The sequence below is a fragment of the Rhodococcus sp. AB351 genome, assembly GCF_049538275.1.
GTDB lineage: Bacteria > Actinomycetota > Actinomycetes > Mycobacteriales > Mycobacteriaceae > Rhodococcus.
The window spans coordinates 56,160-97,291 of the sequence record NZ_JBMVFW010000011.1 but is presented as its reverse complement, the minus strand read 5'-3'; the positions used below and the strand labels follow the sequence as shown (position 1 = coordinate 97,291).

Sequence of the window (41,132 nt, the reverse complement as noted above, 5' to 3'; positions counted from 1 at the left end):
TTTCTCGATCATTCGCTCGGCGCGTGATCGCAGCGTCGCCGTCGACGGTGCGGTGCGGAGCAGGTGGTGATTCGAGTATCGAAGCGGGGACGGAACGGCTCCATATCCATTTCGTACAACCTGCTCCGAGGAAATACGCCGATTCGTCCACCGCCATAGGATGACGGTCATGAGCGTGGGCATCGCCTGGTTACTACGACAACCAGGACTCGGGCTGGCACTGCGGGCCGGACGGGCCGGGCAGGAGCGACTGATCGATTTCGTCCAGCCCACCGAACTCGTCGACCCGCGACCATGGTTGTCCGGAGGCGAACTGGTCCTGACCACCGGCCTCGGCCTGCGCGACGAGGAGGGTGGCGACTACGTCCGGCGACTCGCAGAGGCCGGGATTGCCGCACTCGGCTTCGGCACCGGCCTGTCGCACGAACAAATCCCTCCGTCGGTACTCGAGGCCGCCGACGCGGCGGGATTGGCGCTGCTCGAAGTGCCCTACACGACCCCGTTCGCGGCGGTCAGCCGTGCGGTGACGACGCGGCTCGCCGAGCAGGAGTACGAGTTGGTGCGCCGAGCAGCCGACACCCAGGTCCGCATCACACGGGCCGCACTGCGCGGGGGCGTGACCGCCATCGTGCGCGAACTGGCCGTCTCGACCTCCGCCTCGGTCGTGTACGTGGCCGAGCGCGACGATGCCGTGATCGCTCATCCGATGCCGGACCCGGACCTCACCGAGCCGATCGCCGAGGCGCGGCGGGACGGCACCGGGTCGGTCACCTTGATTCGCCCGGGGAGGACGGTGACGGTTCAGCCGGTCGTCCACGGCGGCATCGTGAACGGATACCTGGCGGTCCAAGCGGACCGACCCCTCCAGAACGTCGAACTCGTACTGATCGGTCACGCTGTCTCCCTGGTGACCCTCGAACTCGACAAGCCCCGGCGTCTGCGGAACGAACGAAACGACCTCGGGTCCAAGGTCTTCGACCTACTCGCCGCGGGTCTCCTGGACGCGGGCGATGCACTGGAGTACCTGGCCGACGCTGTCGGTCGACGCAACCGCGTCCGCGTCCTGCGGCTGAGCACACCGCATTCGTCCGAGGTGCGTCGGCATCTCGACATCGTTCTCGACGCCCGCCGGCGACCGTTCTACAGCCGCGAGGAGGGGGACGAACTCACCGTGCTGTTGCGCGGCGACGACAGCATCTCCGACGTCACGGCGATGCTCGCCGACCTACCGGCGAAGCACGCCCGCCCCCTGCGCGCCGGCCTCAGCCCCGCCCATCGGATCGCCGAGGTCCGACAAGGACTCGAGCAGGCCGAGCATGCACTGCGCACCACCGACGCCACCTGTCGTATCGCGGAGTTCGATGCCACCCACGGCACCGCCCTCCTCGCCTCTCCCCAGGTACGGTCCGTGCTCGAATCCGTCGCCGCGTCGACCGTAACGGTCCTCGCCGAATACGACCGCGAGCGCGGCGGGCGCCTGGTTCCTTCACTACGCGCGTTTCTCGAAGCCAACGGACATTGGGAATCGGCAGCGGCCGCGCTGGACGTCCACCGGCACACGCTGCGCGGGCGCATCGCGAAGATCGAGCAGTTGCTCGATGTCGACCTCGGGGACGCGCGGGTACGGGCGGAATTGCTGCTCGCGGTGCTCATCGCCGACGCACCGACCAGCTAAGGGCCCGAAGAAGCACGATTGCGGATGAGGATGCGCAGGCGGTGTGCGTTGCGTTCGGCGTCGCCGCTTTGTACGCTCCGTGCATACAGGATTGTCGACAATCCTACAAACTGGGAGGCGGCCGATAGTGTTCCTTGATCCGACGCGCCCACATTCTCTGCGGTCCCCGTTCCTGACGCGGCGCACGCGATGAACGACGACCAGCTCACCATAGGACAGGACGGCGGAGCTTCCTCGACCGACGAGAACGTCCGAGTTCGACTCCTCACCGACAGACTCTACGCACTGGGCGTCCCGATCGACACCTCGACGCGTCGACTGGCCGAGTACTCCTACGACGCCTCCAACTACCGGGTGCGGCCGTCGGCCGTGGTCTTTCCTCGGTCGGTGGACGACGTCGTGGCGGTGGTGACCGCCTGCGGCGACACCGGGATTCCGTTGGTCAGCCGAGGGGGCGGGACGTCGATGGCGGGCAATGCCGTCGGCTCCGGTGTGATCCTCGACTTCTCCCGGCACATGAACCGCATCCTCGACATCGACGAGACGTCCGGTGTCGCCGACGTCGAACCGGGCGTCGTGCTCGCGACCCTTTCGCGGGCAGTCGAGGACGCGTCCTCGGGTCGGATGACCTTCGCCCCCGATCCCTCGTCGAAGAACCGGGCCACGGTCGGTGGCGCGCTGGGCAACGACGCCTGCGGCAATCACTCGGTGCGCTACGGCCGCATGTCCGATCACGTCCACGAGATCGACCTCGTCACCGCCGACGGGTTCCGGCTCACCGCGGCGCAGCGAGGCCTGCGTGCCACCGATCCCGACGACGCGGCCGCTGCGGCTCGCGCGCAGCAGCTCGACGCCGAGCTCACCGCGTTGGCGGGCGAGCACCTGTTCGAGTTCCGCACCGAGCTCGGGAGGATCCAACGGCAGGTCTCGGGGTATCACCTGGACAATCTGTTGCCGGAGAAGCGGTTCGATGTCGCCCGTGCGCTCGTCGGATCCGAGGGAACGTGCGCGGTGATCGTCGGGGCCCGCGTCGAGTTGGTTCCCCGCCCGTCCAGCGCGTTGCTGGTCTGCCTCGGCTACGACGACGTCGTCGACGCGGCCCGCGACATCGGAACCATCCTGGAATTTTCTCCTGCGGCGGTCGAGGGTGTCGACGCGGCGATCGTCGAGACCATGCGGTTCCGTCGGGGCGAGAATTCCGTCCTCGGTCTCCCCGCCGGAAACGCGTGGCTCTACGTCGACCTGGACGGTGACGACCCGGACTCCGTGGCCGCGGCCGCCGACGCACTGCTCGACAAACTTCGCCGCAACGGCCGTCTCGTCGACGGCCGCATCGCGGCCGACACCACCGAGCGCGCTTCCCTGTGGCGGGTGCGTGAGGACGGCGCCGGACTCTCGTCCCGCCTGGCATCCGGCGGCGAATCCTGGCCGGGCTGGGAGGATTCCGCCGTCGCGCCGGAGAACCTCGCCGATTACCTGCAGGACTTCCGCGCACTGCTCGACCGGCACGGTCTGCAGGGGGTGATGTACGGGCACTTCGGCGCCGGCTGCATGCACATCCGCATCACCTACGACCTGCGCACCGAGGAGGGCCGGAAGGTCTTCCGCGAGTTCACGCACGAGGCCGCGCGGCTGGTGGTCCGTCACGGCGGATCGCTCTCCGGAGAACACGGCGACGGCCGTGCCCGCTCGGAACTGCTGCCGGTGATGTACTCCGCGCGGATGATGAGCGCATTCCGCGCCTTCCGCACGATCTGGGACCCGCAAGGCATCCTGAACCCGGGATCGCTGACCGACCCGGCACGGATCGATGACGATCTGGCGTTGGCGGGCGTTCCCGAACGCACCTGGCGTACCCACTACGACCTGCACCCGATCGAGGCGGTCCGTCCCGACGGCGCGCGGCCGCAACACACCCCCGACCCGTGGGTGCACGCCGTCCAGGGCTGCATCGGCGTCGGACGGTGCCGGGCCGACGCCGGTGGCGTGATGTGCCCGAGCTACCGCGCGACCCGCGACGAGAAGGACTCCACTCGCGGCCGGGCCCGGGTCCTGCAGGAGATGGTGCGCGGCGCCCGCACGATCGAACAAGGGTGGAAGTCCGAACAGGTGCGTGAGGCACTCGATCTGTGCCTGTCGTGCAAGGCCTGCTCGACCGACTGCCCGGCCGGCGTCGACATGGCCACCTACAAGTCCGAGTTCTTCTCGCACTACTACGACGGCACACGACGACCGGTATCGCACTATTCGCTGGGGTGGCTGCCACGCTGGCTCCGCATCACGGGGTTGGCAGCACCGCTGGTCAACGCGGTCCTGCGCACTTCTCTCGCGAAGCGCGCCGCCGCTCTCGGCGGCATCTCCCCCGACCGGGTACTTCCGCCCTTCGTCTCCCGGCGGGCCTGGAAGAAGGCCGTGAGCGACGCGCTGAGCGGCCGGTCCGGTTCGACGCCGGTGGTGCTGTTCGTCGACACCTTCACTCGCGGGTTGCGGCCTGAGGTCGCCGGTGCCGCCGCCCGCGTGCTCGCCTCGGCGGATCAGCAGGTGAGCTGCTCCGCGGACGCGTGCTGCGGACTGACGTGGATCTCCACCGGCCAGCTCGACACCGCGAAGAAGAAACTCTCCCACGCCGCCCGCACACTGGACGACGGCACCGACCGGCCGATCGTCGTCGTCGAGCCGAGTTGCGCCGCCGCCCTGCGCAAGGACCTGCCCGAGCTGGTGCCCACCGAGGCTGCGCGTCGCGTCGCCGCACGGGTCCACAGCTTCGCGTCCTACCTGGACACCATGGTGCGCAACGGCTGGACACCCGCTCCTGCACAGCCGCTACCGAACGAGATGGTGCTGCAGACCCATTGCCACGAGTACTCCGTGTTCGGCGCCGGAAGCCATCGCCGGATCCTGACCGCAGCGGGAGTCGACGACGTCCGCGACGCGGTCGGATGCTGCGGCGTAGCAGGAAACTTCGGATTCGAGAAACAACACCACGACATCAGCATGAAGGTCGCGGAGACCTCCCTCGCCCCGGCACTGCGCGCGGCCGACGACGACTCCGCGGTGGTCACCGACGGATTCTCGTGCGCGATGCAGGTCGCACAGATCGACGTGTCCTGCCCGGGGCAACATCTCGCAGAACTGCTCGATCCCGGGCCACGAATGTCGATGAACAACACCATCTCCGAGGAGGAAAGCGCATGACCGATGCAACGATTGTCGGGACACGGGTGGGCGTCTCCGACGCAGTGTCCCGCGTCAGCACAGGATTGTTCATCGACGGTGAGTGGGTCGAATCGAGCTCCGGTGAACGATTCGAGGTCGTCGCCCCGGCGACCGAGGAGGTCGTCGCGACCGTCGCGAACGGCAACGCCGACGACGCCCGGCGTGCCATCGAAACCTGCGCCCGCGTGCAGAAACACTGGGCGAAGACCGCTCCGCGCGAACGCAGCGTGATCCTTCGCCGGGCCTACGAGCTCATCCTGGAGCGGCAGGACGAGTTCGCGACCATCATGACCACCGAGATGGGCAAACCCTTCGCCGAGGCGAAGGGCGAGGTGGCCTACGCGGCGGAGTTCTTCCGGTGGTTCTCCGAGGAAGCCGTCCGCATCCGCGGTGATGTGACCAGCACCGGCGACGGCGCGACCCGCATCCTGGTGTCCAAGGAGCCGGTGGGACCCTGCGTCCTCGTCACGCCGTGGAACTTCCCGCTCGCCATGGGCACCCGCAAGATCGGACCCGCCATCGCAGCCGGGTGCACCATCGTCTTCAAACCCTCGGAGCTCACTTCGCTGACCTCGCTGGCCCTGGTCGACGTGCTCGTCGAGGCCGGTGTGCCGAAGGGTGTGCTGAACGTCGTGCCCACCACCGCGCCCGGGGAGGTCGTCTCGGCCTGGATGTCCAGCGGTATCGCACGCAAGGTCAGTTTCACCGGGTCGACCGCGGTGGGCATCCGATTGCTCGAACAGGCATCCCAGCACGTGATGCGGAGTTCGATGGAACTGGGAGGAAATGCCCCGTTCATCGTGTTCGAGGACGCGGATCTCGACCGGGCAGTCGACGGCGCGCTCGCCGCGAAGATGCGCAACATGGGTGAGGCGTGCACCGCCGCGAACCGCATCTTCGCGCAGCGCGCGGTCGCCGATCGGTTCGCCGAGAAGCTCGCTGCGCGTATGGATGCCCTCGCCGTCGGGGACGGCCTGGTCGAGGGCACCCAGGTCGGTCCGCTGGTCGAGGAGAAGGCCCTGGCGAAGGTGGAGCGTCTCGTCGCCGATGCCGTCGAACGTGGAGCGCGCGTCGTGTGTGGCGGCAAACGGCCGGAGGGACCCGGCTACTTCTACCCACCCACCGTCCTCGCCGACGTGTCGAAGGACGCCGCGTTGATGAGCGAGGAGATCTTCGGGCCGGTCGCGCCCATCGTCGTCTTCGACACCGAGGACGAGGTCGTCGAGATCGCCAACAACACGCCCTGGGGACTGGCCGGATACATCTTCACCCAGGACGTCGACCGCAGTTTCCGTGTCAGCGAAGCGCTCGAGGTCGGCATGGTCGGGCTGAACACCGGTATCGTGTCCAACCCTGCGGCACCGTTCGGCGGCATCAAGGCGTCGGGTCTCGGACGCGAGGGAAGCACCATCGGCATCGACGAGTTCCTCGAGGTCAAGTACGTCGCGGTCCCCCGTAGGTGACGCATCGAACGCGCTGTGCCGCCGATTCTTGCGCGCCGAACCGTGTCTTGCCGCCGCTGCAAACGCGCGAAGCCCGGTTCGGCGCGTAAGGTCGGTACGGTCCAACCGTGTAGACCAGGAATCACTCGCTCACACAACGGTTCCTGTTCGGCCGGCCGCAGTGCCGCACCACTTCGCGAGCGCGTCGTCGAGACCGTCCGTCGAGCCCTCCCCCACCCAGGCCACGCGCCCGTCCGGGCGCACGAGCACGGCCGACGGCGCGTCCACCTCACCGAGCAACGGCAACTCCCAGACGCCGTCGTAGCGCACCCGCACGAGGTCGACGCAGTCGGGAATATTCCTGGAATCGAGTGGCGGGCCGTCGAATTGCAACAGAAGCGGACGAGCCCGGTGCATGAGTCCGAACACGCGCACCGACTTCTCCTCGGCAATGACGTCGAGATCCGGCATACGTCGTCCCAGCAGCGGGTGCCCCTCACCGAGGTCATAGGCGACGTCGAGACCGGAGATCAACGCCGCGATCGGCGCTCCGGCGTCGTCGACGCGGAGGACCTCGTCGATCAGATCGCGCAGGGCCTCCTGGCGCGGATCGGCCTTCTGGAAAAGAGATTGGGCCATCGTGAATTTCAGCGCCCGCGCGCCGGCCGGGTGCCGTTCGGCGTGGTAGGTGTCGAGCAGGCCCTCCCCCGAGTCCCCTCGCACGACCTGCCCGAGTTTCCAGCCGAGATTGACGGCATCCTGGATGCCCAGGCCGATACCCAGTCCGCCGGTGGGTGAATGCACGTGTGCGGCGTCGCCCGCGAGCAGGATCCGGCCCGCACGATAGGTCGTCGCCTGTCTGGTCGCGTCGGTGAACCGTGAGAGCCAGGTGGGATCGTGCACACCGAAATCGGTGCCGAACACGTGGACCAGTTCTCGTCGCAGGTCGTCGAGCGTCGGCGGCGTGGAAGGTCCCAGTTCGGCTTCGGTCACCACGACCCGCACTCGGCCCTCCCCCATCGGGTACAGACCGTGGACGCCGCGTTCGTCGATCTTGGCGTCGGTGGGGAGTTCCTCGGTGACCCGCACTTCGGCGATCAGGCTGCTGCGTGTCGCATCCGGCCCTTCGAATCCGATCCCGGCCTCGCGGCGCACGACACTGCGACCGCCGTCGGCGCCCACCACGTATCGAGCCTGCACCGACTCCCCCGATGCGAGCCGAAGTCGGACGCTGTCCTCGTCCGCATGGGCACCGACGACCTCGATGTTCCGCCGGATCGGCACGCCGAGTTCCTCGATCCACTGCAGCAGCAGCCGTTCGATGTGGTTCTGGAACAACGCGAGCGTGTACGGATGGCGGGTGGGAAGACGGCCCACGTCGAGCCTGGTGCCCCCGAAGGTCGCGGTGTTCACCGTCCGCCCCTCGGCGAGGAATCGCTCGGCGATTCCTCGTTGATCGAGCAGCTCGATGGTGCGGGCGTGGATACCACCACCCCGCGACCCTGCGAGTTCCTGCGATTCGCGACGTTCGAGTACGACGACGTCCGCGCCGGCCAGGCGCAACTCCCCCGCCAGCATCATTCCCGTCGGCCCGCAGCCGACCACTACGACCTCGTGCATGTCCGCCCCTCTCCACGACACCGGACGGGCAGTATGAACCCCGGGTAGGGGCTTGCGACAAGCCCCCACCTGCGCGATAACGTGGAAACGGGACGGGACGACGAGCGCCCCGGGTCAGCCCTCGATGATGCGCTTGATCGCGTCCAGGGTCGCCGGAATTCCACTGCGGGCAGCCTGCTCCCGCGCGGCGATCTGAGCAGGTGCCTCCGCCCCGAACTTCTCGTGGAAGAACTTCTGCCCTGCTTCGGTGAACTCCCAGGTCTCCGTCAGTTCCGTGCCGGCGTCCGCGGGCTTGATGACGTAGCTCCAGCGCACGAGGCCGGGACCGACCGACCACGCGAATTCACGGCCCGGAGAGGCGACGACGACCTCCGAGCGGGTCTCCCAGGTGCGTTCGGGGGTGACGTTCCGGCCGGTGAAGAAGGAACCGACCTCGGGGCCCTGCCCTTCGTCCCACCAGCATTCCGCGCAGACGGGTGACCATTCACCGGTGCGGGTGACATCGGAGACGAGGGCGTACACCTCGTCGGGGGTGGCGGAAACGACGACGGAGGACTCGAAGGTCAGAGGTGTGGTCTGCATGGCCACCATCCTGCCCGACGAGACCTCCGGAACCGGCAGCGACACCCTGACGAGTACGGATCAGGACACGAGATTGCTTGCCGCCCACGCCATGTGCGAACGCACCGTGGACGCAGCCTGGTCGGAGTCACCGGTTTCGATGGCGTCGACGATGGCACTGTGACGCCCGACGTCCATGTTTCCGACCGCCTTCTCCAGACCGGCGAACATGATGGACATGCGGATCGATCCCTCGAGCGACTGCCACGAGTGCATGAGCGTTTCGTTGCCGGTCAGACGGCAGAGCAGTCGGTGGAAGTTCAGGTCGGACTCGATGCGTGCCTCGAGGTCGTTCTCGGCATGCGCCATGGCCTCGAGAGCTTCGCGCAGGGCCGGGATCACCGAGGCCCGGTCGTCCCGCTCCGCGAGGTCGCGGACGGCCAACGCTTCCAGGGCCGCGCGCACGGCGAAGATGTCGCGGATCTCCTTGGCGTCGAGGTGCCGAACGTAGAGGCGACCGCGGGCACCGGCAGAGATCAGACCTTCCTGCTGCAATTGGCGCATCGCCTCGCGCAAGGTCCCCCGGCTGATCTGGAGCATCTCGGACAGCTCGGTCTCGACGAGGGGGCTGCTCGGGGCGAGCGCGCCGCTCGTGATCGCGGTGCGCAGGGCGGTGACGGCCTGCTGACGCAGGCTGGTCCTCTCGAGCCCCAGCAGCGCAGCGGGTTGAGCAGCCATGAGTTGCCTCCAGGTGTCAGCGGCCGACTGTCGACAACAGTCTGTCGACAATGATACGGGTCCCGCACCGAGCTGGGTGCGGGACCCGTACAGCGTGTCGGTCAGCCGAGCTCGTCGAGCACCCGCGCGACCACCCGGTCGGTGCTCAAGCCGTACCGGTCGTGCAGGGTGGGTAGCGCGCCGGCATCGAGGAACCGGTCGGGCAGGCCGATGGGGACGACCCTCTTCCCCAGTCCCGCCCCGACGACTGCGGCAGCGACGGTCTCGAAGAGCCCACCTACGACGGTGTGGTTCTCGAGGGTGACCGCCAGTCGGTCGGTGTCGATCTCCGCCAGGACCGTGGCTGCGTCGAACGGTTTGATCGTGGGCGTGTGCACCACCCCGACGTCCACGTGGTGGGTTGCCAGCACGTCCGCCGCCTGCAACGCGCGCATGGTCATCAGTCCGCTGGTGACGAAGACGACGTCGTTCCCGCCGCGCAGCACCTTCGCCTTGCCGAGTTCGAAGCAGTAGTCGTACTCGTCGAGGACCGTGGCGACCTTACCGCGCAGCAAGCGGAGATAGGTGGGGCCGTCACTCGCGGCGAGCTGCGGCACGGCCTGTTCGATGTCGATCGAGTCGCACGGATCGACGATCGTCAGGTTGGGCATGCCGCGGAAGATGGCGATGTCCTCGGTGGCCTGGTGACTGGGGCCGTATCCGGTGGTCAGGCCGGGAAGCCCGCCGACGATGTTGACGTTGAGGTTCGGCTCGGCGATGTCCAGGCACAGGAAGTCGTACGCGCGGCGCGCGGCGAACACCGAGTAGGTCGACGCGAACGGGATCAGGCCGGTCTCGGCCATGCCCGCCGCGGCACCGAGGAGCAGCTGTTCGGCCATGCCCATCTGGAAGAACCGGTCCGGGAACGCCTCGGCGAAGACGTGCATGTCGGTGTACTTCGCGAGATCCGCGGACAGGCCGACGATCCGGTCGTCCTCCTGGGCAGCCGCGACCAGCGCGTGGCCGAACGGTGCGGCGGTGGTCCGCTGACTCGGATCGACGAAGGAGGCGATCATCGCCGAGGTCTTGAGCTTGGGAGCGGTGGTGGTCATCGGACGTCCTCGCGGTTGTGGCCGGCGGTCAGCTGGTCGCGGCAGATCTGCCATTCGTCTTCGTCGATGCGCATGAAGTGCGCCTTCTCGCGGGTTTCGAGCAACGGAACGCCCTTGCCGACACGGGTGTCGCACAGGACGATCGCCGGGGATCCGGCCGGGGCGGCCTCGGCGATCGCCGCATCGAAGGCGTCGAGCAGCGCACCGGTGTCGTTGCCGTCGACCCGGTAGGTGCGCCACCCGCAGGCCGTCCACTTGTCGTGGACCGGTTCCGTGCTCAGCACTCCGCTGGTGGCACCGTCGGCCTGCAGTGCGTTGATGTCGACCATCGCGATGAGGTTGCCGAGTCGGTGGTGGTGCGCGCTCATGGCCGCTTCCCAGGTCGACCCTTCGTCGAGTTCGCCGTCGGACAGGAAGTTGAAGATCCGTGCAGGCGAACCCTGATGACGCAGACCCAGCGCCATGCCGACGGCGATCGGAAGGCCGTGGCCGAGCGAGCCGCCGGAGATCTCCATACCGGGCGTATAGGTCGACATGCCCGACATCGGCAGGCGCGAGTCGTCCGAGCCGTAGGTGAGCAACTCGTCGCGGGAGATGATCCCTGCCTCCGCGAGCGCCGCGTACAGGCCGATGGCGTAGTGGCCGGTCGACAGTAGGAACCGGTCGCGGCCGTCCCAGTGCGGGTCGTCGGCGCGGAAGCGCAGATGGTCTCCGTAGACGGTGGCGAGGATGTCCGCGGCGCCGAGCGCCTGGCCGACGTAGCCCTGACCTTGTTCCTGGCCCATGTCGATCACGTTGTGCCGGAGGCGGTAGGCGAATTCGTCGATGGCGGCGAGTCGCTCGTTCCGAGGCAGGGCGACGTCGGGACGGGGATGCGCTGTGGTGGTCACAGAAGTTCCTTTTCCTTGGTGCTCGATGCCGCGGCGGTCCCACCGGACAGGGGGCCGTCGGGGCTATCGGAAGGGTGTGAGTTCGACCGGCCGGCCTGATCGGCGAGGCGACGCTCGGCCGGTCCCCAGGTCTCACGGGTGACGAGGGCGCAGACGAGACCGACGAGGCCGTAGAAGCTGAAGAGCAGGGCCGGGCCGATCCAGCCGAAGGCGAAGTAGAGCAGCGCGGTGATGAACGGGGTGAACCCGGAGACCATCGCCGAGATCTGGTAGGCCAGCGATGCGCCCGAGGCGCGGCGCGCTGCTTGGAACAGTTCGGGGAACCAGGCACCCTGCGCTCCGGCAAGGGCGTTCTGGCAGACGGCGTAGGCGATCACGACGGTGGCGAGGATCAGCACGAACGTGCCGGTGTTGACCAGGAGGAACATCGGGACCCCGAAGAGGGCGGCGAACGCGCAGACTCCGAGATACACCGGGCGACGGCCGATACGGTCGGTCAGACTCGCCCAGCCGATCGTGGCGAAGATGCCGATCGCCGAGGCCACACACAGGGCCAGCAGGGTTTCCGATTTCCCGGCGAGGTCGTTCTCGTGCAGGTAGGAGATCATGTAGGTGATCGAGACGGCGTAGCCGGCGGTTTCGGCCACGCGCAGGCCGATGCCGCGGAGGATGTCGCGCCAGTCCTTCTTGACGGAGTCCAGGATCGGGGAGGCAGCGATCTCGCCGCTGTCCTTGACGTCCTCGAAGACCGGGGACTCGGGCACCTTGGACCGGATGATCAGCCCGACGACGACGAGGACGATGCTCGCGAGGAACGGCACCCGCCACGCCCAGTCGCCACCGAGGTGGACGCTGAACAGGAATACGAGGTTGGCCAACAGCAGCCCGACGGGGAATCCCGCTTGGACGATGCCGGTGTAGCGGCCCTTCGATTTCCACGGCGCGTGTTCGTAACTCATCAGGATCGCTCCGCCCCATTCGGCGCCGAAGGCGAGTCCCTGGATGATGCGGACGGTCACCAGCAGCGCCGGTGCGACGAGACCGACCTGGCCGTAGGTCGGAAGCAGGCCGATGGCGAAGGTGGCCAGGCCCATGACGATCAGTGAGGCGACGAGGACCGGCTTGCGCCCCACCTTGTCTCCGAGGTGACCACCGAGGATCCCCCCGAGAGGTCGTGCAGCGAATCCGACGCCGAGGGTGGCGAAGGCGGCGAGGGTGCCGATGACGGGATCACCGCTGGGGAAGAAGGCTGTCCCGAAATACAACGCTGCAGCGGTGCCGAAGCCGATGAAGTCGTAGGTCTCGATGACGGCGCCGACAGAGGAACCGATCGCGACGCGTTTGGCGTCCTTGGTGCCCTCGACGGGACCTCGCATCTCGAGCGCTTCTGTGCTCATGAATTTCTCCTTGCGGACCGAGGATACGGCCGCTGGTGCGACGGGGAAAGAAGATGTCGACTGTCAACAGTGAACTCAGTGTGAGCGCGGACACCCCACCCTGTCAACTGTCAGTAGGCAACGGTTGACTGTTGACAGTCGGCACGGTTAGCGTGGTCCCCATCACCTTCCAGGAGGTTCTCGTGTTCCACGATCGGCTCGGCTGCTCGACGATCAGCTTCCGCCACCTAGACCTGCCCACAGCGCTACGAACCATCGCCGGCCTGGGCTTCACCGAGATCGATCTCGGCGCCCTACCCGGAGTCTGCGATCACGTTCCGTTCGTGCTCGACGCGGACGCCGTCGACCGTGTCGTCGATGAGGTGGCAATCTCGGGCCTGCGCGTCCGTAGCGTCAACGGCGACATCGGCGACCTCGACGCGCCGTTGACCTCCGAAGAACAGAAACGGCGGGATCACCATCTCGACCGGTTGCTGACCCTCACCTCCCGCATCGGGGCGCGCGCCCTGGTGCTGCCGTGCGGGCACCTCGACGACCGGCCGATACGGTCCCTCGACGAAGACCTCGACACCGTCGCGGCACAACTCGAGCGGGCACACGTCCGGGCCCGGGACTTCGGGGTGGGCCTGTGGACCGAATCCCTCCACGTCCACCGACTGTGCTGCGACATCGCTCACGCCGCCCGGCTGACAGCACGACTGTCCCCCGGAATCGGCGTGGTGATGGACTTCAGCCACATCGTCGCGTCGGGCGGAGATCCGGTCGATTTCGTCGACCTGTTCGCCTCGCGCATCACGCACGTCCATCTCCGGGACGCAGTGCCCGGAAACATCAACCTCAGCATCGGCAACGGGCACGCCGACTTCGCCGGCGGCCTCGCCGCCCTCGACGCCCGCGGGTACACCGGGCACTTCGCCCTCGAACTCGAAACCCGCGACATCACCGACCCCGAGCGACCCGAAAGCGCCTCTCGGGCAGCTCGATTCGTCACCACTCTCATCCCCTGAACCAACCTCAAGGAGAAACCCATGTCCTCGATCCGACGCACCGCAGTCGTCACCGGAGCCACCTCCGAGCGCGGCATCGGCCTCGCCACCGCCCGCCGCTACGCGGAGGACGGCTGGGCCGTCGTCGTCCTCGATCTGGACGGTGAGAAATCCGCCAAGGTCGCCGCCGAGATCGGCAGCGAGTACTCCGTCCCGTCCTTCGGACACGAGATCGACGTGGCCGACGAGGCGTCGGTGCAGGCAGCGCACGATGCCGTCGCCGCGGAAGTCGCCGCGGGCAATCTCCCGCCCGTCGGAGCTGTCGCGAACATCGCCGGCATCACCTCGCCGGTGCCGTTCCTCGAGACGAGCCTCGAACTGTGGAACAAGGTGATGGCCGTCAACGCCACCGGCACCTACCTCGTCACCCGGGCATTCCTGCCGGGCATGATCGAGAACGGATGGGGACGCATCGTGAACATGTCGTCGGTCTCCGCCCAGCGTGGCGGCGGTGTCTTCGGCAAGGTCCCCTACTCGTCGGCGAAAGCCGCCGTCCTCGGGTTCACCAAGTCGCTCGCCCGGGAGCTCGGCGACAGCGGCGTCACCGTCAACGCCGTCACCCCCGGCGCGGTCGACACCAGCATCCGCGTCGGCAGCACTCCTGAGCAGGAGGCCGCCATCTGCCGCGACGTTCCGCTCGGACGCACCGCCACCACCCGTGAGGTGGCCTCGGTCATCACGTTCCTGTCGTCGGAGGACGCGGCCTACCTGACCGGCACGACCGTCGACATCAACGGCGGCAGCCACATGCACTGACCACCCCGTCCGGTGTCCGCTCATGCACCGTCGTGGTCGGACACCGGACGGCACCGTTTTCACTTCGGTCGCCGGACGAGAACCATGACAACAACGCCTTTCTTCGCCCCGTTCGGCAGCAGCCCGGACGCGGAACTGCAGCCATGGCAGTCGCGCGCCGACTGCCGTCTCATCGATCCCTCGATCTTCTTCCCGCCGGACGACGAATCGCGCGGGATGCGGCAGCGCCGTGAACGCACGGCGAAACAGATCTGCACGTCGTGTCCCGTCCGCATCCCCTGCCGCGACTACGCTCTGGAAACCCGCGAACGTCACGGGATCTGGGGCGGCACCTCCGAATCGGATCGCCGCAGGGGAAGACCGACCGGAGACCATGATCGGACGATTCACGCCCTCGGGATGAATCTGTAGGGTGAATTCCCGCCGAGTGCCGTTCCCCTGGCGAAATGCAGTGTCGGCCGCTGCATTCATATCGCGGAAAGACTGTCGCCGTGTCGATCTCGGCTTATACTCGCTCAATGTTGATCATCGGAATCATTCTGTTCGGGCTGCTCGTCGGCGCGGCGGCACAGCTCGTCGTGGGCAGGTCCGGGACCGGGATCGACTGGACTCTCGCGTTCGTCGCGGGCGTCGGGGGTTCGTTCATCGGAGGTCTGCTCATCAGCCTTCTTGCAGGTGACGGACTCGAATTACGCCCCAGCGGGATCATCGGTTCCCTCGCCGGCGCGATCATCGTGACCGCCGCGTGGTCGGCCTGGAAGTCTCGGTCGCGTCAGGCGTAGACGACCTCTTCTACTTCGACGACGCCGACCTGAGCTACGCGGCATCGACCATTTCGCATCCACCACGTGCTGTTTCGGCATCACCCGCGATCCCGCATCAGGACTACGGGTCTACGCTCCGCACGGTTTCGACGACCTGTTCGGGATGGTGCTCCGCCCGAATCCGGTGCTGGCGCCTCGCGAGGTGTATGAAGCGAAAGCCCGACGATGGCAGGCGGAATGGCCTCGATTGGTCGTCGAACCGTGGCCCGAGCGCTGACACGCTCATTCGTCGGGCTCCTCGTCGAATCTGCGTCGTGCTTCCTCGATGCGAGGAAGATTCGTCGACGCCCACAGCAGCAGGGCGTCGATCGGTTCGCGCACCGTCTTCCCCAGTGGCGTGATGCGGTATTCGACCGCGACGGGACGGGTGTTCACCACCCGGCGTTCGACGATTCCGTTGCGTTCGAGTCTGCGCAGCGTGGTCGTCAGGGATTTCTGCGTGACCTCGGGAACGGCGCGCCGCAGCTCGTTGAAGCGGCGCGGAGCCTCGCACAATTCGGTGAGCACGCTCAGGGACCACTTGTCGAGGATCTGTCCCAACAGTTCCCGGTGGGCGGCGACGGCAAGCAGATCGTGGTCAGCGGTATCCGACATGAAACCTGGTTTCGTTGAAGTGACTTCCGGCTACCAAGTATAAATCGGCTACCACTCGGTTCCGACCTCAGGAGAAGCCCGTGTCCGTCACCTTGTTCAGCCCCGAAGGCATGCTGCCGAACGCGCCCTACCACCACGTCGCCGTCTCCACCGGTACGCGACAGGTACATCTCGCCGGACAGGTCGCACATATGCCGGACGGCTCACCGATCCCTACCGATCTGGCCGGTCAGGTGGTCCAGGCGCTGCGCAACGTGGCACGAGGCCTGGACGGAGTGGGCGCAACCTTCCGCGATGTCGTGCGCCTGACGTTCTACGTCACCGACTGGCATCCCGAGAAGATCGGACAGTTCATGGCCGGTGTGCAGGCCGTCGCGCAGGAGATCGATCTGCCCGATCCGATGCCGCCGGCATCGCTGATCGGTGTCGCGGCACTCTATGAACCTGCCGTGCTCGTGGAGATCGAAGCCACCGCGGTTCTCGAGGGGTGTGCGTCGTAGATCAGGCCGCGCAGACCCCGAAGACGGGGAATCCGTCGTCGCACGCAGTGGACCGGAACGCGACCCGCACCCGCGCCTCGGCGCATTCGGGGAACGATCCTTCGATCCTCGAGTAGAGCCACGGCCCGTCGTCGAGTTCGACGATCGCGAGGGTGACCGCGTTGTCGTCCTGTGCGCCGACGTCGAGCGGTTCGACGACCTTCCAGGACACGATCGAGCCGGTGCCGGAGCAGTGGGCGGACTCGAGGTTCGCGCCGCCGCAGGAGGAGCAGCGCGCTGTCTCGGGAGCGTGAAGCGTCGTGCAGCTTCCGCAGCGCAGGATCGTCATGCAGTTCTGCGTCGCGTGGGGCGCCATCGCGGTCCTTCCGTCAACGGAGAATGTCCGAGCCACGAAGCGATCCGTCGTAGAGGGGCGGGACCCCCGACGGGCCGATGACGTGGCTCCGATCATCGGCCCCCTATTCGAAGGTAGGTCGACCCGGGACCTTTTCCATCGGTACGCGAGCACACAGATCATGGGGGTTCGCTGGTCGCAGCGCACAATGCCGGGTCGGTCGACCGGTCCGTTCGGGCCACCGAATGCCAATTGGACAAGCTCCCAAAGTAGGACCCTGACCTGCAGGTCCGTCCCGATCAGACGTGATCCAGCTCGCACCGGCACCCGGTGCCACCCTCGGACACTGTGCGCTCAGCCCGAACCACGACGGAAACAGTGTGCAGCCGCACCGGTGAACCGAGGGACGTTCGTCCTTAACGTGGAATACAGCGGCACCCGCTTCGCCGGGTCCACTCGCCGCTGTTCGACCGTCTCCCCCTCGCGGATCGACCGGTCGCAGACACCCCACCGGTTGTGAGGAGCTCTTCCCCGTGACGACCGCACGCGACGTGCGCGCACCCCTCGTTCCGCGCGATCTGCCGACACCTCGGCCGCCGCACTCCCCCGATCGCTCGACTCCGGTCCGCCGGCGCGACTTTGCCGGGTCGAGCCGTCAGTCCAGAGTACTGGCGCAGGCGATGCGGATGTCGGTGCGTCCGCTGCTCGGGCTGTGGAGCCGCTCGACGGCGCTGCCCTGGCCGACAGGTCTGCTGGACGCCGCCGGGGCGCTGCTTCCGGCGATCGACGGGACAGTGTGCGCTCCCGTCCGGTTGCCGAACTGCACCGGTTCCTGGGTGGAAGGCCCGCGGACGGGATTCGATCGCGTGATGCTCTACCTGCACGGCGGCGGCTTCCTGTGCGGCGGGATGCGCAGCCACCTCCGCCTCGTCTCGCGGATCTCCGATGCCGGCCGCACCCCCGTGCTGATGGTCGACTACCGGATGCTGCCCGAGCACTCGATCGACGATGCCGTCGACGACGGTGTCGAGGGCTATCTCTTCCTGCTCGCCGCCGGTTACCGACCCGAGCAGGTCGTGATCGCCGGTGATTCCGCCGGCGGCTATCTGGCCTTCATGGTGTCGTTGGCGTTGCGCGACCGGGGCATCCCGGTGCCGGGAGCGATCGTCGCCCTGTCCCCGCTCACCGAATTGGATCCGGCCCGCAAACTCGGCCACTCCAACGCCGCACACTGCGCGCTGCTGCCCGGCAACGCACTCGAGGCGCTGGCCGGTCTTGCAGGACGTCGCCAGGAGTCGGGGCGGCTCTGCCCTGCCGACGCGGATCTGTCGGGCATGCCGCCCACGCTCATCCAGGTCGGCTCGCACGAATTGTTCCTGGTGGACGCGGAGTCGATGGCCGACCGTCTCGCCGACGCCGGTATCGCGTGCGAACTGCAGGTCTGGGACCGGCAGGTGCACGTATTCCAGGCCGCCGCGGATCTGCTACCCGAAGGAATCCGCGCGATCGGCGAGATCGGACGGTTCGTCCGCAGCGCCGTGCCCGGCTCCCGATAACGGGCCGTCACCCGGGCGAAGGTGGACCTTCCGAATCGGGCGCGAGCACGGCGGCTCCGAGCCAGTGGCACAGCGCGAGCGCGTTCTCGAGGTCGAGTCGACACTCGCGGACACTGTGCCCGATCTGCTCCTCCGCCTTGCTGATCCGGTAGGCGACCGAATTCCGGTGCAGATGGAGCTTTTCCGCGGTGGCGACGAAACTGCCTCCACTGGACAGGAACTCCCGCAGTGTGTGCCGCAGTTGTGCGGCAGCGGGATCGTCGGCGGCGAGGCGGCCGAGCACATCCCCCACCCAGGCGCGCGCCCATTCGAGATTCGTGCACATCAACGCGACCGCGCCGACCTCGTCGATCGAGACGAGACGTGGGACCGGCAGAGCCGATGTCAGAGCCACCTCCCGCGCCTGCGCCGCCTGCCGATGGGTGCGGACGAAACCGTCGATCCCCTCCTGCGGCGCTCCGACGGCGACACCGACGGGTCGCTGCCAGGCCGCGACGACCCCGGACAGTCCGCTCGGGTCGATGCGATCGACGGTACCGAGCGGGATCCATGCCCAGGCGGTGTACTCGTCGAACTGTTCGAACAGCACCCGACCTCCCCGCCCGAGATGTTCGGCCAAGGCCGTCACCGCCTGCTCGAGGCCGTTCCATTCGGTGCCGGACCGGTCCCCGCCGACCACTTCGATGTCGTCCGTCCAGACGATCACCCCGAGGTGGTGCTGGCCGAGCCGGTAGCCGAGGGTGCGCTCGGCGTCCCCCACCTCGATCGGCCGTCCGGCCAGGATGTCCTGGATGCGGGCGGTCCGGGAGGCGTTGCGGTTGAGCAGCCAGGTGTCGCGCTCGGCCTCGTAGACCCCGAGCAACTTCTGCGACACCCCATCGATCCCGGCAGAGAGTTTCATCAGGATCTCCACGCCCGCCTGCATCACTGCCGCGGCGTCGTCGCTGAGTCCCGCCAGCACCTCGAGGCACCAGCGCATGATGCTGTCCTGCGCGAGCCGGTTGCTGCGGTCGACCACCGAGACCGGGAATCCCTGCCGGGCCAGCATGCGCACCAGTGAATAGGACGCCGCCGGGATCTCGATCTCGGCCAGATCGTCCCGCAGGAACCGGGTGATGGCTGCGACACCCTCCTCCGCGGCCTGGGCGAGGGAGCGGCGGGTGTGGCGGTCGGTGGACATCGCCTCGATCTCGGCCGAGATCCGCTCGGTCATGTACTGCGTGATCTCGGCCTGCCGCGTCGTCGACAGGTCGGCGACCGCCTCGATCAGTGCACGCGTGGCGGGTCCCGGATCGCCCACTCTGTGGGTGTCCTGTCCGATCTCGTGAGGATTCATCGTGTCCGATTCCGGAGGCTGCGGCGTCTGTCCGGGCGCACTGCCCTCGCCGAGCGCACCGCCTCGACCGTAACGGCTCGGGGCGGGCCGCCACCGCGGATCGGGGCGTTCATCGGGCAACGATCGTGCCGACACTCACGCCGGGTGTTGTCCGGACCCGTCGGTTGCGCCGCCTAACCTGTCACGGTGAGTGAATCAGGCCGAGCGCGGTTCGGCGCGATGGAGGACGCGTTGGTGCGGGACGACCGCCTGCGCCTCTTCTCGTTCGCAACGGCCGAGAAAAGGGTGCACTACCTGTGGGTTCTGCGCGCATTCGATCATGCGCGCGGCAACTACTCGGTGCTGCTGCACGCCGGCGACGTCGAGAACGTCCTCACTCGGCTGCCCGGCGCGAACGGCGACGACGTGCCCGATTCCTCCGAGATCCCGGCCCTGCTCGAGCAGCTGCACGCGTGGGGTGTGCTCGAACGCAGCTACGACGGATCCCGGGCGGCGACGCTCGCCGAGTACCGCAACCGGCACTACGTCTACCAGTTCGGGCAGGCCGGTTACCGGGTGTTCCGCGCCGTGGAGGACGTGCTGTCCTCCCGTGGGGAGGACGTCTCGCTGTCGCGTCTGGCCCTCCCCGATCTGCTCGCCGACCTGAACGATCTCGCCGATGCGAACGCGGCCGGCGACGGCGAACTGGTCTACCGGAAGTTGAGTCGCCTCGACGCGACGCTGTCGGACATGGCCGAGCGCGCTGCCCGTTTCTATCTCGTCCTCGGCGAGCTGGTGCGCACCACCGAGGTCACCCCGGAGACCTTCCTCGCCCACAAGGACGCGCTCCTCACCCACATGCGTGAGTTCAGCACCGATCTGGCCCGCTACGCCCCGAAGCTTTCCGCGGCGCTCGACCGGGTGCAGGTCACCGGGGTTCAGAAGCTCACCGCGGCCGCGGCCCGGCACGACGAGCGGGTGCTGCTCTCGTTCGAGGAACGCGAAGCGGACTGGGCGCAGCGCTGGTGGGGCATCGAACACTGGTTCGTCGGGGTGGGCTCCGAACCGAGCGAATCCGAACGCCTGCGCGGCGCGACCATCAACGCGATCTCCGCGGTGCTCGGGCTGCTGCGCCGGCTCACCGAGCAGCGTCGTGGGGGTGTCAGCCGCGAGTCGCAGCTGCGGCATCTCGCGGGATGGTTCGCTGCCGCGCCGTCCGAGGAGGCCGCGCACGCGCTGTTCGATGCGGTGTTCGACCTGGGCCGGCCCCGACACTTCTCCGTCGCCCATCCCGATGCCGACATCGTGCCGGTCACCCGGTCGTGGTGGGACGCGCCTCCCGTGGAGATCGCCCGCACCCTCGCCGAGACCGGCCGGCGCCCCGCAGCGGGAGCGCCGGGGCGGATCCAGCGCAACGACGCCGGAGTACGGCGGCTGCGCGAGGCGCAGCTCGAGAAGCAGCGTCGCCGGGCCGAAGCGGCGCGCTCCCTCGCCGCCGGAGGTGTGCGCGAACGGAAGCTGAGCGAACCGGAAGCCGAGGTGCTGTTGAGCCTGCTCGACGCCGCACTGTCGGCCCGGGTGCCCGTGAGCGGGCGGGTGCGCAGCGACGATGCCTCCTCCGGTACGCAGAACGGCGTCAAGCTCACCCTCCGACCGAGCGGCGAGTCGACGGTGGTGCACACCGCGCGCGGGCGCCTGTATCTCGACGGTCTGTCGGTGGAGGTGCGATGAGGGCCCGTTCGATTCCGTCCGTCGAACTGGATTCGTATCAGCGCGCCGCGCGGCTGGTGCTCACCCACCATCTCGTCACCACGACCTTCCCCGACCGGTCGGCGCTGGCGACGGTGCGCCGCTGGGCCACCGAGCTGCGCGAGGATCTGCTCGCCACCTTCGGATACCGGCTCGAGGTCACCGAGACCACCGCGCGGCTGTTCACCGTCGCCGATCGCCTCGACGCGGGGGCAGGCACGTCGACGCACACCGGCCGGCCGTTCGACCGGCGCCGTTACGCCTATCTCGCGTTGGCAATCGCCGCGCTCGGTCGCGGCGCCGGGCAGATCACGCTGTCCGAACTCGCCGAGCACGTCGCCTCCGAGGCGAGCCGGGTGGACGGTGTCGAACTCGACACCGAACGTGCCGCCGACCGCGATGCCTTCGTCGATGCCGTGACCTGGCTCGGCGTGCGCGGCGCGATCACCCTCGCCGACGGTGATGCGGGCAGGTGGGCGAGCGATCCCGACAACGGTGAGGCGCTCTACGACGTCGATCGTGCGGTCGTGCACGCCCTGTTCCGGCCACCGCGGGCGTTGCAGCACCTCGAATCGGTGCGCGGTCTGCTCGGCAATGCCGGTGCCCCGCACTCGGATACGGCGGAGGTCCGGCGGCGGGTGCGCCGCGCACTGGTGCAGCGTCCCGTGGTGTACGCCGACGATCTCGACGACGACGAGGCGCTGCAGTTGGCGTCGCCGCGCACCACCGACGAGGTGGAACTGCTCACCGGCCTGGTCTGTGAGCGTCGCGCCGAAGGCGTTGCGCTGGTGGACACCTCGGGACGGTTGTCGGATATGCGGTTCCCGAACACGGGGACGGTCGCGCAGGTCGCGCTGCTGCTGGCCGGGGAGATGTGCGATCGCGTCCTCGATCCCGACGCCCCTGTCCCGCCCCGGATGCCGGTGCCCGCGCAGACGCAGGACGTCCTCGTCGCGGCGGTCGATTCCGCGATCCCGAGGTCGACGGTGTTCACCCCGCTCGCGGCGTCCGACACCCCGATGCCCGACGAGCAGGAGCAGGACGACGACGCTCGTGCCCCGCTCGAGCATCCCTTGCTCGAGGATTCGTGGCTGGCGGGCACGGTCGGTCGTCTCGTCGACATCTACGGCCGGACCTTCGCCGCGCAGTGGCAGGCCGACCCCGCGGGACTGGCCGAGGCCGCGGTGGACATGCTCGACAGACTGCGCCTGGTGGCCCGCGTACCGGGCGGAGTGTTGGTCCTGCCCGCCATCGCCCGCTTCCGCGGCGTGACGGTCAGTGTGCGCGAACGGGATCCGGAGATCGACCTGTTCCCCGAGACCACCCCACCGACAGTCCCCGCCCCCGATACGACCCCGACGGAGATCTCATGAGCAGCGCCCGATTCCGCCCCACGCGTGCCGGGATCATCAACCTGTGGGACTACCGCGACCAGGAGTTCTCGTTCGCCGACGGACGACTGGTGCTGCGCGGACCGAACGGGTCGGGCAAGACCAAGGCGCTCGAGGTGCTGTTCCCGTTCGTGCTCGACGGCCGGATCGAACCGCGACGTCTGAACCCGTTCGCCGGCGAGGAGCGCACCATGCGCTCGAACCTGCTGTACCGCGGCCAGGACAGCGCCCACTCGTACGTGTGGATGGAGTTCTGCCGCGGCCGCGCCGACGACCCGGAGGCCGTCACCGTCGGCATCGGGATGCGCGCCACCCGCGGCAACGACAAGGTCACCCGCTGGCATTTCGTCGTCGACGGCCGTGTGGGAGTCGACTTCTCGCTGCTCGACGACGAGGACCGACCGCTCACCCGCAAACAACTGGTCGATCAGATCGGAGCCGACGCGATCGCCGATCGTCCCGTCGACTACCGGGCCGCGATCGACGCGCGCATGTTCGGTCTGGGCGCGCAACGCTACGACCAGCTGATCAACCTGATCCTCACGCTGCGCCGCCCCCAGCTCGCCAAGAACCTCGACCCGAAGGGCCTGTCGCAGGCGCTGACCGACGGCCTTCGCCCCCTCGACGAGGATCTCATCGTCGAGGCCGCCCGCTCGTTCTCCGCGATCGAGGAGGTCGAGCGCACCCTCGAATCCCTCGCCGCCGCCGACGATGCGGCGCAACAGTTCGTCAAGGTGTATTCGAAGTACATCCGTCAGCAGGCGCGCACCGCCGTCGACAAGGTCGCCACCCGTCTCGGAGTGGTGGACACCGCCGTCCGGTCGCTGCGCGAGGCGACCGAAGCCCGCACCGAGGCCGCCGCCGCCCGCGCGGCCTCCGAGGAACAGCTCCTGGTGGCCGAACGCGACCACGAACAGGCACGCACCACCCTCGAGGCACTGCACCGCTCCAGCGCCTACGAGGGCAAACAGCAGCTCGACGACCTCGCGTCCGCGGTGAAGAACCTCGAGCGCACCACCGCCGCACAGGCCGAGCAGGCGAACCGCGCCCAGGCCGTCGTAGCCGACCGGCTCCGCGACCACGACAGCGCCCGCGACGCGCTCGAGACGGCGACGGCGGCGCGTCGTCGCGCCGAGGACGGGCTGAGTGCGGCGGCCGAGGACGCCGGCATCACATGGACCGGTCTCGACGGCATCGAACGGACCGAGCAGCTCAACACCGCGATCGACGCACTCGCCGAGGAACGCGACGCCGACGTGCGCGCGGTGCGCAGCGCACTGTCCCAGCTCGACGGTGCGACCGCCGCGCGGTCACGGGCCGAGGCCGCCGCGGTGCGTGCCCGCGCGCAACGCGACACCGCCTCGGCCGCGGTGGAGGCCGCCGAGACCATGGTCGAGCTGTCCCGCAGCGAGGTCGCCGCCGAGCTGGGCCGGTGGTGGTCCGATCGCGCCGAGACCTTCGCGGCCGTGGGCCTGTCCACCCCGGTCTTCGAGGCGCTCGACACCGCCTTCGGCACCGTCGGTCAGGACGATGCCCCGTCCCCCGCGGCGGTGTTCGCCGAGCACACCGGGCCCGTGCTCGACGACCTGCGGTTCCGGCGTCGCGTGTGCGGCTCTGAGATCGAGTCGCTCGGCACCCGCATCGCCGAACTCGAGACCGAACGCACCGCCGTCGCGGCCGAACGCGACGACGCTCCCCCGGCGTTCCCTTCCCGCACCGGCAGCCGCGACGATCTCGTCGGCGCCCCGCTGTGGCAGCTCGTCCGGTTCCGCGACGATGTGTCGACGCAGGACGCTGCCGGTATCGAAGCGGCGCTGCAGGCCGCGAACCTGCTCGACGGGTGGATCACCGACGGCGTCGGCGACCTGCCGGACATCGAGTCGGAGCAATTGTTGGTGCCGCTGGCACCCGGGCACCGGCCGAGCGGTCCCACGCTCGCCGATGTACTCGTTCCCGAAACCGACACGGCCGTCCCCGAGGAACGGGTCGCCGCGGTGCTGTCGTCGATCGCATGGGCCACCGATCCCGGCCCGGACGCGCGGGTGTCGGTCGATGCGCACGGTAGGTTCCGGCAGGGAGTGCAGCTCGGTCGCCACGTCAAGGAGCAGGCCGAGTTCATCGGAGCCACCGCCCGCGCCCGGCGGCGGCAGCGTCGCATCGTCGAACTCGAGACCACCATCGCCGAGTGCCGAGCCGACGTGGCGTCGCTGCGCGAGCAGGATCGCGAGATCGGCGACCGGCTCACCGCTCTCGACGACGCCGTGAAGTCGTTGCCGCGCACCGGATCCGTTCTCGCGGCGTTGCGCAAGGTCACCGAATGCGCCGGCGCGTTGCGGACCGCATCCGAATCCGCGGCCGCCGCCGACCGCGACCTGGATCAGGCGATCGCTGCGGTCGCCACCAAGGAACAGCATCTGCGGTCGACGGCCGGCCGGCACCGGGCGCCGCTCACCGCGACGGAACTCGACAGTCTCGACGCAGCCGTGCGGCACTTCCGTTCGCAGGGCCAGGCTCTGCAGCGCGCCCTGCGCGAGCAGGTCACCTGCAGTGATCGACTCCGCGACACCGATGTTCGGCTCGACGAGGCGCGGGTTTCTGCCGAGAACGCGGCCGAACTCGCGGCGGAGAACTCCGAGACGTTGGCCAACGAGCAGCAGAAGCTCGAGACGCTGCGCGAGTCGATCGGGGCGAGCGCCGACCGGATCGATGCCCAGCTCGACGAGGCCCGGCGCCGGATCGAGGCGGCGAAGGCCGCCGAGCGGACCGCACGCAAGGCCCACGAGTCGGCGCTGGAACGGATCGGCAAGGCCGAGGCCGCCCACACGGGCGCCGAGCAGACGCTGCGGTCGGCGCTCACCGAGGCCCGCGCCGACGCCGACGCCCTGGCACCCTTCGCCCGCCGCGACCTGCTGACCCTGCTCGGGGTGGAGAGCGAGCACGTGTGGCCGTCCAGCGCGGCCGCGTGGCTCGACGCCGATCAGCTGGCCTATCGGATCCGGCAGTCCCCCGACGACGCGGTCGACGTGCTGCCCGCCGAGGTGCTCGCACTGTTCCGGGCCCTCGACGCCGCCACGGAATCGGTCACGGCCTCCGAGTCGACCCGCAAGTCCACGGCCTCGGCACTGACCTCCGCGCTGCAGGAGTTCGACGCCGAACTCGCCCGGGGCCGCGACTACCGGCTGCACTGGGACGCCGCCGACGGCATCACCGTCGTGCAGGTTCAGGACGAACAGGGCTACACGTCCGTCGCGGCGTTCGCGCAGCGCATCGCCCGGGCGCGGCAGGAACAGGAAACCCTGCTCACCGACTCCGAACGGCGCATCCTCGAGGACGCCCTGCTCACCGGTCTCGCGCAGCAGATCCACGAGCGCACCGTCGACGCCCGCGACCTCATCGCCCGGATGGGCACCGAGATGCGGCAACGGCACATGTCCTCGGGCAACACCATCGGGGTGCACTGGGTGCTCGCCGACCATCTCGACGAGCCGGCCCGCGCGGTGTGCAAGCTCCTCGACCGCGACGCGTCGATGCTGGCGCCGGAGGATCTGGCGGGGATCCGTGCGCATTTCGCGTCGCGGATCCGCGCGGAGCGGGCCGCGCATCCGGAACGGTCGTACCCGGAGATCCTCGCCGCGACGCTGGATTATCGCCGGTGGCGGGTGTTCTCGTTCAGTCTCGTCGGTGCGGACGGCAGCGAGGACCGGCTCACCCCGGCGCGACATTCGGCGCTGTCCGGTGGCGAGCAGTCCGTCTCTCTGCACCTGCCGTTGTTCGCTGCCGCGCACGTGATGCTCGATTCCGCCGACCCGCATGCGCCGCGTCTGCTCGCCCTGGACGAGGCCTTCGCCGGTGTGGATGACACCGGTCGCAGCGAATTGCTCGGTCTGTCCGTGCAATTCGACCTCGATCTGTTCATGACCGGTTTCGACCTGTGGATCACCTATGCCGGCGTGCCGGGTTGTGCGCACTACGATCTGTCACATTCGGTGGCCGAGCACACCGTCGCCACGACGCTGCTGGTGTGGTCGGGTGGCGAACTGCTCGCCGAGCACGACGGGTCGGATCTGGAGAGCGCGCTCGGATCTCCGCGGACCCGGCGGGTCACGCACCCGGTGGAGGGAGCGCTCGAGTTCGTCTGATCGTGACGACGGTCACTGCGGCGTGTTCCGCCCCGATCGGGGCCTCTCACCTGCGTCGCGGTCCTACGATCCGGAAGATGACGAGGCTTCGGGTATCCAGACTCATCGTCGGCGCCGCGACCGTGGTCGGGTTGCTGCTGGGCACGAGCCTCGCGGCGGCGGCGGCACCGGCGCCCGGTGCACGGGTGACCGCGTCGCCGGACGGTTTCGCGCTCGACGGTCGGGCCTGGTGGCCGACCGGGTTCAACGCCTACCAGCTCGCCACCGACTGGTCGGTGAACTGGGGATGCGGAGCAATGGTCGACCTCGACGCCTATTTCGGTGCGCTGCCGCCGAATTCGCTCACCCGCTTCAACCTCTTCCAGGCGCTGGCCGTCAACCGGTTCACCGGGCAACTCGACTTCGGACCGATGGACGCGGTCTTCGCGGCGGCGGAAGCGCATGATCAGATGCTGCTGCCGGTTCTGGCACCCCAGGACGGCGCGTGCGAGGACGAGGTCTTCAAGAGCCGGCAGTGGTACGTCGACGGGTGGACCGAATTCACCCCGGGTCACGAGCGGGTGGTGATGAGCTACCGGGACTGGATGCACACTGCCGTCGCCCGTTACCGGAACTCCCCGTCCCTCGCAGCGTGGGAGCTGGTCGGGGAGCCGGAGACCAGTTCGTGCATCGACGCCGCGTGCCAGTGGTGGACCCGGTCGTGCGAGCCCGGCGCCGCCCAGGTGTTGCGCGACTTCTTCGACACGGCCGGTGCCGAACTGCGCGCCGTCGACCCCCACACCCTGATCACGGCGGGTTACACCGGGGGTGGCCAGTGCGGCACCCAGGGTGACGAGTACCAGTTCGTCAGTGCCTCACCGTATGTCGATGCCGTGCAATACCACGACTACGGCGCCGACGGCGTACCGTTGCCGGGCGACCAGTGGAACGGCCTGGCCCGGCGGGTCGCGCAGGCCGCGGCCGTCGGGAAACCGTTGCTCGTGGCGGAGATCGGCGAACTCGCGGGGTCCTGCGGGTCGCTCGGTGACCGCGCCGACCACATCACCTCGAAGATCGAGGGTCAACGCGCCGCCGGCACCGCGGGTGCGCTGCTGTGGGCGTTCGTGCCCGACCCGCGAGAGGCGGACTGCACCTTCGATATCGGCTTCGACGACCCGCTGTGGAATGCGGTCGCGGACCTCGGTTCCCTCGAGTCGTCCATCGTCCCGAACGCGCAGTTCTCTCCGTAAGAGCAGTCCTCACACATCGACGGTGAATCCGAGATCCACATCGCACGCGGCCTGCCCGGCGCGGATCCCCCAGCTCTCGGTCGGGATGTCGCGCACGATCACGGTCACGTGGTCGGCAGGAATCGCGAACGCGCCGAGCCGCTCGGTGATCTCGCGGTAGAGGCGCCGCTTGGCGTCCACGCTGCGCCCGGCGAAGCAGTCGACGATCACGAGGGTGTAGAGCTCGGGCGATGTCAGGGTCGGCGGCACCGCGAAGCGTTCGGGTTCGTGAACCACGAGCCGGATGTGCTTGTCGGCCTCCGGAATCCGGAAGGCGGCGACGAGCGCATCGTGGACGGCGTCGATCATGCCGGTCTCGACCTCGCGGTCGTGGCGGGTGCGAACCTCGATGAGCGTGCTGGGCATCCGACACTTCTACCCGTCGGAGAACCCCTGTGCAACCTCGTGGGGCAGGTCGTCACCGATCCGCCGCGCCGGTCCCCAATCGGTCGCCGTCGCGGATCGGGAGCGCACGTAGTTCGGCAATGCGTTCATCAGCCGTGCCTGCCGTGCCTCGACCGCTCTGATCGAGTGTTCCGTGGCGGGCCAGTGCTGGGCGAGCAGTTCGTAGGCCACACGGCCGAAGAACATGCCGTCGATGCCGGCGAGGACGTGGGCCATGTGATCGTCGAGGTCGTCGTCCGCGACATCGGTGTGCGGGCACGAATGTCGTCCGACGATCGGCGGCCCCAGCAGGCATGCCGGCGATTCTCCGGTGTCGCCGCAGGTTGCCCACGCACACCCGGCCCACGAGCGCGGGATGCATCAGATGTCCGGGCGGATCCATCAGGCTGCTGACCCGAAGGAAACGGTCGACGACCACGGGATCGTTCTCGGCCGCGGCCAGGACCCGCGCCACGTACGCGTTGCCGAGTCGCGTCTGCACGCTGCGGGGTCCTTCGACTTCGGGCAGCGCGAGGTCGGAGCCGATCGCGAACTGCCACGCAGCACCGATCGGTTTCTTCGCGGCCCGGAAGAACCTGCGGGACAGGTCGTCCTCGTCGAGGGGTTCGGCGGTCCGGAGCGCGGCCACCACGTGGTCGGGTGCGTACGCCTCCACGGCGAAGATCATGCCGCCCAGGCTCGGTGGCGGTTCGCGACCGGCCATCGCAGCGACCGTGAACAGCCACATATCGTTCTTGTAGCCGAACAGCGCCATGCCCGCCGGACGTCCCGGCACAACACCGATCAACACCATCTTCTCCATCGGTGTGCCCGGCGCGAGTCGTAGCAGCCGGCTGCGGTACACGACGTGGACGACGACGTGCTCTTCGACCGGTCGTCGGTAGCCGAGTTTCTCTAGACCCGCCGGGGTGCGGGCGCCCCGTCCCATCGCGTCGACCACCAGATCCGCCGTCATGATCCGAACACCGTCGCCGCTGCCCATCTCTGCACCCCGGTGCCCCGGCGGCGGTCGGGTGTCGTCGTCAGGTCGCCGACGTTGTGTCCGTCGAGGAGGGTGATGTTCGGGATGGCGCGGACGCGTCGCCGGACATGGTGTTCGAGCAGCGGCCGACTCGGCACGTAGGTGGCTCGACGGTCGCGGAAGCGACGGTTCTCTGCACCGGACGGGAGGACGTCGCGGTCGACGACCGTCACCGCGTCGTAGGACTCTGCCGGCGCACGGGCCGCGAGCAGACCACCGACGCTCGCGCCCAGAACGATTGCATGGTCCCCGATCTTGTCCATCTCGTCATCTCCGTCGTCCGGTCGACTGTCGCACTCCGTGCCTGTACACGAAGTCTGTGGTGGCGATCGTCGAGGGTCGCGAGTAGCGCACTACTCGATTCGGAATCCGGTTGACCGGCCGCGGCGGCACTGCTTCGATCGGTGCCATGAGCGACCGCACGCGCCTGACCCGCAAACCCGAACGCGGCACCGACGATCCGGCGGTGCTGCACCGGCTTCTCGACGAGGCCCGCATCGCGCACGTGGGTTTCGTCCGCGAAGGATCGCCTGTGGTGCTGCCGATGGCGGTGGGCCGCGACGGGGACCGGTTACTGCTGCACGGCTCGACCGGCGCCGGCATGTTTCTCGCCGCGCGGTCCGGGATCGAGGTGTCGGTCGCGGTGACGCATCTCGACGGGCTCGTCTTCGCCCGGTCGGCCTTCGACCACAGCATGAACTACCGCAGTGCGGTGTTGTTCGGTGTGGCCACACCGGTCGCGCCGGGCGAGAAGGAACACGCATTGAAGGTGGTGACGGAGCATCTGATTCCCGGTCGGTGGGACGAGGTCCGGTCGCCGACACCGAAAGAACTGGCCGCCACCACGGTCCTGGAAGTGCCGCTCACCGAGGTGAGCGTAAAGGTCCGGGCGGTCGGACCGGGAGAGGACGCCGGGGACGGTGAAGACCACTCCGTGTGGGCGGGAGTGGTGCCGTTGCGGACCGTCGCCGACGATCCGATCCCGTCACCGATCACCGGGTCCTCGACCGCGTTGCCACGCTCCGTGCGCGCATTTCTGTGACATCGAACGGGCTGTCCGTTGTGACATCGAAGGGGCTTTCCGTCGTGTCCGCCCCCGAATCCGACATCGGTGATGAAAGGATGCCCGCGTCGAAGGAACAGATCGGAGTCGCCGCGAGTGCCATCAACGTCCGTGTCCGTGAAAGCCGCACGCAAGCGGCTCGGTGAGCTGGTCCGGGAGGTCAACGACGAGACCGTCGCCGTCGAGATCGTCGGCAAACGCGGCACGGGCGTCCTGATCTCCAAGGACCGCTATGCGGCGCTGCAGGAGGCAACCTTCCTGCTCCGCTCCCCCGAACTAATGGACAGCCTGCGCCGGGAGATGCAACGTTCGCTCGAGGCCGCCGCGTCGACGGGCCGGCGGCAGCCGCCGGCTGCTCGCCGGCGCGCGAAGAACAAGAAGAAGCGCAAGAAACGGCGTCGCGCCCGTTGACCGTCTCCATCCCGTACATCTGCACACCGCCGCCGAGCACTGCGGCCGGGCGGTGCAGATGCCGGAAGTCTCGCCGCGAGGCGGTGAAAGCGGTCGTCCAGCTCGCCGATCCCGCGGCCGCCTCCGACGCGAACTCGCCACCTGCAAGTGCCCGACCGGAGTCGAGTTCGTGCGTAACCGGCCGCGCGATCCGACCCGCACCCGACTGGTCCAGAATCGACCGAGACCGGTGTTGTTCGCGAAATCCGTTGGGAACTCGCGAACAACACCGGTCTCGATTCGTCAGTATCGGGCGGTCAGGTGCCGCAGAAGGTCCGGAAGGACTCGGCGAACGAACGCGATGCGGGCGAGGCATATTCGGCCCACTCGGCACGCGCCTCGAAGGGTTGCGTGACGACGTCGAGCAGCTTCGCGAACGGTTCGAGGTCGCCGCCGGTCGCCGCCTTCAGCGCGGCGTCGACCTGATGATTACGCGGGATGTACAGCGGATTGACGCGGTCCATCGCCTCCGCCCTCTCCCCCGCTGCCCGGCCGTCCCGTTCGGCGGCGGCGCGCCAACGTTCGAGCCACGACGCCGAGCGCTCACGCGGCACGAGCCCGTCGAGGGGTGCCGGATTGCCGCGCAGTTCGTCGGCGAGGGCACGGAAGGTCGCCGTCCAGTCGGCATTGTGCTCTTCCAGCAGCGTCAGCAGATCGTCGACCCGAGCCTGGTCGAGGGAGTCTTCCGGGAGACTGAGTTTGGCGGCCAGACCGGACCGGTAGTGACGCTCGTAGCGGGTGTCGAAGCTGTCCAGAACGGCGGTGACCGCGGCGATCGCCGCATCCGGGGTCGAATCGACGAGTCTGAGCAGGGTTTCGGCGAAGCGCGCCAGATTCCATTTCAGGACGGCGGGTTGGTTGCCGAACGCATAGCGTCCGCTGTGGTCGATGGAACTGAACACCGCCGCCGGATCGAAGGCGTCGACGAAGGCGCACGGACCGTAATCGATGGTCTGCCCCGAGATGGTGGTGTTGTCGGTGTTCATCACCCCGTGGACGAAACCGACGAGCATCCACTGCGCCACCAGCGACGCCTGCGCCTCGACCACGGCGGTGAACAAACCCAGGTAGCGGTTGTTCTCACCGGTCTCCGGCAGGTCGAGCAGATCCGGATAGTGCCGGGCGATCGCGTGGTCGGCGAGTGCACGCACGACCTCGCCCTGCCGCGCCGCGAACTCGAAGGTCCCCACCCGCAGGTGGCTGGACGCGACCCGGGCCAGTACCGCACCGGGTTCGGCGCCCTCGCGGTAGACCGGCCGACCGGTCGCCACCACCGACAACGAACGGGTGGTCGGGATGCCGAGCGCGTGCATGGCCTCGCTCACCAGATACTCGCGCAGCATCGGCCCGACGACCGCGAAGCCGTCCCCACCCCGGGAGAACGGAGTGGGACCCGAACCCTTCAGGTGCAGATCGACGCGGTCACCGTTCGAATCGACGAGTTCACCGAGCAACAACGCCCGACCGTCGCCGAGCAGCGGAGCGTATCCGCCGAACTGATGTCCGGCATAGGCCATCGCGACCGGCTTCGCACCCGCCGGTACCTCCGCGCCGGCCAGGACGGCGACCCCGTCGGCGCTGCGCAACGCCATAACGTCCAGTCCCAGCGACACCGCGAGGTCCTCGTTGAGCGCGAGCAGTTCCGGGTCGGGAGCCTCGGCGCCCTGCCACGGCACCGACAATCCGCTCAGTTCGTCGGCGAAGGAACTGCCGAGACCGGATATCGTGGTGTTCGTGCCGACGGGGAAATCCGGAATCGCAGTCATCCCTCGAGGGTAACCGTGTGACACCGACGCACGCTGGGAGCGAGGGAAACGCCGGTGGACCCCGGTCACCGGCGGCGCATCATTCCGCCCCGGACCGGGTATCCGCCCCCGTGCACACCGACCCGGACGATCCTCGCCGTCCCACCCGGCGGATCCAGGTCCGCGACGTCGCCGAGCACCTCCACGATGTCCTGCGATCCGGGCCGCCGGACGGGCACGACCGCGTGATCACCGGCATCAGCGACGATTCCCGCACGGTGCGGCCCGGCGATCTGTACGTCGCGCTACCCGGACACCACGCCCACGGGCTGGACTTCGAGGCCGAGGCCGCCGCCCACGGTGCGGTCGCGGTGCTCAGCGACCGGCCGTCGCGCCTGCTGCCCGCCTTCGTCGTCGATCGACCGCGCGAGGTGGTCGGCCCGTTGGCGTCGTGGATTCTCGGGCACCCCTCCCGCGACCTGCAAGTCCACGGCATCACCGGCACCAACGGCAAGACGAGCGCGACCTATCTCCTCGACACCGCGCTCGCGGCCACCGGCGTGGAGACCGGCATGATCGGCGGGGTCGTCGTCCGCGGTCCCGCCGGCACTCGGCCCGCGACCCGCACCACCCCCGAGGCCGCGGTCGTGCACCGCACCCTCGCCGAGTTCCGTGACCAGGGCGTGCAGGCGGTGACGCTCGAGGTGTCCTCGCACGGCATCAGCCAGGGCCGCGTCGACGGTGTGCGGTTCCGTACCGTCGCCTTCACCAATCTCGGGCCCGACCACCTCGACTTCCACCACACGATGGAGCAGTACTTCGCCGCCAAGGCGGCACTGTTCACCGCCGACCGCACGCAGACGGCAGTGGTGAACATCGACGACGAGTACGGCCGGCGTCTGGCCGCCTCCGTCGACGTGCCGCTGTGGACGCATTCGACCCGCGATGCCCGCGCCGACGTGTACGCGGACGCGATCCGGTGCGATCTCCACGGCACCACCTTCACCGTGCACACACCGGCCGGGAGTGCGCCGGTGCGACTGTCGCTCCTCGGACCCCACCAGGTGGCCAATGCGCTGACGGCGCTCACCTCGGTGGCCGCCGTCGACGGCGACGTCCTGCAGGCTGCGGCGGGTCTGGAAACCCTCGCGAGTGTGCCCGGCCGGCTCGAACGCGTCGACACCGGCGAAGGCGTTCTCGCGCTCGTGGACTACATGCACAACACGTCCGGGCAACGCGAACTGTTGCCCTTCCTCCGATCGCTCGCCCCCGAGCGGCGACTGGTCCTCGTGATCAGCGCGACCGGAGAACGGGATCCCGGCAAGCGATTTCCGCTCGGTCACACCGCCGCGACCTACGCCGACGTCGTGGTCGTGACCGACGACAGTCCCCTTTCGGAGGACCCGCGTGTCCTCCGGGACGCGGTCGCCGAAGGTGCCTTCGCCGCGCGCAGTGCCCGCGTCGTCGTCGAGGCCGACCGACGTCGCGCGTTCGACATCGCCGTCGCCCACACCGGTCCCGGAGACGTCGTCGTCGTGGCCGGCCGCGGATGCGAGCCGCGCCTGGTCTCCGGGGACACGGTGCAGGTGTTCGACGACCGGGACGAACTGCGACGCGCACTGCACCGCGCACAACACCGGCCCGTCTCGCGCGTCCCCCGCCCCTGAGCGATCCGCTCGGCGGCTACGGCTGCAGCCACATGTAGCCGCTGGTGCCCCAGCTCGGCGCACCCATGGCGCCGGTGTTCGGGACGGAGACGAGCAGGCTCACACCCGCACCGGGGTTGATGATCGTGCTGGTGCGGCCCCCGGCGACGGTCACCGAGTGACCGTGGGTGAACGGGAACATCCCGTTGATCCACGCGAACTCGACCGGCACCTCGCAGCCCGGGATCGCACCCCAGGTGCCGGTCGGGGTGAAGATCGCCTCGGCCAGATCCGGTCGGCCCGGTACGTGCTCGTAGGCCACCTCGATGCTGCCGTGGCACTGCCCGGACGGGATCGGCACGATCGCATTGCCGAGGATCTGCAGGACGGGAACCGGTGCGGCGGCGGCACTTCCGGCGCCCACCCAGGCGGCACCCGCTGCGAGTGCGGCGGTCGAGGCTGCGAGGGCGGCCCCGCGGGTGATCCGTCGGCGAATCGACATGAAGACAGTCCTTTCGGTCGGTGAAGGGACACAGTACCGACCGTCCAGGATGTTACGAACGCGGCTGCAGGCCCGGCTGTCCGGACACGATGGCGAACGACGCCGCCGTCGACACCGGCGCGTCCGGTTCGGTGACCGTGTCGAGCACCCGGAAGTCGGCGTGCACGGCGTCCGGGGTGATCGTGGTACGCACGTAGCCTCGCCGGTCGTTGTAGAACTTCAGGTGCGGGTTCGCCGGCAGGTGGTCGACCTGCGTCGCGCCGGTACCGTTGCCGTTCGACGTGATCGACGTGCACACCAGTTCCGACCCCACCACCGGCGCGTCCGGGTCGGCGAAGTCGACCTTGATGTCGTTGGCCCAGTGCCGGTGCACGTCGCCGGTGAGGACCACAGCGTTGCGCACCGGCGACTCCACCCAGCCCTGGGTGATCCGATGACGTGACGCCGCGTACCCGTCCCAGCCGTCCATGCTCACCTCGTCGCCATCGGGGCTCGGGTCCTTGTCCTGTTCGGCGAAGAACACCTGCTGGCCGAGGAAGTCCCACTGCGCGGTGGAGGTACGGAACCCGTCGAGCAGCCACTGTTCCTGCTCGGTCCCGGTGAGTGTTCGTGCCTCGTCGTGACGTTCGGCGACGTTCTTCTTCCACCCGTCGCCGGCGGCCTGATCGTCGCGATACTGGCGGGTGTCGAGCATGTGGAAATTGGCGAGATTCCCCCACCGGATCCGCCGGAAGATCGTCATGTCGTGCCCCCGCGGTGCCGACGAGGGTCGCAGCGGCATGTTCTCGTAGTAGGCCTGGAATGCAGCGGCGCGGCGGGCGAGGAAGTTCTCGGTGGTGTCGTTGCCCTGAGCGGCGTCGGTGTTCTCCGGAATCGTTCCGGCCCAGTTGTTGTCGACCTCGTGGTCGTCCCACACCACCAGCCACGGCGCGATCGCGTGCGCGGCCTGCAGATCGGCGTCGGCCTTGTACTGGGCGTGACGTTGCCGGTAATTCGCCAGGGTGACGGTCTCGGGCCCGTCGAGCGAGCGGACGAGACCGGTGTCGCTGGTGTAACCGCCACTGGTGTACTCGTACTGGTAATCCCCCAGGTGCAGAACGAGATCCGGATTGTCCTCCGCCATGCGCCGGTAGGCGGTGAACCAGCCGTGTTCGTACTGGGCGCAACTCGCGAACGCCATCGTCAGGGCGGCCGGGGTCTCGGCCGCGGCCGGTGTCGTGAGCGCCCGCCCCACCGGGCTCAACCGGTTGCCGGTGCGGAACCGGTAGAAGTACTCCCGTCCGGGACGCAGGCCGAACAGTTCGACGTGCACGGAGTGAGCGCTGTCGGGGACGGCGTGTTCGGTGCCGCGTGCGACGACGCGGGTCATCTTCTCGTCCTCCGCCACCTCCCATTGCACCGGAACATTCCGGTTGGGCATGCCGCCGAGTCCGTCTTCGGCGAGCGGGTCGAGGGCGAGGCGGGTCCAGATCACGAATCCATCGGGCGCCGGGTCACCCGAGGCGACACCCAGCAGGAAGGGGTCGCCCTTCACTCTCGGCGCGTCGGCGCGCGCGTATCCGGTGACACCGACGGAGGTGGCTGCGGTGACGACAGTGATTCCGAGTCCGGCCGACAGGAACGATCTACGTGACAAAGGCATGGCCACGGAAGGTAGTGGTCGAATCTTCTTCGCACGGAATGCGTTACCGAACGTAGGGAGAACACTCGGAAACATTTGGGATACGCAGATATGGGTCGGCACGATCGCGCCGAAGTCTACGATGAGGAGGGGCTTCGAACGGAGGAGACTGTCATGGTTTTTCCCGCACTCACCCACGTCGCCGTCACCGTCTCGGATCTGGCTGCGAGCACCGCGTGGTACTCGAACCTCTTCGACGCCACACCCGTCCTCGACGAGGACGACGAATCCGGCACCTTCCACCACGCGGTCTTCGCACTCGACGGCGGCACCCTGTTCGGCCTGCACACCCACTCCGGTTCGCCGGCGCAGACGTCCTTCGACGAACGCAACACCGGGCTCGACCACATCGCGTTCGGTTGCACGGCCGACGAACTCGAGAAGTGGCGCGACCGGCTCGACAGTCTGGGTATCCCACACGGGGACATCAAGAACGCCTCGTACGGTTCCGGGTTGTCGTTCCGCGATCCCGACAACATCGCGCTCGAATTCTTCGCGCCGCCGAGCTGATCGCACTTTCAGGTCGCGCGTGCACATCTCGTCGCGACACGCCGAAGCACAGCGACGAGATGTGCACTCACGAACCGGGATTCAGCGCAGGTTCACACCGAGCAGCGCGTCGACCGCGTCGGCGAACAGACCCGGCGCCGATGCGTCGTCTCCCCCGCGCTCGACGGCGAAGGTCGCCCACCCGTCGAGGGCATCGAGGGCCTTCGGGGTGTCGAGGTCGTCGGCGAGGTGCTGGCGCAGGCGCGCGACCGTGTCCTCGGCGGAGGCGGCCGACGGCAGCGCCGCCGCCTGCTTCCACAACGCCAGTCGCGCCTCGGCGGCGGCGAGGACCTCGGACGTCCACGGACGGTCGACGCGGTAGTGCCCCGACAACAGCCCGAGCCGGATGGCGGCGGGGTCGACGCCCTCACCGCGCAGCTTGGAGACGAACACCAGATTGCCGCGCGACTTCGACATCTTCTCGCCGTCGAGGCCGATCATGCCGGTGTGCACGTAGTGCCGGGCGAAACGCCGGTCGCCGGTGACGGCTTCGGCGTGCGCGGCGGAATACTCGTGGTGCGGGAAGATCAGGTCGCTGCCGCCGCCCTGCACGTCGAAGCCGGAGCCGATGCGGTTGAGGGCGATGGCCGCGCACTCGATGTGCCAGCCGGGGCGTCCGGCACCGAAGGGCGACGGCCAGGCCGGTTCGCCGGGACGCTCCGCGCGCCACAGCAGGGCATCGAGCGGGTCGCGCTTGCCGGGGCGCTCCGGGTCGCCGCCGCGCTCGGCGAAGAACCGCATCATCGTGTCGTGGTCGTAGCCGGACTCGTAACCGAACTGCTCGGTGGCGTCGGTCCGGAAGTAGACATCCGGGTACTCGGCGTCGTCGACGATGTAGGCGGCACCGGAGGCGACGAGCTTCTCGACGAGTTCGACGACCTCATTCACCGATTCGACGGCACCGATGTAGTCGCGCGGCGGCAGCACGCGCAGCGCCTCCATGTCCTCGCGGAACAGGGCCGTCTCGCGCATACCGAGGACGACCCAGTCCTCACCGTCGCGCTCGGCGCGTTCGAACAGCGGGTCGTCGACGTCGGTGACGTTCTGCACGTAGTGGACGTCGTGGCCGGCGTCGCGCCAGATGCGGTTGACCAGATCGAAGGTCAAGTAGGTGGCGGCGTGGCCGAGGTGCGTGGCGTCGTAGGGGGTGATGCCGCACACGTACATCGTTGCCGTGTCGCCCGGGGTGACCGGACGCACCGCTCGGTCCGCGGTGTCGAACAACCGCAACGGAGGCCCCTGACCGGGGACGGACGGGATCGCGACGTCGGACCAAGATTGCATGACTACGAGCCTAATGGAGTCGCGGGAGTGCTCTGCGCGGGCACCCGGGCGTGCGGTAGGCGAACGGCTGGGACGTCAGAAGGCGGGCCAGGGAATGCGCCGGTCGCCGCGCGGATGCGGCATCACGGGGTGTTCGAGCAAGCGGGTGATCCTGCGCTGCAGGGCACGCACCTCGATGGCGGTAATGTGCTCGCACAGCTCCTCGGCGAAGCCGCCGTCGAACCGGCGCAGCAGCTTGTCGAGGTCGGCGAGGAGGACCGGGTCGACCGGGTCGCCGCTCCACCCCCACAGCACGGTGCGCAGCTTGTCGTCCTGGTGCAGGCAGATGCCGTGATCGACGCCGTAGACGTGTCCGTCGAGACCTTCGAGGACGTGGCCGCCCTTGCGGTCGGCGTTGTTGAGGACGACGTCGAGCACCGCCATGCGCTGCAGGCGCGGATCGTCGGCGTGCACGAGCACCACCTCGGCGCCGTCCAGATCGCGGGCACGCAGGATCGGCAGCCACCCCTGCGCGACCGCACCGGCCGGGCACAGGTCCACCAGATCCAGGCGTTCCGTTCCGCCCTGCGCGGTGTCGACGGTGTCGATCCAGCGCTGCACCATGCCGGGGCCGTACGGGCCGTCGCGCAGCACGGTGAGCGGGATGACGTCCCAGCCGAGCGCCTCGGAGATCAGGTACGAGGCAACCTCGCGTCCGGCGAGGGTGCCGTGAGGGAAGTCCCACAACGGCCGCTCCCCGCGGACGGGTTTGTAGACGCACCGCACCTCGGTGTCGCCGAGCTGCGCGTCGCACACGAGGGTCGCGTTGCTCGCGTGCGCGATCTGCCCGACGACGTCGAGGTCGCCGTCGGTCAGCACGCTCCGCACGTCCGGCGCCGTCACGCGGTCAGCTTTCTTCCTCGCCGAACCACGCGGCCGGATCGAATCCGGGGGTACGCAGGTAACCGTTGGTGCGGACGCAGATGTGTCCGTCGGCGCCGATCGGTTCGCCGCACAGCGGGCACGGCGCGCGCCCGGCCGAGACGACGAGTTCGGAGCGGGCCGCGAATTCGCGGGCCTGCACCGGGGTGAGGAATACCCGCACCGCGTCGGGACCTTCCTCGGTGTCGTCGAGCACCACCGATTCGTCGAGTTCGGTGTCGGTGACCGCGAGCAGCTCCACCACCACCGATCCGGCGTCGGCGTCCCAACCCAGACCCATGGTGCCGACCCGGAACTCGGCCTCGATCGGTGTCACCAACGGGCTGACGTCGACCTCGGGATCGTCGGGGATCACGGTGCCGAAGCGGCGCTGCACCTCTTCGAGCAACAGCCCCATCCGGTCGGCCAGGATCTGCACCTGCTGCTTCTCCAGAAGCACGCTCACCACACGGGACTCGTGCACGGCCTGCAGGTAGAACACCCGGTCGCCCGGTTCACCGACAGTGCCGGCGATGAACCGATCAGGTGTTCGAAACACGTGTATCGCGCGGGCCATCACACCTCCTCGAGTCCCCACACTCTGCCATGACGGACACTGCCATTATCCGCGTGCCGTCTCCTGCCGGTGCCCCTGCGGTGGGTCGCCGGGTTCCTCGACCGCGCCGGGGACCTCGCCGCCGGGCACGGACTTCGGTTCGGACGGCCCGGCGAGTCCGGACAGGTCCGAACCGGTGTCGTTCACGCGCAGCACGAACGGCCGGGTGTCGGTGTAGCGGACGACGCTGATCGACGCCGGCTCGACGACGATCCGCTGGAAGCTGTCGAGATGCGTCGCGAGCGCGTCGGCGAGGATCGACTTGATGACGTCGCCGTGGCTGCACGCGATCCACACGACGTCCTTGCCGTGCGCGTCGCGCAGGCGCCGGTCGTGTTCGCGGATCGCGGCCACCGCGCGGGACTGCACCTGCGCGAGCCCTTCACCGTCCGGGAAGACCGCTGCGGAGGCGTGCTGCTGCACGACCGCCCACAGCGGTTCCTTGACCAGTTCCTTCAGTTCGCGTCCGGTCCACTGCCCGTAGTCGACCTCGGCGAGCCGCTCGTCGACGACCGGTTCGAGTCCGCGATCGGTCGCCAGCGGCTGCACCGTCTGCCGGCACCGCAGCAGCGGTGACCGCACGATCTCGGTGATCTCGAGCCCGGCGAACCGGGTGACGAGATTCTTCGCCTGGACGTGGCCGACCTCGTCGAGTTCGACACCGGGGGAACGACCGGCCAACACGTGCGAGGTGTTCGCCGTCGACCGTCCGTGCCGCAGCAGGATGACCGTCATGCGCCCAGCCTAGAGGTACCGCCTGCCGGCAGCCTCTCAGGTGGCGGAGACCACGCCGGTCGCGAGCAGTCCGAGCACGATCACGCCGAGGATCACGCGGTAGCCGACGAACCAGTACATCGAGTGGTTGACGACGAAGCGCAACAACCAGGCGATCGCCGCGTAGCCGACCGCGAAGGCGATCACGGTCGCGACGAGCAGCTGCGCCCCCGACGCATTGAGCCCTTCCCCCGCCGGTTCGAAGGCGTCGGGCAGGCTGAACAGACCGGAGGCCACGACGGCGGGAATGGCAAGGAGGAACGAATAGCGGGCGGCGGCCTCGCGGGTGAGTCCGAGGAACAGACCGGCGGAGATCGTGCCGCCGGAGCGGGACACACCGGGGATCAGGGCCAGCGCCTGCGCCGAACCCATGACCAGACCGTCCTTGAGGGTG

38 protein-coding genes (1 of these 38 only partly in view) are annotated in these 41,132 nt (G+C 68.7%); 18 read left to right on the top strand and 20 right to left on the bottom strand.

What is annotated here, in order from left to right:
• Positions 1-169: 169 nt before the first annotated feature.
• The 3 genes from ACPCXD_RS18905 to ACPCXD_RS18895 all read left to right on the top strand — a co-directional run bounded on the left by ACPCXD_RS18905 (position 170) and on the right by ACPCXD_RS18895 (position 6,354).
• Complete coding sequence (locus tag ACPCXD_RS18905) at positions 170-1,675, top strand: PucR family transcriptional regulator ligand-binding domain-containing protein (RefSeq protein ID WP_160875136.1); 1,506 nt, start codon at positions 170-172, stop codon at positions 1,673-1,675.
• Between the two features lie 189 nt (positions 1,676-1,864).
• A complete protein-coding gene (locus ACPCXD_RS18900) occupies positions 1,865-4,870 on the top strand; it encodes an FAD-binding and (Fe-S)-binding domain-containing protein (RefSeq protein WP_423660764.1) in 3,006 nt (1,001 codons plus the stop codon).
• Positions 4,867-6,354: an NAD-dependent succinate-semialdehyde dehydrogenase gene (locus ACPCXD_RS18895; RefSeq protein ID WP_423660762.1), complete on the top strand. Its 1,488-nt coding sequence runs from the start codon at positions 4,867-4,869 to the stop codon at positions 6,352-6,354. The genes ACPCXD_RS18900 and ACPCXD_RS18895 overlap by 4 nt, the downstream gene beginning before the upstream one ends.
• A 129-nt stretch (positions 6,355-6,483) precedes the next feature.
• Here ACPCXD_RS18895 and ACPCXD_RS18890 read toward each other — a convergent pair whose 3' ends face one another.
• The 6 genes from ACPCXD_RS18890 to ACPCXD_RS18865 form a co-directional block, all read right to left on the bottom strand.
• Positions 6,484-7,953 carry an FAD-dependent monooxygenase gene (locus ACPCXD_RS18890; RefSeq protein WP_423660760.1) on the bottom strand — a complete coding sequence of 490 codons (1,470 nt, stop codon included), beginning with the start codon at positions 7,951-7,953 and terminating at the stop codon, positions 6,484-6,486.
• Between the two features lie 114 nt (positions 7,954-8,067).
• The gene (locus ACPCXD_RS18885) at positions 8,068-8,544 is read right to left on the bottom strand and encodes an SRPBCC family protein (RefSeq protein WP_051033005.1); all 477 of its coding nucleotides are present in this window, start codon (positions 8,542-8,544) and stop codon (positions 8,068-8,070) included.
• A gap of 51 nt (positions 8,545-8,595) precedes the next feature.
• Entirely contained in the window at positions 8,596-9,252 is a 657-nt protein-coding gene (locus ACPCXD_RS18880) for a GntR family transcriptional regulator (protein ID WP_064060968.1), read from the bottom strand.
• Between the two features lie 101 nt (positions 9,253-9,353).
• The gene (locus ACPCXD_RS18875; RefSeq protein ID WP_423660758.1) at positions 9,354-10,343 is read right to left on the bottom strand and encodes a transketolase family protein; all 990 of its coding nucleotides are present in this window, start codon (positions 10,341-10,343) and stop codon (positions 9,354-9,356) included.
• Complete coding sequence (locus ACPCXD_RS18870; protein WP_059383538.1) at positions 10,340-11,233, bottom strand: transketolase; 894 nt, start codon at positions 11,231-11,233, stop codon at positions 10,340-10,342. The genes ACPCXD_RS18875 and ACPCXD_RS18870 overlap by 4 nt, the downstream gene beginning before the upstream one ends.
• Positions 11,230-12,630 (bottom strand): MFS transporter, encoded by a 1,401-nt coding sequence (locus ACPCXD_RS18865; protein ID WP_423660756.1) that lies wholly within the window; start codon positions 12,628-12,630, stop codon positions 11,230-11,232. The genes ACPCXD_RS18870 and ACPCXD_RS18865 overlap by 4 nt, the downstream gene beginning before the upstream one ends.
• A gap of 152 nt (positions 12,631-12,782) precedes the next feature.
• Between ACPCXD_RS18865 and ACPCXD_RS18860 the strand changes: the two genes are divergently transcribed.
• The 5 genes from ACPCXD_RS18860 to ACPCXD_RS18840 all read left to right on the top strand — a co-directional run bounded on the left by ACPCXD_RS18860 (position 12,783) and on the right by ACPCXD_RS18840 (position 15,473).
• Positions 12,783-13,637, top strand: coding sequence for a sugar phosphate isomerase/epimerase family protein (locus tag ACPCXD_RS18860; RefSeq protein ID WP_423660754.1), 855 nt, complete (start codon positions 12,783-12,785; stop codon positions 13,635-13,637).
• Positions 13,638-13,658: 21 nt separating this feature from the next.
• Complete coding sequence (locus tag ACPCXD_RS18855; protein ID WP_016692750.1) at positions 13,659-14,432, top strand: SDR family NAD(P)-dependent oxidoreductase; 774 nt, start codon at positions 13,659-13,661, stop codon at positions 14,430-14,432.
• Between the two features lie 84 nt (positions 14,433-14,516).
• Positions 14,517-14,843 carry a WhiB family transcriptional regulator gene (locus tag ACPCXD_RS18850; protein ID WP_016692749.1) on the top strand — a complete coding sequence of 109 codons (327 nt, stop codon included), beginning with the start codon at positions 14,517-14,519 and terminating at the stop codon, positions 14,841-14,843.
• Positions 14,844-14,950: 107 nt separating this feature from the next.
• Positions 14,951-15,214, top strand: coding sequence for a GlsB/YeaQ/YmgE family stress response membrane protein (locus tag ACPCXD_RS18845; RefSeq protein WP_423660751.1), 264 nt, complete (start codon positions 14,951-14,953; stop codon positions 15,212-15,214).
• A gap of 43 nt (positions 15,215-15,257) precedes the next feature.
• Positions 15,258-15,473, top strand: a complete 216-nt coding sequence (locus tag ACPCXD_RS18840; RefSeq protein WP_423660767.1) for a nucleotidyltransferase family protein — start codon at positions 15,258-15,260, stop codon at positions 15,471-15,473.
• Between the two features lie 5 nt (positions 15,474-15,478).
• Here the strand turns inward: ACPCXD_RS18840 and ACPCXD_RS18835 are convergent, their stop codons facing one another.
• Positions 15,479-15,850 (bottom strand): winged helix-turn-helix transcriptional regulator, encoded by a 372-nt coding sequence (locus ACPCXD_RS18835; RefSeq protein ID WP_016692746.1) that lies wholly within the window; start codon positions 15,848-15,850, stop codon positions 15,479-15,481.
• 80 nt (positions 15,851-15,930) lie between these two features.
• On the opposite strand from ACPCXD_RS18835, the gene ACPCXD_RS18830 reads away from it, so the two are divergent.
• Positions 15,931-16,350: a RidA family protein gene (locus ACPCXD_RS18830; protein ID WP_229568092.1), complete on the top strand. Its 420-nt coding sequence runs from the start codon at positions 15,931-15,933 to the stop codon at positions 16,348-16,350.
• A gap of 1 nt (position 16,351) precedes the next feature.
• On the opposite strand, the gene ACPCXD_RS18825 is transcribed toward ACPCXD_RS18830, so the two are convergent.
• The gene (locus tag ACPCXD_RS18825) at positions 16,352-16,705 is read right to left on the bottom strand and encodes a Zn-ribbon domain-containing OB-fold protein (RefSeq protein ID WP_229568090.1); all 354 of its coding nucleotides are present in this window, start codon (positions 16,703-16,705) and stop codon (positions 16,352-16,354) included.
• 512 nt (positions 16,706-17,217) lie between these two features.
• On the opposite strand from ACPCXD_RS18825, the gene ACPCXD_RS18820 reads away from it, so the two are divergent.
• Positions 17,218-18,240: an alpha/beta hydrolase gene (locus tag ACPCXD_RS18820; RefSeq protein ID WP_423660748.1), complete on the top strand. Its 1,023-nt coding sequence runs from the start codon at positions 17,218-17,220 to the stop codon at positions 18,238-18,240.
• Positions 18,241-18,247: 7 nt separating this feature from the next.
• Here ACPCXD_RS18820 and ACPCXD_RS18815 read toward each other — a convergent pair whose 3' ends face one another.
• On the bottom strand, positions 18,248-19,576 hold the full coding sequence (locus tag ACPCXD_RS18815; RefSeq protein WP_160875124.1) for a helix-turn-helix domain-containing protein: 1,329 nt from the start codon (positions 19,574-19,576) through the stop codon (positions 18,248-18,250).
• A 219-nt stretch (positions 19,577-19,795) separates the two neighbouring features.
• On the opposite strand from ACPCXD_RS18815, the gene ACPCXD_RS18810 reads away from it, so the two are divergent.
• The 4 genes from ACPCXD_RS18810 (at position 19,796) to ACPCXD_RS18795 (ending at position 28,063) form a co-directional block, all read left to right on the top strand.
• Positions 19,796-21,286, top strand: coding sequence for a TIGR02677 family protein (locus ACPCXD_RS18810; RefSeq protein WP_072740516.1), 1,491 nt, complete (start codon positions 19,796-19,798; stop codon positions 21,284-21,286).
• Positions 21,283-22,677 carry a TIGR02678 family protein gene (locus tag ACPCXD_RS18805; RefSeq protein WP_423660746.1) on the top strand — a complete coding sequence of 465 codons (1,395 nt, stop codon included), beginning with the start codon at positions 21,283-21,285 and terminating at the stop codon, positions 22,675-22,677. Before ACPCXD_RS18810 ends, ACPCXD_RS18805 begins: the two co-directional genes overlap by 4 nt.
• Positions 22,674-26,834 (top strand): TIGR02680 family protein, encoded by a 4,161-nt coding sequence (locus ACPCXD_RS18800; protein WP_423660744.1) that lies wholly within the window; start codon positions 22,674-22,676, stop codon positions 26,832-26,834. The genes ACPCXD_RS18805 and ACPCXD_RS18800 overlap by 4 nt, the downstream gene beginning before the upstream one ends.
• A 77-nt stretch (positions 26,835-26,911) precedes the next feature.
• The gene (locus ACPCXD_RS18795; RefSeq protein WP_423660742.1) at positions 26,912-28,063 is read left to right on the top strand and encodes a glycoside hydrolase 5 family protein; all 1,152 of its coding nucleotides are present in this window, start codon (positions 26,912-26,914) and stop codon (positions 28,061-28,063) included.
• A gap of 9 nt (positions 28,064-28,072) precedes the next feature.
• Here the strand turns inward: ACPCXD_RS18795 and ACPCXD_RS18790 are convergent, their stop codons facing one another.
• From ACPCXD_RS18790 to ACPCXD_RS18780, 3 genes are read right to left on the bottom strand one after another with little or no spacing between them, the layout of a single operon-like run.
• On the bottom strand, positions 28,073-28,468 hold the full coding sequence (locus tag ACPCXD_RS18790) for a tautomerase family protein (protein WP_024100872.1): 396 nt from the start codon (positions 28,466-28,468) through the stop codon (positions 28,073-28,075).
• Positions 28,469-28,520: 52 nt separating this feature from the next.
• Positions 28,521-29,462, bottom strand: a complete 942-nt coding sequence (locus ACPCXD_RS18785) for a hypothetical protein (protein ID WP_229568083.1) — start codon at positions 29,460-29,462, stop codon at positions 28,521-28,523.
• On the bottom strand, positions 29,459-29,791 hold the full coding sequence (locus tag ACPCXD_RS18780; RefSeq protein WP_423660740.1) for a hypothetical protein: 333 nt from the start codon (positions 29,789-29,791) through the stop codon (positions 29,459-29,461). The genes ACPCXD_RS18785 and ACPCXD_RS18780 overlap by 4 nt, the downstream gene beginning before the upstream one ends.
• Before the next feature lie 146 nt (positions 29,792-29,937).
• Between ACPCXD_RS18780 and ACPCXD_RS18775 the strand changes: the two genes are divergently transcribed.
• A complete protein-coding gene (locus ACPCXD_RS18775) occupies positions 29,938-30,570 on the top strand; it encodes a pyridoxamine 5'-phosphate oxidase family protein (RefSeq protein WP_229568081.1) in 633 nt (210 codons plus the stop codon).
• 132 nt (positions 30,571-30,702) lie between these two features.
• Positions 30,703-31,002 (top strand): type II toxin-antitoxin system Phd/YefM family antitoxin, encoded by a 300-nt coding sequence (locus ACPCXD_RS18770; RefSeq protein ID WP_019289349.1) that lies wholly within the window; start codon positions 30,703-30,705, stop codon positions 31,000-31,002.
• A gap of 296 nt (positions 31,003-31,298) precedes the next feature.
• Here the strand turns inward: ACPCXD_RS18770 and ACPCXD_RS18765 are convergent, their stop codons facing one another.
• The gene (locus ACPCXD_RS18765) at positions 31,299-32,807 is read right to left on the bottom strand and encodes a protein adenylyltransferase SelO family protein (protein WP_160875116.1); all 1,509 of its coding nucleotides are present in this window, start codon (positions 32,805-32,807) and stop codon (positions 31,299-31,301) included.
• 110 nt (positions 32,808-32,917) lie between these two features.
• Here ACPCXD_RS18765 and ACPCXD_RS18760 point away from each other — a divergent pair, with 110 nt between their 5' ends.
• Complete coding sequence (locus ACPCXD_RS18760) at positions 32,918-34,453, top strand: Mur ligase family protein (RefSeq protein ID WP_160875114.1); 1,536 nt, start codon at positions 32,918-32,920, stop codon at positions 34,451-34,453.
• Between the two features lie 16 nt (positions 34,454-34,469).
• Here ACPCXD_RS18760 and ACPCXD_RS18755 read toward each other — a convergent pair whose 3' ends face one another.
• Both ACPCXD_RS18755 and ACPCXD_RS18750 read right to left on the bottom strand, forming a co-directional pair.
• Entirely contained in the window at positions 34,470-34,934 is a 465-nt protein-coding gene (locus ACPCXD_RS18755; RefSeq protein ID WP_088899283.1) for a hypothetical protein, read from the bottom strand.
• 52 nt (positions 34,935-34,986) lie between these two features.
• A complete protein-coding gene (locus ACPCXD_RS18750) occupies positions 34,987-36,576 on the bottom strand; it encodes an alkaline phosphatase D family protein (protein WP_088899284.1) in 1,590 nt (529 codons plus the stop codon).
• Positions 36,577-36,729: 153 nt separating this feature from the next.
• Here ACPCXD_RS18750 and ACPCXD_RS18745 point away from each other — a divergent pair, with 153 nt between their 5' ends.
• On the top strand, positions 36,730-37,125 hold the full coding sequence (locus ACPCXD_RS18745; RefSeq protein WP_016691418.1) for a VOC family protein: 396 nt from the start codon (positions 36,730-36,732) through the stop codon (positions 37,123-37,125).
• An 81-nt stretch (positions 37,126-37,206) separates the two neighbouring features.
• Here ACPCXD_RS18745 and mshC read toward each other — a convergent pair whose 3' ends face one another.
• The 5 genes from mshC to ACPCXD_RS18720 form a co-directional block, all read right to left on the bottom strand.
• The gene (gene mshC / locus ACPCXD_RS18740) at positions 37,207-38,448 is read right to left on the bottom strand and encodes a cysteine--1-D-myo-inosityl 2-amino-2-deoxy-alpha-D-glucopyranoside ligase (RefSeq protein ID WP_138843089.1); all 1,242 of its coding nucleotides are present in this window, start codon (positions 38,446-38,448) and stop codon (positions 37,207-37,209) included.
• Positions 38,449-38,523: 75 nt separating this feature from the next.
• Positions 38,524-39,330 carry an Rv2133c family protein gene (locus ACPCXD_RS18735; RefSeq protein WP_423660735.1) on the bottom strand — a complete coding sequence of 269 codons (807 nt, stop codon included), beginning with the start codon at positions 39,328-39,330 and terminating at the stop codon, positions 38,524-38,526.
• Positions 39,331-39,334: 4 nt separating this feature from the next.
• Entirely contained in the window at positions 39,335-39,925 is a 591-nt protein-coding gene (locus ACPCXD_RS18730) for an Rv2134c family protein (protein WP_006551966.1), read from the bottom strand.
• Positions 39,926-39,970: 45 nt separating this feature from the next.
• Positions 39,971-40,699 carry a histidine phosphatase family protein gene (locus ACPCXD_RS18725; protein ID WP_016691414.1) on the bottom strand — a complete coding sequence of 243 codons (729 nt, stop codon included), beginning with the start codon at positions 40,697-40,699 and terminating at the stop codon, positions 39,971-39,973.
• Positions 40,700-40,735: 36 nt separating this feature from the next.
• Positions 40,736-41,132 carry the 3' portion of an undecaprenyl-diphosphate phosphatase gene (locus ACPCXD_RS18720; RefSeq protein ID WP_172415048.1) on the bottom strand. 449 nt of this gene lie beyond the right edge of the window, so 397 of the gene's 846 nt are visible here — the last part of the coding sequence; its start codon lies off the right edge, out of view — the gene reads right to left on this strand; the stop codon is at positions 40,736-40,738.

Excerpts from the sequence above, each read along its gene's own strand:
- ACPCXD_RS18905 (WP_160875136.1), top strand. The coding sequence starts at position 170 with ATGAGCGTGGGCATCGCCTGGTTACTACGACAACCAGGACTCGGGCTG.
- ACPCXD_RS18900 (WP_423660764.1), top strand. The coding sequence starts at position 1,865 with ATGAACGACGACCAGCTCACCATAGGACAGGACGGCGGAGCTTCCTCG.
- ACPCXD_RS18895 (WP_423660762.1), top strand. The coding sequence starts at position 4,867 with ATGACCGATGCAACGATTGTCGGGACACGGGTGGGCGTCTCCGACGCA.
- ACPCXD_RS18890 (WP_423660760.1), bottom strand. The coding sequence starts at position 7,953 with ATGCACGAGGTCGTAGTGGTCGGCTGCGGGCCGACGGGAATGATGCTG.
- ACPCXD_RS18885 (WP_051033005.1), bottom strand. The coding sequence starts at position 8,544 with ATGGTGGCCATGCAGACCACACCTCTGACCTTCGAGTCCTCCGTCGTC.
- ACPCXD_RS18880 (WP_064060968.1), bottom strand. The coding sequence starts at position 9,252 with ATGGCTGCTCAACCCGCTGCGCTGCTGGGGCTCGAGAGGACCAGCCTG.
- ACPCXD_RS18875 (WP_423660758.1), bottom strand. The coding sequence starts at position 10,343 with ATGACCACCACCGCTCCCAAGCTCAAGACCTCGGCGATGATCGCCTCC.
- ACPCXD_RS18865 (WP_423660756.1), bottom strand. The coding sequence starts at position 12,630 with ATGAGCACAGAAGCGCTCGAGATGCGAGGTCCCGTCGAGGGCACCAAG.
- ACPCXD_RS18855 (WP_016692750.1), top strand. The coding sequence starts at position 13,659 with ATGTCCTCGATCCGACGCACCGCAGTCGTCACCGGAGCCACCTCCGAG.
- ACPCXD_RS18850 (WP_016692749.1), top strand. The coding sequence starts at position 14,517 with ATGACAACAACGCCTTTCTTCGCCCCGTTCGGCAGCAGCCCGGACGCG.
- ACPCXD_RS18845 (WP_423660751.1), top strand. The coding sequence starts at position 14,951 with ATGTTGATCATCGGAATCATTCTGTTCGGGCTGCTCGTCGGCGCGGCG.
- ACPCXD_RS18835 (WP_016692746.1), bottom strand. The coding sequence starts at position 15,850 with ATGTCGGATACCGCTGACCACGATCTGCTTGCCGTCGCCGCCCACCGG.
- ACPCXD_RS18825 (WP_229568090.1), bottom strand. The coding sequence starts at position 16,705 with ATGGCGCCCCACGCGACGCAGAACTGCATGACGATCCTGCGCTGCGGA.
- ACPCXD_RS18815 (WP_160875124.1), bottom strand. The coding sequence starts at position 19,576 with ATGAATCCTCACGAGATCGGACAGGACACCCACAGAGTGGGCGATCCG.
- ACPCXD_RS18810 (WP_072740516.1), top strand. The coding sequence starts at position 19,796 with ATGGAGGACGCGTTGGTGCGGGACGACCGCCTGCGCCTCTTCTCGTTC.
- ACPCXD_RS18805 (WP_423660746.1), top strand. The coding sequence starts at position 21,283 with ATGAGGGCCCGTTCGATTCCGTCCGTCGAACTGGATTCGTATCAGCGC.
- ACPCXD_RS18800 (WP_423660744.1), top strand. The coding sequence starts at position 22,674 with ATGAGCAGCGCCCGATTCCGCCCCACGCGTGCCGGGATCATCAACCTG.
- ACPCXD_RS18795 (WP_423660742.1), top strand. The coding sequence starts at position 26,912 with ATGACGAGGCTTCGGGTATCCAGACTCATCGTCGGCGCCGCGACCGTG.
- ACPCXD_RS18790 (WP_024100872.1), bottom strand. The coding sequence starts at position 28,468 with ATGCCCAGCACGCTCATCGAGGTTCGCACCCGCCACGACCGCGAGGTC.
- ACPCXD_RS18785 (WP_229568083.1), bottom strand. The coding sequence starts at position 29,462 with ATGACGGCGGATCTGGTGGTCGACGCGATGGGACGGGGCGCCCGCACC.
- ACPCXD_RS18780 (WP_423660740.1), bottom strand. The coding sequence starts at position 29,791 with ATGGACAAGATCGGGGACCATGCAATCGTTCTGGGCGCGAGCGTCGGT.
- ACPCXD_RS18775 (WP_229568081.1), top strand. The coding sequence starts at position 29,938 with ATGAGCGACCGCACGCGCCTGACCCGCAAACCCGAACGCGGCACCGAC.
- ACPCXD_RS18765 (WP_160875116.1), bottom strand. The coding sequence starts at position 32,807 with ATGACTGCGATTCCGGATTTCCCCGTCGGCACGAACACCACGATATCC.
- ACPCXD_RS18755 (WP_088899283.1), bottom strand. The coding sequence starts at position 34,934 with ATGTCGATTCGCCGACGGATCACCCGCGGGGCCGCCCTCGCAGCCTCG.
- ACPCXD_RS18750 (WP_088899284.1), bottom strand. The coding sequence starts at position 36,576 with ATGCCTTTGTCACGTAGATCGTTCCTGTCGGCCGGACTCGGAATCACT.
- ACPCXD_RS18745 (WP_016691418.1), top strand. The coding sequence starts at position 36,730 with ATGGTTTTTCCCGCACTCACCCACGTCGCCGTCACCGTCTCGGATCTG.
- mshC (WP_138843089.1), bottom strand. The coding sequence starts at position 38,448 with ATGCAATCTTGGTCCGACGTCGCGATCCCGTCCGTCCCCGGTCAGGGG.
- ACPCXD_RS18730 (WP_006551966.1), bottom strand. The coding sequence starts at position 39,925 with ATGGCCCGCGCGATACACGTGTTTCGAACACCTGATCGGTTCATCGCC.
- ACPCXD_RS18725 (WP_016691414.1), bottom strand. The coding sequence starts at position 40,699 with ATGACGGTCATCCTGCTGCGGCACGGACGGTCGACGGCGAACACCTCG.